At 65.2% G+C, this 55593-nt stretch carries 57 protein-coding genes and 2 pseudogenes (2 of these 59 running past the window's edge); 28 read left to right on the top strand and 31 right to left on the bottom strand.

Going from position 1 to position 55593, the window contains the following annotated elements; genetic code table 11:
* On the bottom strand, positions 1–573 hold the start of the coding sequence (locus AB0I14_RS24310) for an AAA family ATPase (RefSeq protein ID WP_358027013.1). Its footprint begins 717 nt before the window's first position; the window shows 573 of its 1290 coding nt (coding positions 1–573); the start codon lies at positions 571–573; its stop codon lies beyond the left edge, outside the window.
* Positions 574–1110: 537 nt separating this feature from the next.
* Here AB0I14_RS24310 and AB0I14_RS24305 point away from each other — a divergent pair.
* The 3 genes from AB0I14_RS24305 to AB0I14_RS24295 all read left to right on the top strand — a co-directional run bounded on the left by AB0I14_RS24305 (position 1111) and on the right by AB0I14_RS24295 (position 3254).
* A complete protein-coding gene (locus AB0I14_RS24305; protein ID WP_358027010.1) occupies positions 1111–1734 on the top strand; it encodes a DUF433 domain-containing protein in 624 nt (207 codons plus the stop codon).
* Positions 1735–1806: 72 nt separating this feature from the next.
* Positions 1807–2187, top strand: a complete 381-nt coding sequence (locus AB0I14_RS24300; RefSeq protein WP_358027007.1) for a hypothetical protein — start codon at positions 1807–1809, stop codon at positions 2185–2187.
* Between the two features lie 92 nt (positions 2188–2279).
* A complete protein-coding gene (locus AB0I14_RS24295; protein ID WP_358027005.1) occupies positions 2280–3254 on the top strand; it encodes a hypothetical protein in 975 nt (324 codons plus the stop codon).
* 21 nt (positions 3255–3275) lie between these two features.
* Here AB0I14_RS24295 and AB0I14_RS24290 read toward each other — a convergent pair.
* Both AB0I14_RS24290 and AB0I14_RS24285 read right to left on the bottom strand, forming a co-directional pair.
* Positions 3276–3461 (bottom strand): annotated as a pseudogene (locus AB0I14_RS24290) (site-specific integrase); the annotation flags it as partial.
* Between the two features lie 397 nt (positions 3462–3858).
* Positions 3859–5106, bottom strand: a complete 1248-nt coding sequence (locus AB0I14_RS24285) for a toll/interleukin-1 receptor domain-containing protein (RefSeq protein WP_358027002.1) — start codon at positions 5104–5106, stop codon at positions 3859–3861.
* A gap of 396 nt (positions 5107–5502) precedes the next feature.
* On the opposite strand from AB0I14_RS24285, the gene AB0I14_RS24280 reads away from it, so the two are divergent.
* Entirely contained in the window at positions 5503–5898 is a 396-nt protein-coding gene (locus AB0I14_RS24280) for a nitroreductase family deazaflavin-dependent oxidoreductase (protein WP_358026999.1), read from the top strand.
* 670 nt (positions 5899–6568) lie between these two features.
* Here the strand turns inward: AB0I14_RS24280 and AB0I14_RS24275 are convergent.
* The gene (locus tag AB0I14_RS24275; RefSeq protein WP_358026997.1) at positions 6569–7435 is read right to left on the bottom strand and encodes a CDP-diacylglycerol diphosphatase; all 867 of its coding nucleotides are present in this window, start codon (positions 7433–7435) and stop codon (positions 6569–6571) included.
* 138 nt (positions 7436–7573) lie between these two features.
* On the opposite strand from AB0I14_RS24275, the gene AB0I14_RS24270 reads away from it, so the two are divergent.
* Positions 7574–8206: a cutinase family protein gene (locus AB0I14_RS24270; protein WP_358026994.1), complete on the top strand. Its 633-nt coding sequence runs from the start codon at positions 7574–7576 to the stop codon at positions 8204–8206.
* Positions 8207–8217: 11 nt separating this feature from the next.
* Here AB0I14_RS24270 and AB0I14_RS24265 read toward each other — a convergent pair whose 3' ends face one another.
* The gene (locus tag AB0I14_RS24265; protein ID WP_358026992.1) at positions 8218–8805 is read right to left on the bottom strand and encodes a hypothetical protein; all 588 of its coding nucleotides are present in this window, start codon (positions 8803–8805) and stop codon (positions 8218–8220) included.
* Positions 8806–8828: 23 nt separating this feature from the next.
* Positions 8829–9473: a VOC family protein gene (locus tag AB0I14_RS24260; RefSeq protein WP_358026989.1), complete on the bottom strand. Its 645-nt coding sequence runs from the start codon at positions 9471–9473 to the stop codon at positions 8829–8831.
* A 136-nt stretch (positions 9474–9609) separates the two neighbouring features.
* Here AB0I14_RS24260 and AB0I14_RS24255 point away from each other — a divergent pair, with 136 nt between their 5' ends.
* Both AB0I14_RS24255 and AB0I14_RS24250 read left to right on the top strand, forming a co-directional pair.
* Positions 9610–10071: a lipoprotein LpqH gene (locus AB0I14_RS24255; protein ID WP_358026986.1), complete on the top strand. Its 462-nt coding sequence runs from the start codon at positions 9610–9612 to the stop codon at positions 10069–10071.
* An 86-nt stretch (positions 10072–10157) separates the two neighbouring features.
* The gene (locus AB0I14_RS24250) at positions 10158–11594 is read left to right on the top strand and encodes a serine/threonine-protein kinase (RefSeq protein WP_358026984.1); all 1437 of its coding nucleotides are present in this window, start codon (positions 10158–10160) and stop codon (positions 11592–11594) included.
* Here AB0I14_RS24250 and AB0I14_RS24245 read toward each other — a convergent pair.
* Together AB0I14_RS24245 and AB0I14_RS24240 are read right to left on the bottom strand one after the other, a co-directional pair.
* The gene (locus tag AB0I14_RS24245) at positions 11582–12436 is read right to left on the bottom strand and encodes a hypothetical protein (protein WP_358026981.1); all 855 of its coding nucleotides are present in this window, start codon (positions 12434–12436) and stop codon (positions 11582–11584) included. The genes AB0I14_RS24250 and AB0I14_RS24245 overlap by 13 nt on opposite strands.
* Positions 12433–13566: a BTAD domain-containing putative transcriptional regulator gene (locus AB0I14_RS24240; RefSeq protein WP_358026979.1), complete on the bottom strand. Its 1134-nt coding sequence runs from the start codon at positions 13564–13566 to the stop codon at positions 12433–12435. Before AB0I14_RS24240 ends, AB0I14_RS24245 begins: the two co-directional genes overlap by 4 nt.
* Before the next feature lie 110 nt (positions 13567–13676).
* Here AB0I14_RS24240 and AB0I14_RS24235 point away from each other — a divergent pair, with 110 nt between their 5' ends.
* The 4 genes from AB0I14_RS24235 to AB0I14_RS24220 are packed head-to-tail and all read left to right on the top strand — an operon-like array spanning position 13677 to position 17555.
* The gene (locus AB0I14_RS24235; RefSeq protein WP_358026977.1) at positions 13677–15605 is read left to right on the top strand and encodes a methyltransferase domain-containing protein; all 1929 of its coding nucleotides are present in this window, start codon (positions 13677–13679) and stop codon (positions 15603–15605) included.
* Positions 15602–16390: an aspartate/glutamate racemase family protein gene (locus tag AB0I14_RS24230; protein ID WP_358026974.1), complete on the top strand. Its 789-nt coding sequence runs from the start codon at positions 15602–15604 to the stop codon at positions 16388–16390. Before AB0I14_RS24235 ends, AB0I14_RS24230 begins: the two co-directional genes overlap by 4 nt.
* 35 nt (positions 16391–16425) lie before the next feature.
* Positions 16426–16869 carry a DUF6636 domain-containing protein gene (locus tag AB0I14_RS24225; RefSeq protein ID WP_358026971.1) on the top strand — a complete coding sequence of 148 codons (444 nt, stop codon included), beginning with the start codon at positions 16426–16428 and terminating at the stop codon, positions 16867–16869.
* 8 nt (positions 16870–16877) lie between these two features.
* The gene (locus AB0I14_RS24220) at positions 16878–17555 is read left to right on the top strand and encodes an esterase (protein ID WP_358026968.1); all 678 of its coding nucleotides are present in this window, start codon (positions 16878–16880) and stop codon (positions 17553–17555) included.
* Positions 17556–17578: 23 nt separating this feature from the next.
* On the opposite strand, the gene AB0I14_RS24215 is transcribed toward AB0I14_RS24220, so the two are convergent.
* Together AB0I14_RS24215 and AB0I14_RS24210 are read right to left on the bottom strand one after the other, a co-directional pair.
* A complete protein-coding gene (locus AB0I14_RS24215; RefSeq protein ID WP_358026965.1) occupies positions 17579–18322 on the bottom strand; it encodes a hypothetical protein in 744 nt (247 codons plus the stop codon).
* A gap of 11 nt (positions 18323–18333) precedes the next feature.
* On the bottom strand, positions 18334–20475 hold the full coding sequence (locus tag AB0I14_RS24210; protein ID WP_358026962.1) for a M64 family metallopeptidase: 2142 nt from the start codon (positions 20473–20475) through the stop codon (positions 18334–18336).
* Positions 20476–20664: 189 nt separating this feature from the next.
* Between AB0I14_RS24210 and AB0I14_RS24205 the strand changes: the two genes are divergently transcribed.
* Positions 20665–21813: a zinc-binding dehydrogenase gene (locus AB0I14_RS24205; RefSeq protein WP_358026959.1), complete on the top strand. Its 1149-nt coding sequence runs from the start codon at positions 20665–20667 to the stop codon at positions 21811–21813.
* Here AB0I14_RS24205 and AB0I14_RS24200 read toward each other — a convergent pair.
* Entirely contained in the window at positions 21810–23009 is a 1200-nt protein-coding gene (locus AB0I14_RS24200) for an alpha/beta fold hydrolase (RefSeq protein WP_358026956.1), read from the bottom strand. The genes AB0I14_RS24205 and AB0I14_RS24200 overlap by 4 nt on opposite strands.
* Before the next feature lie 93 nt (positions 23010–23102).
* Here AB0I14_RS24200 and AB0I14_RS24195 point away from each other — a divergent pair, with 93 nt between their 5' ends.
* From AB0I14_RS24195 to AB0I14_RS24180, 4 genes are all read left to right on the top strand, one after another.
* Positions 23103–23702 carry a TetR/AcrR family transcriptional regulator gene (locus AB0I14_RS24195; protein ID WP_358026953.1) on the top strand — a complete coding sequence of 200 codons (600 nt, stop codon included), beginning with the start codon at positions 23103–23105 and terminating at the stop codon, positions 23700–23702.
* Between the two features lie 76 nt (positions 23703–23778).
* Entirely contained in the window at positions 23779–25713 is a 1935-nt protein-coding gene (locus AB0I14_RS24190) for a potassium transporter Kup (protein WP_358026950.1), read from the top strand.
* 316 nt (positions 25714–26029) lie between these two features.
* Positions 26030–26698 (top strand): phosphate signaling complex protein PhoU, encoded by a 669-nt coding sequence (gene phoU / locus AB0I14_RS24185; RefSeq protein WP_358026947.1) that lies wholly within the window; start codon positions 26030–26032, stop codon positions 26696–26698.
* Entirely contained in the window at positions 26692–26985 is a 294-nt protein-coding gene (locus AB0I14_RS24180; protein ID WP_358026945.1) for a WhiB family transcriptional regulator, read from the top strand. The genes phoU and AB0I14_RS24180 overlap by 7 nt, the downstream gene beginning before the upstream one ends.
* On the opposite strand, the gene AB0I14_RS24175 is transcribed toward AB0I14_RS24180, so the two are convergent.
* The gene (locus AB0I14_RS24175) at positions 26967–27806 is read right to left on the bottom strand and encodes a glycoside hydrolase family 16 protein (protein ID WP_358026942.1); all 840 of its coding nucleotides are present in this window, start codon (positions 27804–27806) and stop codon (positions 26967–26969) included. The two genes, AB0I14_RS24180 and AB0I14_RS24175, sit on opposite strands and share 19 nt — an antisense overlap.
* Before the next feature lie 131 nt (positions 27807–27937).
* On the opposite strand from AB0I14_RS24175, the gene AB0I14_RS24170 reads away from it, so the two are divergent.
* Together AB0I14_RS24170 and AB0I14_RS24165 are read left to right on the top strand one after the other, a co-directional pair.
* Complete coding sequence (locus AB0I14_RS24170; RefSeq protein WP_358026939.1) at positions 27938–28192, top strand: hypothetical protein; 255 nt, start codon at positions 27938–27940, stop codon at positions 28190–28192.
* Positions 28193–28383: 191 nt separating this feature from the next.
* The gene (locus AB0I14_RS24165) at positions 28384–28806 is read left to right on the top strand and encodes a hypothetical protein (protein ID WP_358026936.1); all 423 of its coding nucleotides are present in this window, start codon (positions 28384–28386) and stop codon (positions 28804–28806) included.
* Positions 28807–28918: 112 nt separating this feature from the next.
* Here AB0I14_RS24165 and AB0I14_RS24160 read toward each other — a convergent pair whose 3' ends face one another.
* Both AB0I14_RS24160 and AB0I14_RS24155 read right to left on the bottom strand, forming a co-directional pair.
* The gene (locus AB0I14_RS24160) at positions 28919–29875 is read right to left on the bottom strand and encodes a hypothetical protein (RefSeq protein WP_358026934.1); all 957 of its coding nucleotides are present in this window, start codon (positions 29873–29875) and stop codon (positions 28919–28921) included.
* Positions 29872–30939, bottom strand: coding sequence for a phosphotransferase family protein (locus AB0I14_RS24155; protein ID WP_358026931.1), 1068 nt, complete (start codon positions 30937–30939; stop codon positions 29872–29874). The genes AB0I14_RS24160 and AB0I14_RS24155 overlap by 4 nt, the downstream gene beginning before the upstream one ends.
* A 118-nt stretch (positions 30940–31057) precedes the next feature.
* On the opposite strand from AB0I14_RS24155, the gene AB0I14_RS24150 reads away from it, so the two are divergent.
* The gene (locus AB0I14_RS24150) at positions 31058–33322 is read left to right on the top strand and encodes an AAA family ATPase (protein WP_358026929.1); all 2265 of its coding nucleotides are present in this window, start codon (positions 31058–31060) and stop codon (positions 33320–33322) included.
* Here the strand turns inward: AB0I14_RS24150 and AB0I14_RS24145 are convergent.
* The 12 genes and pseudogenes from AB0I14_RS24145 to AB0I14_RS24090 all read right to left on the bottom strand — a co-directional run bounded on the left by AB0I14_RS24145 (position 33252) and on the right by AB0I14_RS24090 (position 42827).
* Positions 33252–34082: a bile acid:sodium symporter gene (locus AB0I14_RS24145; protein ID WP_358026926.1), complete on the bottom strand. Its 831-nt coding sequence runs from the start codon at positions 34080–34082 to the stop codon at positions 33252–33254. The two genes, AB0I14_RS24150 and AB0I14_RS24145, sit on opposite strands and share 71 nt — an antisense overlap.
* A 1-nt stretch (position 34083) precedes the next feature.
* Entirely contained in the window at positions 34084–35091 is a 1008-nt protein-coding gene (locus AB0I14_RS24140) for a hypothetical protein (RefSeq protein ID WP_358026923.1), read from the bottom strand.
* Entirely contained in the window at positions 35088–36425 is a 1338-nt protein-coding gene (locus AB0I14_RS24135) for a peroxidase (protein WP_358026920.1), read from the bottom strand. Before AB0I14_RS24135 ends, AB0I14_RS24140 begins: the two co-directional genes overlap by 4 nt.
* The gene (locus AB0I14_RS24130; RefSeq protein WP_358026918.1) at positions 36422–36985 is read right to left on the bottom strand and encodes a hypothetical protein; all 564 of its coding nucleotides are present in this window, start codon (positions 36983–36985) and stop codon (positions 36422–36424) included. Before AB0I14_RS24130 ends, AB0I14_RS24135 begins: the two co-directional genes overlap by 4 nt.
* A gap of 76 nt (positions 36986–37061) precedes the next feature.
* Complete coding sequence (locus AB0I14_RS24125) at positions 37062–38303, bottom strand: YeeE/YedE thiosulfate transporter family protein (RefSeq protein ID WP_358026916.1); 1242 nt, start codon at positions 38301–38303, stop codon at positions 37062–37064.
* A 56-nt stretch (positions 38304–38359) separates the two neighbouring features.
* The gene (locus AB0I14_RS24120) at positions 38360–38650 is read right to left on the bottom strand and encodes a cupin domain-containing protein (protein WP_358026914.1); all 291 of its coding nucleotides are present in this window, start codon (positions 38648–38650) and stop codon (positions 38360–38362) included.
* Between the two features lie 13 nt (positions 38651–38663).
* Positions 38664–38987 (bottom strand): hypothetical protein, encoded by a 324-nt coding sequence (locus tag AB0I14_RS24115; protein ID WP_358026912.1) that lies wholly within the window; start codon positions 38985–38987, stop codon positions 38664–38666.
* Between the two features lie 11 nt (positions 38988–38998).
* Positions 38999–40360: a cytochrome P450 gene (locus AB0I14_RS24110; protein WP_358026908.1), complete on the bottom strand. Its 1362-nt coding sequence runs from the start codon at positions 40358–40360 to the stop codon at positions 38999–39001.
* A gap of 78 nt (positions 40361–40438) precedes the next feature.
* Positions 40439–40861 (bottom strand): nuclear transport factor 2 family protein, encoded by a 423-nt coding sequence (locus AB0I14_RS24105; RefSeq protein WP_358026905.1) that lies wholly within the window; start codon positions 40859–40861, stop codon positions 40439–40441.
* 42 nt (positions 40862–40903) lie between these two features.
* Positions 40904–41323 carry an arsenate reductase ArsC gene (locus tag AB0I14_RS24100; protein ID WP_358026903.1) on the bottom strand — a complete coding sequence of 140 codons (420 nt, stop codon included), beginning with the start codon at positions 41321–41323 and terminating at the stop codon, positions 40904–40906.
* Positions 41324–41373: 50 nt separating this feature from the next.
* Positions 41374–42423: pseudogene (arsB, locus tag AB0I14_RS24095) on the bottom strand (ACR3 family arsenite efflux transporter); the annotation flags it as partial.
* A complete protein-coding gene (locus AB0I14_RS24090; RefSeq protein WP_358026900.1) occupies positions 42396–42827 on the bottom strand; it encodes an ArsI/CadI family heavy metal resistance metalloenzyme in 432 nt (143 codons plus the stop codon). The gene AB0I14_RS24090 and the pseudogene arsB, both read right to left, overlap by 28 nt.
* 98 nt (positions 42828–42925) lie before the next feature.
* On the opposite strand from AB0I14_RS24090, the gene AB0I14_RS24085 reads away from it, so the two are divergent.
* On the top strand, positions 42926–43285 hold the full coding sequence (locus AB0I14_RS24085) for an Rv2640c family ArsR-like transcriptional regulator (RefSeq protein WP_166906124.1): 360 nt from the start codon (positions 42926–42928) through the stop codon (positions 43283–43285).
* Between the two features lie 36 nt (positions 43286–43321).
* Here the strand turns inward: AB0I14_RS24085 and AB0I14_RS24080 are convergent, their stop codons facing one another.
* A complete protein-coding gene (locus tag AB0I14_RS24080; RefSeq protein WP_358026897.1) occupies positions 43322–43615 on the bottom strand; it encodes a DUF4193 domain-containing protein in 294 nt (97 codons plus the stop codon).
* A 158-nt stretch (positions 43616–43773) separates the two neighbouring features.
* Here AB0I14_RS24080 and AB0I14_RS24075 point away from each other — a divergent pair, with 158 nt between their 5' ends.
* Entirely contained in the window at positions 43774–44088 is a 315-nt protein-coding gene (locus AB0I14_RS24075) for a hypothetical protein (RefSeq protein WP_358026894.1), read from the top strand.
* A gap of 72 nt (positions 44089–44160) precedes the next feature.
* Positions 44161–45090, top strand: a complete 930-nt coding sequence (locus AB0I14_RS24070) for a TauD/TfdA family dioxygenase (protein WP_358027299.1) — start codon at positions 44161–44163, stop codon at positions 45088–45090.
* Between the two features lie 18 nt (positions 45091–45108).
* Here AB0I14_RS24070 and AB0I14_RS24065 read toward each other — a convergent pair whose 3' ends face one another.
* Positions 45109–45393 carry a hypothetical protein gene (locus AB0I14_RS24065; RefSeq protein WP_358026891.1) on the bottom strand — a complete coding sequence of 95 codons (285 nt, stop codon included), beginning with the start codon at positions 45391–45393 and terminating at the stop codon, positions 45109–45111.
* A 502-nt stretch (positions 45394–45895) separates the two neighbouring features.
* Between AB0I14_RS24065 and AB0I14_RS24060 the strand changes: the two genes are divergently transcribed.
* Positions 45896–47311, top strand: a complete 1416-nt coding sequence (locus AB0I14_RS24060) for an amino acid ABC transporter substrate-binding protein/permease (protein WP_358027296.1) — start codon at positions 45896–45898, stop codon at positions 47309–47311.
* Positions 47308–48081: an amino acid ABC transporter ATP-binding protein gene (locus tag AB0I14_RS24055; RefSeq protein ID WP_358026888.1), complete on the top strand. Its 774-nt coding sequence runs from the start codon at positions 47308–47310 to the stop codon at positions 48079–48081. Before AB0I14_RS24060 ends, AB0I14_RS24055 begins: the two co-directional genes overlap by 4 nt.
* A gap of 10 nt (positions 48082–48091) precedes the next feature.
* On the opposite strand, the gene AB0I14_RS24050 is transcribed toward AB0I14_RS24055, so the two are convergent.
* Positions 48092–48796 carry a DUF3060 domain-containing protein gene (locus AB0I14_RS24050; protein WP_358026885.1) on the bottom strand — a complete coding sequence of 235 codons (705 nt, stop codon included), beginning with the start codon at positions 48794–48796 and terminating at the stop codon, positions 48092–48094.
* Positions 48797–49040: 244 nt separating this feature from the next.
* Here AB0I14_RS24050 and AB0I14_RS24045 point away from each other — a divergent pair, with 244 nt between their 5' ends.
* Both AB0I14_RS24045 and AB0I14_RS24040 read left to right on the top strand, forming a co-directional pair.
* Entirely contained in the window at positions 49041–49880 is an 840-nt protein-coding gene (locus tag AB0I14_RS24045; RefSeq protein WP_358026883.1) for an N-acetylmuramoyl-L-alanine amidase, read from the top strand.
* Positions 49881–50337: 457 nt separating this feature from the next.
* Positions 50338–51435 (top strand): YncE family protein, encoded by a 1098-nt coding sequence (locus AB0I14_RS24040; protein WP_358026880.1) that lies wholly within the window; start codon positions 50338–50340, stop codon positions 51433–51435.
* A 10-nt stretch (positions 51436–51445) separates the two neighbouring features.
* Here the strand turns inward: AB0I14_RS24040 and AB0I14_RS24035 are convergent, their stop codons facing one another.
* Positions 51446–52153, bottom strand: coding sequence for a response regulator (locus AB0I14_RS24035; protein ID WP_358026877.1), 708 nt, complete (start codon positions 52151–52153; stop codon positions 51446–51448).
* The gene (locus AB0I14_RS24030) at positions 52150–53745 is read right to left on the bottom strand and encodes an ATP-binding protein (protein ID WP_358026874.1); all 1596 of its coding nucleotides are present in this window, start codon (positions 53743–53745) and stop codon (positions 52150–52152) included. Before AB0I14_RS24030 ends, AB0I14_RS24035 begins: the two co-directional genes overlap by 4 nt.
* Before the next feature lie 183 nt (positions 53746–53928).
* On the opposite strand from AB0I14_RS24030, the gene AB0I14_RS24025 reads away from it, so the two are divergent.
* Together AB0I14_RS24025 and AB0I14_RS24020 are read left to right on the top strand one after the other, a co-directional pair.
* A complete protein-coding gene (locus AB0I14_RS24025) occupies positions 53929–54198 on the top strand; it encodes a hypothetical protein (protein ID WP_358026871.1) in 270 nt (89 codons plus the stop codon).
* A gap of 155 nt (positions 54199–54353) precedes the next feature.
* On the top strand, positions 54354–55593 hold the 5' portion of the coding sequence (locus AB0I14_RS24020) for a cation:dicarboxylase symporter family transporter (protein ID WP_358026868.1). 122 nt of this gene lie beyond the right edge of the window; 1240 of the gene's 1362 nt are visible here — the first part of the coding sequence; its start codon is at positions 54354–54356; the stop codon falls past the right edge of the window.

Here is a 55593-nt window from a genome sequence, read left to right as displayed (position 1 = left end):
TTTGAATGTGAGTTGCGGCGACGACTGTCCTCTTGCGGAGTTCATCCAAATGCGTTTTACCTCAGTCGTAAACTGATCGAACATCGTATTGGCGTCAGTGAACCTAGTAGGCATCTCGTTAACGTTAATGTAATTTCCAGAAACTAGACGATGCGATGTCAGATAGACGCCAACTACTTGCTGTTGGTTCGGGATATCGAGGTCGTACTCAGATCGATCCTGGCTCGAATCGTTAATTGGAACCCGAATCGGGCTTTCAATCCCTGTTCCATAAGTCAGTGTTCCTATATCGCCCATTTGGCCTTCGGCGTAATCTTGGTCGAGCCGTCGTCTCAGCGTCCTCCAGCGTCGGCGGCTCCTTTTGCTTCCTCCAGATGGTTCTGAGGAATAGCTTCGCCGCCAGTCGAAGTGGCGTCCTAAGATTCCGAGCAGCGTCGACTTGCCGCTGGCGTTCGCTCCGGTGAGAACCGTAAATCGAGGATGAAATCTTATGTCGACTGAATCGAATTGGCGCCAGTCGTCGATCGTCAGGGAAGAAAAGCCCGGTGGAGCAGGTTTTGTAGGGTCTTTCACATCGAACGAGAGTAGTCAAGCGAAGGTGATCCCGGCGCAACAACTCGAAACCGCGGCGTAGCTAACACCCGGGTGCAGATCTCGTCGCGGCGGGAACGCGGCGACCGGGGGCGATTCTAGGGCGAATCGAGACCGAACCGGAGGCATGCCAACAACGCCCAAAATCGTTGTCTAACAGTCGAAATAACCTTATCGACGAAGCGTTTCCCAAGGTCGCCGAAAGCGGCTCGCCCCTTCTTAAAATCCGCACAGTCTGGGTTCGAGTCCCAGTGGGGGCACCGATATCGGTGCAGTTCAGGGGAGTTTTCGTGCGGCCTGGCGTGCGGGGTCGGGCCGCTGACAGCTGCCCGCGTCAGCGTCGCGTCAGCAGTCAGCAGTCAGCAGTCAGCGAGATGCGGCAGGACGTGTCCTGCTCACTACTGTCGGTAGCGGATCGAACATCACCGGTGACCGGGCCGATGAACTGGGGCTATTCCCTGGATGACCTCATCAGTCGCATGGCAGGATCGCATCGAAACTGGTGAGGAGGTGTGACGAGTGAGCTTTCCCGTAGATCTGACGGTGACGATGACCGGCGTCACTCGCTCCCAGCTGACGCACTGGCGGAGAACCCGGCTGCTGGTTCCAGAGGCCAACGCGTACCGGCCTCCGCTGTACTCGTTTCGTGACCTGATTGCCCTGCGCACGGTCGCGCGGCTACGGCTTGAGGCGTCCCTCCAGAAGGTCAGGCAAGCGTTCAAGAACCTTCCCGTTTTGGAGTTGGCAGAGCATCCGTCGGCGTATCAGTTCGCAACGGACGGTAAGACGATTGCGGTCTGGACTGACTCTGGGTTCATGGACATCGTCAAGAATCCTGGTCAGTTGCATATCTACTCGTTTGACGACATCTTCAAGCCCTTCGTCAACAAGCGAGGCGACAAGGTCATCGACTTCCGTACGCCCCGACCAAAGCTCAGTGTGGACCCACACCGCCTCGGCGGGTGGCCGACGATCACTGGTACCCGAGTGCCATATGACACCATCGCCTCAGCCTTGCGCGGTGGAGACCTTCGGCCGGAGGACGTCAAGCACTACTACCCCGGTGTATCGAAGGCAGCGGCGAAAGACGCACTGAGTTTCGCCGATCAGGTAGATGCGCAACGAAAGAAGCGCGCTGGGTGAAATTCTTCGTCGACGAGAACGTCAATGCGGGGTGCCTGGATCGATTGCGGTCTACCTACAGGACACACGAGTTTGGTTACGCGTTCGACGAAGGGGGTATCGAGCACTGACGACATCCCGCTGTTCGAGATGCTTGCGGAGCGTCGCTATGACGGAATCATCACAAAGGGCCGGGAGCAGCTTCGCAACGAAGATGAGCGCCGGGCGCTGTTTGATGCCGGGTTGCACTGGATCGGCCACACTGCAAAGGATCACAACGGGCTCATGGGCATTGCCATCGAGACTGCAACCGTCACTGCTGGACTGATCTTCGTGCTGAACGACTGGCGTCCCCAGCCGCATGTCTATCGCATGAAAGGCGTAGAGACACAGGTCGGCCAGCGAGTCCGGATCACGGCTGTTGAGCTCGACAAGTGGGGACTGCCGAAGCAGACGGGCCTGAGCCTCGCATGACGCGGGCAGATGATCGATATGAAGAGCTGATCTAGGGAGATCGATTGAATAGGGCGGGGACGACGACATGGCCGACGCACCATTCGACCAAGATGAAGCCCGAAGGAATCCTAGATGCCCTCCGTGACTTCGGGCGCTCTACAAAGTTACTCGTCTGGACCATGTTGGCTCTCGGCGTCGCTCTGTTCGTCGTATGCCTGGTTGCTGACCTCACCAGAGCAGGGTGGATCAAATCGTATTCCTACATCCCGAACGTGCTCGCGGGCTTGACCGGGTTTCTCATCGGCGTGCCGTTCGCCCTTGTCGTACTCGCAACGCTTGCTAGCCAACGCGACCAGAAGGCAGCCTTAGATAGGGTTAGGACGATCAGCCAGATTGCGTGGAACCAATACCGCGACGCGGTCGTAACGCTTTGCAGCCCTGAGCGCATAGATGCAATCAATTCCTGCGCCCAGCGCATCCAAGACATCCACGACGAGACGTGGCAGGGGATCAACAGGTATGGCAGCGAACTCACGCCCGAAGAGTTCCAACAACTAATTGCCTTCGCGCAGAACCAAAGTCGCATTTGGAGTGAAGCACTTCGGCACTTGATGCAACAGATCGGCGAGACGTCTGATCTACGGCTGCAATGGTTTGCGGCGGTGCGCGACTGGAATACGTTGGACCAGTACGTCCGATTGCAGCGTTTGGAGCGGGGATTGGCCTGGTTCCACCGTGAGCTTGATTCGCTCTTGCAGGAACGAATGGTTTCAGACCGGCATCCCATGCGGCTGTTCTTTGAGATGCATGATGGCGACTTCGGGCACGAACCCGGTCAGCCCGATGACATGGCTTCGGCTTGGCGGCGAGTCGACAGCCTGGCTCAGCTTGGCTATGACCAAGATACGTTCAATCGGGTTCGCGAGCAGACCGGTGCGTATTTCCCGACGGCGCGTGTCGAGGGCTATCTAATGACTACTGGGCGGGTCGCACACCAAATGGGGATGTTGTGCGCCTTCGTCCAGCAGATTGACCGCAGCGGCTGGCCCGCGAATGCGCCGGAAGATCCGCCGTTGGCGTCCTAGGGCGTTTCCACTTGAGCAGGCTCACAGTGGCCGTGTTGTGGGCTGGATCGTGCCCTGTCCGTCTCTCGGCGTCATCGGTTCGTCCTCGTTGATGTAATCCGCTTAGGTTGTGAGGGTCAGGACGAAAGTACTGTGTCCCAGCCACTTTGAGACCCGCACGTAGTGCTCGCCAGCAGACAGGTTTATGGTGGCGAAGGTTCGCCGCACGACGACAACGACTTCACGCAGGCTTGGGTTGTCGCAGTGCTTCGGCAGCTAGGGCACGAGCCAAGATTGAAAACGTGTAGGCCTTTCGCCTGTGGGGTGACGGTCTGTCCCGACTCTGCAGCTCTGCGTGGTCTTGTGGACACAGGGAAGCGGCGGGTTGGTGGCGGTGGTAAGCAGGGTGAACACACACGTGCTGGCAGAGTTGAACGCCAGGACTTACGAGGAACTGGACGTGCTGCCGCCTGCGCGGTCGATACCCCGACAGAAAATTTAGTGAGCATCACGCGCGCATCGCCCCCGGAAGTAGCCGGTCATCAACCCATTGGTGCAGCCCCGCGCGAACGACCTGCCGGAGCCGCCAGCCCGGCGAAGCCGGCCAAGCTGCAGGACAATGTGATCAATTTGTTTGCGCGGCAGGCGAAGTAGGTTGAGCTGATTCCTTAAGCGACTCCATGGTCGCTGTCCAGTCGCGAACCAGTCGCATGATTTCGTCCATGGAGTCAAAGGCGCGTTCAATGGCAGAGAACGGTACCCGCAAGTCCCTACTCATACGCCCGATCGCGGAGAGCTGCGACCGGTATTCGCTGTACTTGCCGAATTTTTCGGCAAGAGCGGCGGGGATTTCCTTGACTCGGCCGATATTCTCGATGTCAACAGCTTGGCGCAAGACCGGATCGCGTAGCATTTCGGCCAGTTGAAACATGGTGTCGTTCAAGTCGCTAGCATCGCTGGCAGCTCGCTCGACGTACTGCTCGAATCGGTCTGCGTAGGGCTGCATTTCCTGCGCAATTCGCTTGAAATAGAACATCCGTTGGCCAGCGCTGGCCTGTGGAGGCAGCGGATTCGGTTGCAGGACATTGGTGCTCATATCTCGTACTGCTTGGAAGCCTGTGGAGAGGTTCGCTACAAATGAGTCGGCCCGCGTGGTAGCTTCTGCTGCCAGGTCAATTAGGCCAGGGGCGCTCTTGCTAGAGGCGGCATCTTCGCCGGAACGGGCGGCCAATCCACCGCCGCCACCTGTCGGACTTGGGGTATCCCCGTCACGGGTATCTGGAACGCCGCCATTGCCGTCGGAATCCGGCGTCCCAGGGCCGGAATCCGGAAGAGTCACCTCGGGTTTGCTTGCGACCGACTTCGCCGCCTTGGCAAGACGCTCGCCCATCTCATCAATCAATGCTCGGTACGGCGCTGAGCTCTCTTCTAGCTTCCTTCGCTGCGACCAGTCAATCCATTGCCGCGCCTTCGCGGCGTCGAATATGCGCCGCTCCTCATCTGTTTCCGGGTCGACTGGCACCCACAGGATCGGCAGGACGAGCTCATTAAGGTCAGAATTTCTGGCTTTCTCTGAAAACTCGTCGAACTCCTCCCGGCACATCGTGCTCTTTACGTAGCTCGGGGAGATGACTGGAATGAAGAATGTAGTGCCCGAGATCGTCGTGCTGATCTTGGATCGCCACTCTTCGCCCCACTCCAGCTTGTGGTCACCGGTTCGGTCGAAGAAGCTGGCTAAGGCCTCGCCGCGATGCATCTTGAAGGCGTGATCAAGCTTCTCCTTCAGGCGCCTGATCTGACCGTCGCTGCCTTCGTCGTCCGCATGCGCGTAACTCCAAAACGCCGTTGCCGTCTGCAAGCCCCCGAATGACATGGCTGCAATTCTGCCTGCTGGACGGCTAGTAGGACTAGCTGACACCGAAATGCCGGCGAACCACCGGCGTCCAGGGGCGCACTCTGCCTGTACTCGAGGAGGACTCGAGTCGAACTGCAACAGTGTGCTGCGGTCACGAAAACAGCAGGCCACCTTGGTAATCTGGTTCGCTGAAACAGTTTCTAGCAGGCATTTCGCGCGGGTTCGCGAACCGCTGGACCGGCGGGCGGTCCGTTCTCAAGATCTGCAAAGTGTCGGTTCGAGTCCGACTGGGGGCACCGACGTCGTTGCGGCTCGAACGGCCTGCTTGAACGGCCAAACCGACCGAGCAGCGGCCGGTGAGCCGAGCGTTTCCCGCAGGAGTGGCCGACCTCAACCAACGCCTAGACTCCGAAAATGCGCGTCCCTCGACGAATTGCACATTTCAACAAGCGAGTCACCAATCCGGCGGCTCGCGCGATCGCACCGTGGCTGCCGAACCTCGGGACGCTCGAGCATGTCGGGCGGAAGTCGGGTCAGCGATATCGAACGCCGCTTCTGGTATTCAAGACCCACGATGGCTACGCGATCCTCGTCGGCTACGGCCTGCAGACGGACTGGTTGAAGAACGTGCTGGCCGGCGGACCGACGGCGCTCTGCAAGCGGGGACGGGTTGTCGCGCTCACCGATCCCCGGGTGGTGAGCAAGGCCGAGGCCGCAGCACTAGTGACACCGAGTTCCCGGCTGTTCTATCGAGCGTTTCCCTACAACGAGGCGTCCCTGCTGCTGACGATTGCCGACTCCGCACGCTGACCTCCGTCCCGCACCGGGCTCGGAGCTGAGACGCTCAGGCCGTGCCGCTCAGCCACGCCCAGCACAGCTAGCACTAGATCCATCGGGCTCTAAAGATCGCCCTTCGGGCGATAGTCCTGTGCCGCTATCGCGACGACCGTAGTAGTCGTCAATCAATCACATACTCAGCCAAGCGAAGGCCGAGGCCACGCCGTACGCCGCCCTGGTGAGCACAGGAAAGAAAGCGCGCACAGTCATGAGCGCAGCGAATGTTGGCGATGCTGCTGGCGACGGCGGCGGTACTGGTTATCGCGAGGTACGCGAGGATGTCCCGATCGCGCCACACTCGCCCGGCGCGGTTGCCGAATCAATAAGCAGCGGTGCTGATCCCGACGTCCGAGCGAGAGCACCTCGGCGGCGCGACATCTCAGCTGTCCCGCACTCAGTGTGTGGGCTCGCATCACGCTGGAACCTGCTTTGTGCCAGGCCATTACCGGGCCGGGGTCTCGAAGGCCAGCTCGAAGGGCATGCGTCTGGTCGCCGAGAGGATGCATGCCAAGCGGGCGCGAAGACGCGTCGAGCAATGGGAATTCCAAGCCTGGTTGGAGATAGCGTCGGAACCACTCTGGTGAATCGTGGTCAATACCAACGGCCACCCGAACTCGGGTGGCCGTTGGGCTTGCAGACAGGCTCAGCCTTTGTCGAGCAACCGCTCGATGTTGTTGACGCCGAATGGGGCCAGGCCGGACTTCTCGTCACTGGCGAGCACGATGAACCCGGGGCCCTCGTGGTTCTTGGTGATCAGCAGGGTCTCGTTGTTCATCCCCACATCGGCGCCCGCCTTCTTCAGCGGTGCGACGACCTGGGTGTTCAGTGCGGAGAAGAAGTTCTGGTCGATGTTGTCGGTGTTCCAGGCCCGGTAGCCGCGGGGGCTCTTCTCGATCTGGGAGACCTCGGTGTGGCCGCGCACGCCGATCACGGAATCTTTCCAGCCCTTCACATCTTTGGTGACCTTGTGGTTCTTGACGGCCTGGTCGATGTCGGCGCGAGCGGTCGGGTCGAGCAGGGTGATGTGGATGTGCAGCTGGTTTTGGCCACGGTTGTCGGCGGAGTTGATACCCAGCGCCCAGTCCGGAGCCTGGCCCTGGTTGCCCAGGGGCAGTGTGCCGACGTAGCCATGGGCGTCTTTGAAGTAGTGGGGAGCATCGCTGCCCAACAGGTTGTCGCATTCGATGCCGGTCTCGCGTGCCGTCGGGATCACCAGCAGGTCGGTCAGCTGGGCGGGGTGGTGCCCTTGCCGGACCGCGTAGCCGCGGGACTTGTCCCCGCCGGGGAACACGACGTCGATGGCGCCGTCCTTGTGCGCAGGCGTGGCGTACCTGACGTCCTTCCAGAGATCGACTTTGTCATTGACGTTTCCGCACGGGCCGAACTCGGCGGCCTGTGCGCCGGCGGTGGGCGCGACGGCGAGTCCCATTACCGGCACGGCCGCCGCGGCGGCGATGAGAGCGAAGCGACGGGCGAAGCCGATGCGGTTGGTGTTGTTGGTGGTGGTCATGTGGTTCCCCTCGGTGGGTGTTGGTGTGTTGGAAACACCATCCCGTCTGCGCGCCACCGGGTCTGTCCGCTGGTCAGACCATGAATCGCCGGAATCGTGGGTCCCCCGATCGGAGGAACGGCCCTACGATCGGTCGGTATGACCAGCAAGCCTGCTTTGATTCTGGCCTTGGCGGCATTCGCCGCAGCTGTCCCGACGGTCACGTCTGCGCCCGCTGTAGCGGCACCGTGTCCCGACGTCGAGGTGGTGTTCGCCCGCGGCACCAATGAGCCGCCCGGCCTGGGCAGTGTCGGCGGTCCCTTCGTCGACGATCTCCAGTCGCGGGTGGCGCCGCGCACCGTCGACGCGGCGGCGGTCGACTATCCGGCGACCAACGACTTCAACACAAGCACCCCGGCCGGCTCGGATGCGGCGCGAGCGCTCATCGAATCCATCGCGGCCAGCTGTCCGAACACGAAGATGGTGCTCGGGGGTTACTCGCAGGGCGCGGCGGTCATCGAAAATGCCACCAACGAGGCGTCTCCCCAGGTCGCTGATCACGTGGCGGCCAGTGCGCTGTTCGGTACCCCGCGCACCAGCTTCTCCGGTCTGCTTGCTTCCGGGCAACCGCTGCCGACGCTCGCGCCGCAGTACGCCGCCAACTCCATCGATCAGTGCAACCAGTCCGACCCGATCTGTTGGGAAGGCGGCTGGGACATGGGGGCTCACGTGTCCTATGTGCAGTCCGGAAAGGTCGCGCAGGCAGCTGATTTCGCCGCCGGCAAGCTCTAGGCGTCCGCCGCTCAGTTGAGCCTGCGGACGTTCTCAGCAATCACCGTGGAGCCATTCCACCGTAGGTCGGCAGCCATCTTGATGGTGGGGCAGCACTCGCCATCGTCGGGTGCGTTGGCCAACCAGTTCACGTGCGCGGCACCGTCGCTGATCGACAAATCGGTCACGACCTCCCGGCTGTGGGTGAGGTCGCTCAGGTTCACCCCTCCCAACAGCGTCGGTCCGGATGTGTACAGCTGCACGGTCTCTGGCCAGGGCACCCCACCGGCGCTGCAGTCGGTCACCATTGCGGCATCGGTGTGGGCACCTCCGGTGAGGTTGCCGAATGCAACCTTGTACGTCGGGTCCTGCTGGTCGTATCGCTTGGCGATCCTCACCGTCCCGGGATGCGAATCCTGCGGCGGGAGTTGCCCGTTCACCAGGTCTCCCGGATCGTGCTGGCACAGCGCCGGTACCGGTGCGGATAGCAAGTCCTGCAGCGTGACCGTGCCGCCGGCCGGGGGTACGGGGGACGGCTCGGCCTGGCTCGTCGCCGGTGCGGACAAGCCGACCACCACCGCGCCGACCACACAGGTCAGCCTGATCATCGAGTTGCCCATGTCCACACGCCTCTCTCGTCGCCTCAGAGCGTCTTCCACGTAATGGCGCGTTTGTTCGCCCGCACCTTGGCACCGGGGCGGGTGCCGGCTCCTTGCCGGCGTAGTTCGGCCGGGTCGGTGCCGTTGCGCAGCCGCTCGAGCAGATAGTCGGGGTCGAAATTGACTCCGATGGGATTCTCGGCGAAGGAGCCGCTGAGAAAGTACTCCGCGGTCTCCTCCGCGGTCGCGAAGTTCTCGGTCTGGAATTCCAGCCGGACGCCATCTGGGTCCTCGTAGTACAACGACGTGGTCGGACCGTGGTTGATCGACCAGACCGGGGTGATACCGACCTTCTTGAGCCGCTCATAGGTCGACAACAGCTGTTCCAATGACCCGATCGTGAAACCGAGATGGTCGACGCCGTAGAACTTCCGGCGCAGCCGAGCGAGTGGGAAGACGTACCGCAGGAAGCGCGGGACCTTGACCACCGCGAGGCGGTGGCTTTCCTGGTCCCAGGTCAAGAATGCGATTCTGGGATCTTCGTGCACGACACGGGCGCCGAATACCGTTCCATACCAAGCGATCAGCTCGTCGCTGCGTGCGGTCTTGACCACCCAGTGCGCAAGGTAGTCCGGCGCCAGTCGGTTCCCATCCCGAGTGTCGCTGCCCTGTTCGCCTCGCAGGCTCATCGCCGTGCCCCTTCCCGGGGTTCTCGTCCCATGAGTGTCCGGCCGGGCACGCGGGTTGCGTAGCGTAGTCGGGTACCTAATTCACCCCTCCCGCGTTCCGGTCGCTCCGGCGCCACAGCCGGTTCATACTGCACAGATGCGTGCCCGCGTCGGCATCGCAGCGCCGACGGCTGCGATCGCACTGTTGGCGGGTTGTGCGTCGGGGGCCGGCTTGTCCGAGGTGAAGATCGTGATCGACGGTGACGTCCACACCCTGGCCGCCCAGGTCACCTGCACCAGGTTCCCTGACGGCAACCTGCTGATCTACGCCTCGCCGTCGGCGACGAACCATAGACAAAGCGTCCGGGTGATGCTGGCGACCGCACACCGCCTGGTCGTCACGGCCGCGGGCTTCCACATCCCAGAGGCCAACGGCTTCACCAAGGAATCGCGTGAGATGACGGCCATCAAGGTCGACGACGCCTACACGATCAGTGGACGGATGCCCGCCGACGACCGGGGGACCGGCTGGCGGCAGGTGAAGATCGAGATCACCTGCCCCGACTATCAGCGCCCGAAAGGCCCTCCCGACACGGTGCCTGCGATCGGGAGCCCTTGACCGGACCGGATGCTTGGCAATCATCTGCATCACGTGGCCTCGCAGGCGATACTGCGTCTATACCGAACGACCAGGGGAGATCGGAAGTGGATTCGCGCGTCGGTACGACGTTCGGCAAGTACGCCATCACGCGCCTGCTCGGACAGGGCGGCATGGGGGAGGTCTACGAGGCCTTCGACGCGGAGAAGAACCGGACCGTGGCCTTGAAGATCCTCGCCGACCAGTACTCCAGCGACACCACGTTTCGTACCCGGTTCCAGCGGGAATCACATGCGGCCGCGGTCCTGCAGGAACCGCACGTCATCCCCATCCACGACTGGGGCGAGATCGACGGCAGCCTCTACATCGACATGCGGCTGGTGCAGGGTACGACGCTGTCGGATCTGATCGCCGACGGTCCGCTGGCGCCGGCGCGGGCGGTGGCGATCGTCACCCAGATCGCGGCAGCCCTGGACGCCGCGCATGCGGCGGGGTTGATCCACCGGGACATCAAGCCGCAGAACATAATCGTCACCCCGGCCGATTTCGCCTACCTCGTCGACTTCGGCATCGCCGAGAGCCAGGGCGATAGCCGGTTGACCACCGAGGGATCCCGCATCGGCACCCTGAACTACATGGCGCCCGAACGATTTACCGGCCAGACGGTGACACCGGCGGTCGATTCGTACTCGTTGGCGTGCGTGCTGTACGAGTCGTTGACCGGCCACCCCCCGTTCGTCGGTGACAACCTGGAAAGCGTGCTGGCCGCACATATTTCCGCACCGCCTCCGCGCCCCAGCACCACCAATCCCACCGTGCCCATGACTCTTGACGACGTGGTGGCACGGGGCATGGCCAAGGACCCCGACGACCGGTACGGATCCGCCGGCGGATTGGGCCGGGCGGCGCAACGGGCGCTGCAGGCCGGCTCGGCGCCGTCGACCGCACCGCACCAGGCGCCGACCCTCGCGTCGCCCCTTGCCGCCCCAACGGTCAGTCCACAGCTGAATCAACCTGCCGAGCCTGCACATTCCGAGTCGCGCGGGCGGGGTTGGGTGCTGCCGACCGTCATCGCGGTGGCGGCCGCGCTGATCCTCGGGGGCCTCGGCGTGGTGATCGGGATGCTCGTCACCAACGCCGGCCAACCCGCGGACGCACCGCCAGCCGCGGCGGGGCGGGACCCGGCGAAGGCGGGAGGTCCGCTGCCGCCACTGGTCACCGGTCCTGATCAGAGCAGCCTGCACCAGTCGTGCGACGACGGTTTCGCGGTCACCACCGCCACCGGGTTCGGCAGCCGGGCCGGGCGCGGAACACCGGAAACCTCATGCCTTTTCACCAACAGCGTGCTGACGTCGTACTGGGCTGAGTACGGTAACGCGAGCCCGCTGCCCCGCGCGGTGTCGGCCCCGGGTGCGGTGGATTGCGGCAAGGTGCCCGGTGCGCTGTGCGACGGCTCCAACTTCTTGATGCACTGTCAGCAGTCCCCGGGCGACAGCTGGATCACCTGCACGGGCGGCAAGAACGCCCGCGTCTATCTCTGGTGAGCCGGGCAGTCACCGGCGGGGACGGCGCTGAGCCGCTCGCTCAGCCAGTTGGCCATCGTGGTGAGTGCGGCGGTGCCGTCCTCGAACTTCCCCGAGGACGGCAGCGCGGCCAACGCCACGGCCACCGTTCCGGTCGGAGTGGTCAGCACACCGATCTGACGAACCAGGTAACCACCCGTCGGTGACGGTCCCCAGCCGCCCTTGAACCGGCTGCCCTTAATGGTGCCGATACCCCACCGCTGGTCGGGTTCGACGCGGGCCATCAGGTCGAACACCGGGTCGTTTTCCTTGTCGCACACTGCCGCTGAGGCAAACCGCGCCTGGTCGGTCAGCGGCCAGTCGGTCTGCCCTGACGCACTGAATTCCGGTCGCACACGCTGAGATTGGACGATCGTCGGATCACCGGTCTGTCGCAGGACGGCTTCGACCTTGCGCGCGGCCTCGGCCGGTGTGCCCAGGCCGTCCCAGATCGCTTCGGCCGCGGCATTGTCGGATTGGGTGATGGCCGCGGTCATCGCTTCGGTGACCTGCGGCGGCACCTCTGCGCGCAGCGCGGCGATGATCAACGGCACCTTGATCGTCGACCAGGCCGGGCCGCTCTGCCACTCGCCCAACGATATTGGTTCCTGCCCGGGGCCGACGCCGCTGATCGCGATCCCGGCGACGGCGTGCAGCCCGGATTCCAACTGGGCGAACTCCGCGGCCAGCGATGCGGTGGGAGCAGCGCTCCGGGTGTTCGGGCGCCGGGCGAGGTGTGTCCCGATGATGACTCCCGCGGCGAGCGCAATCGCCGCGAAGACCGCGATGAGAGCCCACATCCGGCCCCGGTGAGCGGACGTCACGGTGCAGCACTTTGAAGTTCGAAGGTGAACTCACGACCGCAGATGCGGATGTGGTCCCCGTCGCCGATGGTGGCGCTGGGGTGGATACGTTCCTGCCGCACCTGCACACCGTTGGCCGACTGCAGGTCGGTGATGACGAAACTGCTTCCGGTGTCGATGATCACCGCGTGGTGGCGGCTGATCTCGGCATCGACGAGGACGATGTCGTTGTCGGGCAACCGCCCGATCCGGGTGACGGTCGGCTGCAACGGATATCGTCGTCCCGTGGCGTCGCGCAGTGCGGCAGCCGTTGAACCTCGGCTGGCGGCCGTGCCTCCGGCGCTCACGGTACGCGCGGCGGTGGCCATGGCGGCCTGCTTGGTGTCGAGGCGCTCCTGACGCAGGATCCGCGCATGCAGTGTGCTGAGCGTGGGCCCGGGATCGATGCCGAGTTCCTCGGCCAGCACGGACTTGACGCGCCGGTAGGCCTCCAGCGCGTCGGACTGCCGCTCCGCGAGGTAGTAGGCGGTGATGAGTTGGGCCCACACGGGTTCCCGGTACGGATGCCTGGCGGCGAGGTCTTCGAGGTCGGCGATGACGGTCGCGGCCCGCCCACAGGCGATCTCGGCCTCGGCGCGGCCGGTGTGCACCAACACGTGATCCTCGGCCATGGCCGAGGCAAAGGTGTCAGCGAACCGGAATCCGCGGAGATCCTCGAGGACCTCGCCGCGCCATTGCGCCAGCGCGGCCGACAGGTGCGTGCCGGCCGCCTCGAATCGTCCGGCCGCGGCGGCGTTGATCCCCGCGGACTTCTCGGTGATGAACCGGTCCAGATCGCAACTGCCGACGGCCACGTTGAGCCGATAACCGGGAGCCGCTTTGACCAGCGCGGCATGCGTTTCCCCCTCAGAGCTGCCGAGCAGCCGGCGCAGGTTGGACACGTGGGTATGGATGGTGGCGCGGGCCGCGGGCACGGGCTCACCGTCCCAGACGGCGTCGATCAGCGATTCGGTGCTGACCGCCCGATTGCGGTTGATGAGCAGGACCGCCAACACCGCGCGCTGTTTGGGCGTACCCAGTGCCACAGGGGTGTCGTCCACGGTGACCTGCAACGGACCCAACAGACCGAACCCGAGACGAGATTCACTCATCGCAAGCCTTCCCGGTGTTCGGCGCCGTTCGCCTCCCATTGTGACGCCGCGCGGCGCTACCGCAAGGATCCGTTGAGAATCCCGCAAGGTGTCGGCGTCATCGTTCCGACATGACCACTATTTCGCCCCTACCCGCCCGGCACGACGACGCTGCCGGACTGGATTCGCTGCTCGACACACTGGCCGGCGTCGCAATCAGGGGAGAGGTCCCCGGGCCCGAACTGCTGGCACGGGCGGTCCGGATGCGGCCCGCGCTGGCCGCGCTGGCGTCCGAGCCGAATGACGGTGAGCCCTACTCCCGGACGATCCTGCGGGTCGACGACGACGTCGAGATCATGCTGGCCCGGTGGCGCCCGGGCCACCGCTGCGCACCGCACGACCACGGCGGGGCAGGCGGTTTCGTGATCGTCCTGGAGGGGCGGTTCGAGGAGCGGCGGTTCGGCTGGGACGGTCCACAGTTGACCGTCACCAGCAGTGCCGAACACCTCGCCGGTGCGGTCACGAGCATCACCAGCGACGTCATCCACGACATGGCCGGCCTGGACGGTGGATTGACCCTGCATTTCTACAGTCCACCGGCAACCAGCATGCGGGTGTTCGATCTGGACCGGTCCGAGATGCTGGAGTTGATCGGCAACTACGGTGCCTGGATCCCGCAAGGACAGCACCCGCGCATCCCGTTCGCCCAGGTAGCACCGGAAAGGACTGCGGCGCCGGTGATCTGGGTGGCTCACACCACGCACTACCGGGGCGGATCGGACGAGTTCGCGGTGGCTGCCGCGACGATGGCGCGTGAGCTGGCCGCCGCCCATCCCGATGCCGAGGTCATCGCGTCGGGCCTGCATCACAAGGCGGACTTCGTCGCCGAGCTCACCGGCTTGGCCGAGGCCGGCCGCGTGATCGACCAGTTGCACCTCATCAGTCATTCCGGAATGTACGGCCCGATGTTCGGATCGACCGCCTGGCCCGAGCAGTTCTCACCGCACGAATGGCGTTCGATGACCATCCCTTTCACCGCCACCGGGCACGCCTACTTTCATGCCTGCCGCACCGCGCGCTGGTTCGCACCGTTCTTCGCGAACGTCTTCGGTGTGCCCGCTTTCGGTAACCGCAACTACACGACGGTGTCGGCGCGCAAGGACCGGTTCTCCTGGGCGGGGCGGCGCCCGGTGTCCCGCCCCGACCTCTACCTGATCGACACGCCGGGCCGGAAGTCGCACGGGCCGTTGGGCACCGCGCGCAAGTACCTGGGTGCCGCAGCGCACCCGCCGGTTCGCAGCCTGCCCAACCCCGCCGGGTCTGACGGCTCCTACGATCCGGTGGCCGAGCTGTACGACCGTGCCTACGCCGACATCAGGGTGCGCGGCGCCGAATGGCGGTGGGTGCACGAACGGGCCGCCCGCACCAGGGCCGATCTCGGTCGGGGGCTGCGGGTACTCGAAATCGGCTGCGGCACCGGTGCATTGTTGCGCGCATTGGACGACGACGGCGTGCTCGATTACGGCGTCGGCGTGGACATCTCCTCGGGCATGCTCGCCCAGGCGCGCCGCCGGGGCCGCCATCACCCGCGGCTGCGGTTCGCCGCGGTCGCCGGTCCGGAACTCGACATCCCTGACGACCATGTCGATGTGGTGATCTGCTTTCTGTCGTTCCGCTACCTGGATTGGGATCCGGTGATGGCCGAGATCCGCCGGGTACTGGCGCCCGGCGGCAGGCTGTGGGTGGTCGACATGGTGGAGCACCCGGTACGGCTGCGCGAACTCCCGGTGCTCGCCCGCTCGGTATCTGAGCACCTGCGCACCCGTCGCGCCCGGCCCCGGTTCGCCGCCGATCTGACCGCGTTGACCAGTCATCCCTCTTGGCGGGAGATGCTGCGGCACAACCCGATCCGTGCCGAACACGAGTACCGCTGGTACTTCGCCAGCCGGTTCCCCGGGACGCGGCCGCGGCTGCTGACCGCGACGCTGTCACAGCGCGTGGTGGCTTTCGACTCCGGACCGCTGGCCAAGGGGCTGACAGCCCCGCTCACCTACCCATGACGCCGGCGCCGTGCCTCGGCATCCTCGACTGGGGGATCGGGGGCATCGGGTTGGTGCGCGAGCTGGACCGGTGCGCGCCCGGATTGCCGGTGCTGTACTGGTCGGATGCCGGCGCCACGCCCTACGGCCGGATGCGCAGCGAGGACTTGGCTGCCCGGCTCTCCGCGGTGATCGCCGAGCTCGCCAACCGGGGCGCCACCGAGGTGGTGCTGGCCTGCAATGCGGCAAGCACGGTCGTCCCGCGGCTGGCCCACGCTCCGGTTCCGGTGGAAGGCATCATCGATCACGGCCTGGCGTCCGTCCCCGACGAGATCCACGGGTACGTCGGTGTCGTCGGCGGGCGGCGCACCATCGCCAGCGGCTGCTACCGGCGGGGGCTGGCCCGTCCCGGCCGGGAGGTGCTGTCACGGGTGGCGCAACCGTTGTCGGCACACATCGAGGCCGGCAGCACCGGCTCACCGGGGTTCGTCGCCGACCTGCACCGAATTGTCGCCCCGCTCAAGCGGGCACAGGCCCTGGTGCTGGCCTGCACCCACTATCCGGCCGTGAGCGACTGGTTCGCCGACGCGCTGCCGGACGCCGCACTGATCGACCCGGCCCAGCGGCTGGCCACCGTCGTCGCCGCACGCCACCCCGCTGCCCGAACCGGCCGCGTCGCCGAAAGAACCTATCTGACCAGCGGCGATACCGAGGCCATGCGGCGCAGCGCGGCGATCGCCTGGGGCGTGGAACTCACCGCCGAACCGGCCGCCACCGCCGACGAACGCAGCGCAAGATTCCATTGAGAATTCCGCAAGACGGCGCCCGCATGCTCAATGCCATGAGCACAAACCGGCGTCACCTCATCCCGTTACTCACCGCGGCAGCGGCCATCATCGCCCTCCCCGCAACCGCACACGCCTGCCCGCCGCCACCCAAGTTCGTCACCCCGTCGGGCAACATCTGGTGTCTGGTGCCGACCGGCTTCGACGGCACCAACGGTGTCGTATGCGAGATCCGGGACCACACCTACACCGCGCCGGCCAAGCCGGCGGACTGCCACCTGGACTGGGGCGACCGCGTCAGCTTGAAGCCCGGCAGCGCACCCGAGGTGCACTGCCACGGCGACACCATCTTCGACCCCGGAATGCCCACGTTGGCGTACGGTCAGACGCGTTCGGCCGGCCCGGTCAAGTGTGAGTCGCAGCCCGCTGGTGTGACGTGCACCGACACCAACTCCGGACACTTCTTCCGGATGTCGCGCGAATCTCTCGAACTCGGTTAGGGGATCCCGTGAAGATCGCGATCGTCGCCACCCTGAGCTCCGCCACGATCCTGCTTGCCGCCCCGGGTGTCGCCGACGCCGAATCGGCGTGCACCGCCCTGGGCGGCACCGTGGACGCGGACGGCGTCTGCACGAGTCATACCGTGACACCCCGCTACAAGCTCGACATCAGCTTTCCGGTCGACTATCCCGACCAGCAGGCGGTGACGGAATTCGTCGACGGCACCCGCACCGACTGGAACCATGCCGCCGACGCCTACCCGGTGCGCGAATTCTCGTATCTGCTGACCATTGCGGGCAGCGCCTACCATTCCGGCCCGCCGCAGGCCGGCACCCGCAGCCTGGTGTTCGCGCTGAACTCTGACTTCGGTGCGCATCCGGTGACCAGCTTTCACGCACTGAACTACGACCTCGGCAAGGGAGCTCCGATCACCCTGGCGACGCTGTTCAAACCCGGCACCGACCCGGTGCGGCTGTTGGCGCCGATCGTCAAGCGCGAGTTGGACAGACGCGGGCTCGGGGGTGACGCGTCAGTCGACGACCTGAACGCACAGGACTTCGAGCAGTTCGCGATCTCCGACGAGGCACTGACATTCTTCTTCGCCCAGGGACTCGTCGGGCCTCAGGTCGACGGACCCCAGCGGATCACAGTGTCACGCAGCGAACTCGCCTCGGTACTGGCCTGATCGGGCAGGGCAATCCGCATCGGTCAGTAGTCCGCCGAACCGGGCGCAGGGCGGGTGCGTTTGCGCCCGCGTCCACCGAACACCCCGTCGGGTAGATCCCGGGCCCGCAGCTGTGAACTGCGCGCCAGCTCCGTCGCGGCTCGGACCCGTGAGGCGACCGACTGCGACGAGCGTGCGTCGAGCACCAGGTGTTCGGGTGCCTCGAATATCGAGATCGACAGGTCGCCCGGTGCGATGGTCGCGAGCGCCCCGATGGGTACGCGAATCGCGGTCTCCCAGCTTGTTTCGCGCACGACCCGGTGTCCGCGGAAATCGTCGGCCGAATCCGCCGGGTCGGCAATGCCGATGCTGAGCCCGGGATCGACCAGCGGCTGTAGCGCGATCACGCGATCGCCGGCGCGCACCTCGAGAAACGTCGAGCCGCGCACCTCAGCCTCATCCGGGGCAGGGGCCTCGACGACGGCGCTGTCCAGCACGGTGATTCGGCCGCGGCGGACCTGCAGGCGCAGGCGGACACTGCGGTCCTGGTCGCCTGGTTCGGGTTCCGGTGCCACCTGGGGACCCCATTTCCTCTTCGCGGTGCTGCCACGGCCGTGGAGCGCCTCCGACGCTGCCACCGAGGGCTTGGGACGGCCAGTCTGCTCCCGGCGCAGCGCCGACAGTGTGCCGCCGTCCTTGGCCTGACCGCGGGCGAACCCGTCGGTGGTCGTGCCCAACGGCCGTCGCCGGCGCAGGTTCTTCGACGGCCGTTCAATCGAATCAGTCATCTTCGTCTCCATCACCAGTTTCTGCCGTACCGGTAGTTGTGCACCCATTTGTTGTAAATACAGTTCAGCCGTAGCGGCTGGACGCCGCGGAAAGTGCCCAGCCAGTCACGGTTGTGCACCAGCACGCGGTCTGGACCGCGCAGGACAATCGGACCGGGCAGTATCCGGCGCCCCTCGCCCACCGGCGGACGTAGCCGCTCATAGGTGGGTACCCGGTTGAAGATGTTCGATGCGCCCAAGCGCCACTCGCCGATCCAGTCCTCGCGAAAGTCTGCCGACAGGTTGGCGCCGCTGGAGATCATCCGCCCGGCGTAGGTGTGCGACCAGTCGACCATGTTCCAGGCGAACAGCCCGACCTTCCCGCTGCCGGTGAGATCGGCGGCCAGGAACTGGTCACCCTGACGCATCCCGCCCCAGCCGGGGACGTCGCCGTCGAACATCCTGCTGCGGGTGAAATCGCTTCCCGTGGAACGGAACATCGCGAGGTACGGGTTCGCCCAGTCGCTGCCGTTGAAGAGGAAAAGGTCGTCCTTACCGTCACCGTTGAAGTCGCCGACGATGAATCTGTCGTGCTCGGCGAAACCGCCCCAGCCTGGAATATCGTTCTCCCACAACCGGATGCAGCTGAACGCTCCGCGCCTCATCCGGAACAGGCCGAGGTACTTGCTGCTCCAGTCCTTCGAGTTCCAGATCAGCAGGTCGTCGTGGTTGGTGCCCCCGAAATCGCCGACGAAGATCTGGTCGTGGCGGGCCAGCCCGCCCCATCCTGGGATGTCGCCGTCGTAGCGGCGGCTCTGGGTGAATCCGGTACCGGTCGACATCAACGTCGCCACATAGGGCATCGACCAGTCGTCGAAGTTGTAGATCAGCAGGTCGACCTTTCCGTCACCGTTGAAGTCACCGGCGATCAGCCGATCGTTGCGCGCGAACCCACCCCACCCGGGGATGTCCCCGTCGTAGCGGGCCAGCACGCGCATCGTGCCGTCGGTGTTCACCTTGATCAGTGCCAGATACGGGAAAACCCAGTCGGTGGAGTTGAATACGACCAGTTCGTCGCGGCCGTCGCCGTCGAAGTCGGCCGCGAGGTAGGAATCGCCAGGTCGGATGGCCCAGATACCGGGAACCGCTGCGGCGGTGGTCTTCTTGTGTTCCCACCGGTTGCCGTCGGCTTGGTACACGGTCAACGCGCGGTTCTCCGGGACGATGAATTCCGAACCGACAACGGAGGTGAACCGCCCCGGCACCGCCTTGCGGAAGTCGTGGTCGGCGGCGACGCGATAGCGCTTCTTGAGCTCCGTGTAGCAGACCGGGCAGAAGTCCGGGACGTTGCTGTTCATGCGGCACTTGATCACCGGACGGTAGATCCCGGTCTCGAACGTGTGGCCGCCCTCGAACAGTCCGGCGTCGGAGGCGTCGTCCCACCCGGCGGGCTTGGTGCCGACGGTCCAACCCGCGGCCGCTCCGACACCGGTGGGAACCGGCGTCGAGGGATTGACGAAGTTGTTCCATTTGAGTTTGGAGCGCTTCGTTTCGAGCGTGACGTTCACCCTCCCCGGATCGGAATCGGTGAACGCCCCTTTGCCGTTGGCGCTGTACTCGTCGGCCAAATTGCCGAAGCCGTGCCCGAATTCGTGGGCGATCGTCGACCAACCCTCCTTCAGCGTGACCTTGAGGGTGGTACCGGTGCGCAGTCCGCCCGGCTTTTTCGAGTTGACGATGATCAGGGTGAAGTCCGCCCCCGGGGCCCACTTGTTGATCGCGTTGCTGATCCGGGTACTGGTACCGGTCCCGTCCTCGAACCAGTTGTGCCACCAGGCGCCGTTGGCGATGATGTTCAGCGCGGTGTCGAAGATGCTGTCCGTGGACGTGTCATCGGAGATGTCGGTCGGCGTCCCCGCATCGTTCCACGTGCGCTCGCTCGCACCCGAGTGCTTCGATTCGAGGTTGACGCGCCGGATGTTCCACGCGGCGGCGTCCTCGTTGTAGTAGCTGGCCGCCCCGAAGACCTGTTTCATCACGACGTCACGTACGAAGTCGTTGTAGATCGTCTGGTCGGCGCCCGCCGCGAAACCGTCGCCGAGAATTGCCAGCGTCTTCTTGAAACTGAACAGCCCTGTCCCCACGTCCTGCAGGACGGTCACGCTGTCTGCCATCTCGGCCCCCACTCATCAGGTGAGGTTCCAACGATGCGCCGTGGTGGGTGGAAGTGAACGCGTAGTGCGCTACTCGACTATCGCTCAACGGCCCCGCCGGGGTGCTCAACGGCCTGCAGACCACCTGTGACCTGTTCACCGGGGGCAAATGCACCGTGTAGCCCCGCGCAACGGACATAGGGTTCAACCATGATCGAAGCCCTGCCCGAAACTGCTCTGGAATTGCGGTCGTTGGTGACACCGGACGGCACGCTTGAGTTGTCGCTGCACGAGGTCGCGGTACCGGCCCCGGGCGCCGACGAAGTCGTGGTCCGGGTCGAGGCGTCGCCGATCAACCCGTCGGATCTGGGTCTGCTGATTCCCAGCGTCGCTGACATGTCGGCGGCGACAGTCGCGGGCACCCCGGAACGTCCCGTCGTCACCGCACCGCTGAAGCCGGGCTCGCTGGCGGGGCTCGCGGCGCGCATCGGGGAATCGCTTCCCGTGGGCAACGAAGGCGCGGGCACCGTGGTGGCCGCGGGAACGTCGCCGGCCGCACAGGCCCTGCTCGGCAAGACGGTGGGGATCGCCGGCGGCGCGATGTACGCGCAGTACCGGGTGGTCAACGCCGCGGCGTGTCTGGTCCTGCCCGAGAGCGCGTCGGCGAGGCAGGGCGCATCGTCGTTCGTCAATCCACTCACGGCGCTGGGAATGCTGGAAACCATGCGCCGCGAAGGACATTCGGCTCTGGTGCACACGGCCGCGGCGTCGAATCTGGGCCAGATGCTCGTCAAGGCCTGCCTCGCCGACGGGGTGCCGCTGGTCAACATCGTCCGCAAGGCCGAGCAGGAAGACATCCTGCGCGGCCTGGGTGCGGTCCACGTCTGCAACTCGGCGTCCCCGTCGTTCGAGACGGACCTCGTGGAGGCGCTCAAGGCGACGTCGGCGACGCTCGCGTTCGACGCCACCGGCGGAGGCACGCTGGCGAGCCAGATCCTCAACGGCATGGAGCAGGCCGCCAACGCGACGGCGGCGCAGTACTCCCGATATGGGTCGGCCGTCCACAAGCAGGTGTACATCTACGGCAGCCTCGACACCGGCCCCACCGTGCTCACCAGAAACTTCGGGATGGCCTGGGGTGTGGGCGGATGGCTGCTCACCCCGTTTCTCGCCGGTGCCGGGGCGGAGACCATCGCCAGACTTCGCGCGCGAGTGGCAGCGGAACTCACCACGACGTTCGCCAGTAACTACACCCAAGAGGTGTCACTGGCCGATATGCTCACGCCCGCCGTGTTTCACAGCTACCTCAAGAAGGCGACCGGTGAGAAATACCTGGTGACCCCGCAGGCTGGTCCCTAGCCGACCTGTTCGTCGAGCCAATCGAACATGACCTGATTGGTCCGGGACGCGGCACCCATGTGGCAATGCTCGCCGGCGCCGTCGGCCTCATAGAGTGTCACCAGGGTGGTCTTCGCGTTGACCATCGCCTCGGCCGCCCGCGCCGGCTCACCCTTGAAAAACTGGTCGTTCTCGGCGTCGAGCACCAAGGCCGGGGTGGTGATGCGGTCGGCCACGTCGGCGATCGTGTATGTCTTGAAAGCTCGCGCCAGATCGGCAGCCGAGTCGACTCCCAAGGCCCACAGTCCGTTTCGGATCGCCCAGCGGGTCTGGGTGTTCACCGCCATCAGCAGTCCGAGCACTGCGTTGGCGGCCTCGTCGTTGCCATCGTCGATCCAGCCGGTGAGGAATGGAGGCATCATGTTGGCCATCGCCGCATAGAAGTCGTAGACGCCGTCGTTGAGGATCATTGCGGCGGGCCGGTTCTCGAAGGCCGCCGCGCGGGCCACCAGATAGCCGCCCAGGCTGTAGCCGAATACGGTGATCGCCGCGGACGTGATTTCGGGGCGGGTGAGCGCGAAGTCCACCACCGGGGTCAGCACTGCCTCCCAGTCGGGCCGAAAGGTCAGGCCCTGCTCCCGTAACGCGGCGCCTTGGCCGGGTCCGTCGAACGCCAGCACGTTGTACCCACGCGCCAGCGCTGCGGCCGCGAGCGCGACGTAGGACTCTTCGAGCGTCGAGTCGTATCCACCGTTGAAGATGACAGTCGGCCGGGGGAGGCCGGAGTCATCGACCGAGTAGAGATAGCCGGGCAGGGTGGTGTCCTGGTACGGGATGGCGATGTGCTGGAAACCGAAGTCGAACAACGCCATTGCCTCCAGGAAGGTCTCGCGCGATCGGTTGAACAGTTCCTTGGGCTCAGGGTCGTGGGAAGGATCGTCGCGGAGATAGAACTCGGCGGTGCGGTAGTAGTTCGACGCCCGCAGCAGTGCCTCGCGCGCGCTGACCGGGTGACCGGCGGCCAGCGATTGACGGCCCAGCTCCTCGACCCGTTGTGCCGTTGCCTTCCATTCGCGATTCCAGGCGGCCTCATCGCCGTCCGGTATCGCGCGGGCGGTGACCAGGATTTCGCCCAGATCGGCACCGCCGGCGTTGGCGTAGCCGGCCGCGCGGAGGGTCTCGAACGAGAATGACTCGTCGTCGAACAGGAATTTCATGGTTCCTCCTTAACGAAACGGAACTGCATCGTCTCGATTAGAGTAGGTCCCGATGAAACGGAACGCAACCGTTCCGTCTCGTACAATCGGCCCGTGGCCACAGCAGCGCGCCGGACATCGGGCGGTCCCGTCCTCCTCGATGACGTGACCGCCGCGATCGAGTCCGCATTCTTCGAGGAGTTGGCCGCCGTCGGGTACGGCAGGCTCTCCGTCGACGCCGTGGCCAAGCGCGCCGGGGTGGGCAAGGCCGCCATCTACCGCCGGTGGAAATCGAAGCAGGACCTGGCCGCGGACCTGGTGACCAAGGTGGCCGTCGCGGCGATCGATGTCCCCGACACCGGAACGCTCCGCGGCGACGTCAGGGCATACCTGCACAATGGCCGCGAGGCGCTCACGCATCGGCTGGCCCGCACCATAATCCCGGACCTACTGGCCGAGGCCGCTCGTGATCCCGAATACGCCGCGACGATAGCTGACCAGATCCGACAACCGCGACGTCTCAAGGCGGCCCAGTTGTTCGAACGCGCGAGGCAGCGTGGCGAGATCGCTGACGACGTCGACCTCGAAGTCGCGCTCGACACGCTCGGGGGAGCGCTCTACTGGCGTCAGTCAGTCATGCAACTCGGTGCCGACGACGCCTACCTGGATCGGCTCACCGACGCCGTTCTCGTGCTCGTCGCCGCCGATACCTGAGCACGATCCCAGGGTCTGGAGGCACAATCAGCGCAAGCTCTGAGTCCATTCACCTTTGACAGGATGGTCCACCTTCGTGCCCACCACGTCCCCGGCCGCAGATCAATCACGCGGCACTGCCCACGCTCTGCGACCGGCGATCGTCATCGGTGCGCTCGGTGTCGTGTTCGGCGACATCGGCACCAGCCCGATCTACACCGTGCAGACGGTGTTCAATCCGGCCGATCCACACCCGGTGCCGCTGAACGATGCCAACGTCTACGGAGTCGTCTCGTTGATCTTCTGGTCGGTGATGCTGATCGTCACCCTGACCTACGTCACTCTGGTGATGCGGGCCGACAACCACGGTGAGGGCGGCATCATGGCGTTGATCACGCTGCTGCGCCGCGGTACCGGCACCCGTGGCCGACGCACCACAATGCTCCTGGCCGCGCTCGGATTGTTCGGGGCGGCACTATTCTTCGGTGACTCGATGATCACCCCGGCGATTTCGGTGCTGTCGGCCATCGAGGGACTGAAGGTCGTCGAACCCGGGCTCGAAGCGTGGGTGGTACCGATCACCGCGGTGATCATCGTCGGGTTGTTTCTCGTCCAACGCCAAGGGACCGCCGTCGTCGGCCGGTTCTTCGGACCGGTGATGATCGCGTGGTTCAGCGCGATCGGCGCGTGCGGTGTCGCCGGTATCGTCACCAACCCCGGAATTCTGGCCGCGCTTTCCCCTTCGTACGCAATTACGTTCCTGACGGGGCACTTTCACATCGCCTTCTTCGCGCTCGCCGCGATCGTGCTCTCGGTGACGGGCGCGGAGGCGCTCTATGCCGACATGGGCCATTTCGGGCGGCGCGCCATCACCATCGGATGGCTGGGTCTGGTGCTGCCGGCCTGCACGTTGAACTACTTCGGACAGGGCGCTTTGATCCTGGCCGACGAGACGAAGTCGAGCGCACCGTTCTTCCTCCTCACACCGGAATGGGCGCAGATCTCGATGGTGGTGTTGGCGACAGCGGCGACCGTCATCGCTTCGCAGGCGGTGATCACAGGCGCATTCTCGGTGGTCTCGCAGGCGGTGCAACTCGGATACCTGCCGCGCTTGCGTATTACCCACACCTCGGCGTCGACGATCGGCCAGATCTATGTGCCGTGGATCAACTGGTTGCTCATGTTGTCAGTGCTCACCCTGGTGTTCGCATTCGAAACGTCAGCGGCGCTCGCCTACGCATTCGGCATGGCCGTCGTCGGCACCATCACCATCACCACGGTGCTGTTCTTGTACCTGGCCCGGCAGCAATGGCGTTGGCCGCTATGGGTGTTGGTGCTCGGCGGCGGGGCCTTGATAACGGTCGACCTCTTGTTCTTCGCCGCCAACCTCACGAAACTCGTGCACGGAGCGTGGTTGCCGCTCGTCATCGCCGTCGCCGCCTTCATCGTCATGACCACGTGGCAGCGCGGCCGGGCATTGGTCACTGCTTCCCGCCGTGAGATCGAGGGCCTCCTGCGCCCGTTTGTCAGCGACATCGCCCAACAGCGGCCGACGTTGACTCGGATACCCGGGACGGCAGTGTTCCTCAATCGCGGCGACGACACGGTGCCGCTGGCCATGCGCGCCAATGTCGAGCACAACCACGTCGTGCACGAGCATGTCCTGATCGCGTCGGTCGAGACCGAACCCGTTCCGCGCGTGTCTGATGAGAACCGCGTATCGGTTGACGACCTGGGCTACCGCGACGACGGCATCCTGCACGTCACGATTCACGCCGGCTACATGGAGCGGCCGGATGTCCCGGCCGCGTTGAAGCTGGTACCCGCCGAGGAAACCGAAGGCGGCATCGACCTCGAGAATGCGTCGTACTTCCTGTCGCATCTGGACCTGGTCCCGGGGCCGGAACGCAACATGGTCCCCTGGCGCAAAAGGCTTTTCATCGCAACCTCCCTTGTGACGGCCGACGCGGCGGGTTACTTCAACCTGCCTCCCGAGCGGACAGTCATCATCGGTTCGCGTTTGGAGGTGTAGCGGGGCCGCCCCGTCGCGGGACCAGCGCCAGCAGCGCGATGTGCCCGGGAGGTGAGATGTCCGGAGGGTAGCCGGCTCTCAAGAACGTGACTACGTTTTGCATACGAACCGAGTAGCTCATCTTCGAATCCTCATGACATCCATTGACACCCAACACCGATCGGTGAATATCCGCTTGGGCGTGCGGCGGGCAGTCGCCCGATTGGCAACGTAACGCCACACCGCCACTGGCTGCACCTGCGCCAACCGAATACTTACGAATCGTTGACGGGTCAAGGGGCGCTTCCATGCTTTCGCGCCTCTTATCGTGGGAGACATGCGAGATGGGTTTCACCGACAGCTGGATCTCCTCACCTCCGACATTGCCTCGCTGTGTCACGCCGCGGGAATCGCAATGAGCCATGCCACCGAAGCGCTTCTGTGCGCGCATATTTCGGCGGTGGAGGAAGTCGTCGACGATCATCAACGCATCTCCGCAAAGGTCGCGGACGTCGAAGCCATCGCCTACCGTCTGCTGGCTCTGCAGTCTCCCGTCGCGTCGGACCTGCGCGCCGTCGTCGCCAGCATGCAGCACGCCAACGATGCCCATCGAATGGGAGCGCTGGCGTTGCACGTTGCCGAGGCCGCCCGCCGGCGGCACCCTCAACGCGCCGTCCCTCATGGCATCAGCATCGTGTTTGCGGACATGGCTGCGATCGCGGTCCAGATCGGCAGTGCCGCAAGAGATGTCGTACTGTTCGGCGATCCCGTCCGGGCTGATCAGCTCCGTCGCGACGACGACCGGATAGATGCGTTGCACCGCAAGCTGTTCGGCATTGTGATGGAGCCGCAGTGGTGCCACGGGATGGCGGCCGCGATCGACGTGACGTTATTGAGCCGCTATTACGAGCGTTTTGCCGACCATGCCGTTGACATCGGGGTGCGCGCAGCCTTTCAGCGCACCGGTCGCCCCGTGTCGCGATCCACGGTTGCGGTCGGATGTTGAGGATCGCGGACGGACGGCCCTGGCAGTCGCTGGCCAAGTGCCGAGATCATGCCACCGAGGTGTTCTTCCCGGACCGCGCCGGACGTACCGGTCTGCGACAGCGGGAAGAGGTGGCCAAACGGATCTGCCGCGAGTGCCCGGTGCTGTCTGTCTGCCGGGAACACGCGCTGCGACTGCCAGAGGATCACGGCGTGTGGGGTGCGATGACGGCCGCCGAACGCAAGAGAGCGAGCGGTCGGCCAGGCCGTGATCCCGTACCCAAGCCCACCTACCAGACGCGGACGTAGTCCACGAGCATGTCGGCCGGGTAGGTGCCGCCGCTGGGGTCTTCTCCACCGGATCCTGCGACCGCGAGGTTCAACACCACGAACATCGTGTAGCCCGGTTGGCTGAACGGCCAATCAGGCAGCTGGCTCGCCGAGACCTCGAAGTAGGGCTTTGCGCCTTCGGTGTAGTCCTGCCAGAAACGCGCACCGTTGGCATCCCACTGGGTGCGCCACGTGTGCCAGCCGCTGTCGACGGCGATGTTGTGGGTCTCCCATTCGCCGCCGTTCGACTTGGCGTGCACGGTGGTGGCCGACGGCCATTTGCCATTGCCGTACCACTCGACGATGTCGAGTTCACCCTCGCCGAGGGTGCCCAGCCAGAAGGCCGGCCAGGCGCCCGGGGTCAGGCAGTTGAACTTGATCTTGGCTTCCCAGGTGTGCCCGGCACCGCCCTCCCACACGCTCGCCAGCTTGGCGCCGTAGTAGGCGTCGCCTTCCTTCGAGGCCCGGATGACGAGATTTCCCTTGCCGTCGAGGAAGGCGTTCTTGCGGTCATCGCGGTACTGGCCGATGCGGCCGGGCTGCTCCCAGTAGGTGGGGTCCTTGATGGTCTCGCGGGCCTTCGCGATGGTCCACTTCGATGCGTTCGGCGCCGAGCCGGCGGACCCGTCGAATTCGTCGGCGAACACGTAGTTCACCGTGGCCTGTGGCGCCGACGGCGCGGGAACAGGCGGTGTCAGGGGCTTGGTCGGGAGGGCCTGGGCTTGCGGGGCGGGTATCGCTGCCGCCATCACGCCCAGACCTGACAACATCATCATTTTTCGGCGATCCAAGTTGGCCATGGTGGACCACCCTAGCGCTGCTGCGTGCGCGAGTCCGGATCGAACGGTTTTGCCAGCCGGCAGTTCGGTTCAGAACAATTCCATAGGAAACGCTTCATCCCTGCTCAGGCAGCGCGGGGACAGTGGGTTCTATGACGCTGATCGATTCTTTGCGCCCGGCCATCCGGGGGCGCGGTGCGCTGACCGCCGGGCTGGTGCTCGCCGGAGCGTTGGTCGCCCTCCTGTTCAGCGTCGCCACCAGCGGGGAATGGGCGACGGTGTTGGTCTCGCTGGCGGGCTTCGCGACGGCCATCACGATGATCGCGGCTGTGGTGATCAGCTGGGAACACGTCGTTGTCAGCGCCCGCAGCGCCGGGTTGGTCGAATCCGAGGTCGAATCCCGCTAACTCCTGACCTTCGGCCGGCCCGTCCCGGTGGGTGGCGGCCCCGGGTTGCCAGCTAAGCCGAGTGCTTGGTAGCGCCGGTGCTTCGGTCCGCCGCGATGTCAATCTCGCTGTGTCCAAGGCATGTTCGTGTGAGATGCTCTGCCCGTCAATTTTTTGGGTTCGGGTCGGGGCCAATTTCAGGGAGTGCGATCGTGAGACTTGTCATGGGCATTATTCCGGCGATGATTCTGGCCGGAACGGCCGTCGGTTTGGCGAGCCCGGCCGCCGCCGAAGAACTCACCGGCAGCTATCGCTACGACCACGACGGCCCGTCCACCTGGAGCACCTGGACCGTGACGTCATGTGGTGAGGGATGCGCCGACGTGGCGGCCACCGGTGGCGCGACGTGGGCCCCGTACGGCGGTCGGGCCCACCTCGACGGCGGGACCTGGACGATGGTGAGCCCGTGGCCCGACGCCGGAACCTGTGAGGGCGCCCCGCTCCCTGCCTCACGCACGCTGTCCTGGGACGCCGACACGCTGACCGGCACCGGGTTCGCCACCTGGGAGGCGAGCGACTGCGGTCCGGCCGAACGCAGCGACCGGTTCGCCTTCACTTTGACGAAGCTGTCCTAGTCGCCGCCAGTGAAACGTTGAGATTGCGCGTACGGTCGTGATTCCTCATGGATCACAGCCCTGCGCGCAATCTCATTGCATCTGCCGCGCGCTCAACCTTGCCGGGGGCGAGCTATCGGGCGCCGAAGAACTCCCGCGCGAACTGTCGCTGCCCGGCCATGCTCCAGTTGTCGTGATCCTCGCCGTAACCGGTGACGCCATTCCAGGACCACTCGGTGAGACAGTTCCATGTCCACAGGTTTGGGTTGATCGCGAACCCCAGCCGATTGAGCGTGGAGCCGACCGCCTCGATGGTGCGTCCGTGCTCATCGGTTGCCGTGATCCGCACGCGCGTCGGTGCGCCGGTTCCGTCATCACGATCCAGCACGTCACGGCGCCCCTGTGCCAGCTTGCCCCACTTCCCGTCGGCGATGATGTAGCCGTGGATGGCGTACGCAGTGCCGTCCCCGAAGTCCATGGTGATCGCGTGGAACCCCTGGCCGTCACCGGCATTCGCATAGCTGTACCCGCCGCGCTTACTCGGTGTGGCATGGATGCCCTGGCCGTGTTGTGTACGGCTACCCCAGGACCGGTCCCGAAACCCAAAGGCGTCCACTGGAATTCGTTCGCCACGAAGGACGATCTCGCCGCGGTACCGGCCCGGCTGGTCAAGGTGACTGTCACCGAGTAGATGGGGCTTGGCGACGGCGGTGAAGGTCAGGTCGACGTGGATCTCGTCGCCATCGTCGGGATCGTCGTAGCCGATGCGGTACTGCATCCCCGGTTCGATCACCTCGTACCGCGCGCCGTTGCCGAGCCTAAGGTCGGACAATGGCTCCTCGGGTAGGGGCAGATGCCAGAAGTTCTTGGCATACAGGCAATTCCAGATCTGGTCGCCGGTCTCGTCCCAGAAGTACGCCCCCGCCGAGGCCACGCCCAATGTCGGCTTGAAGAACGGGTACAGCTGCCCGGACAGTTTGCGTTCCGGCACGGTGAACGTGAACCAGCACGTCTCGGTCCACTGGGGATCTCCCGCGTCGACCGGGGGATGGAACTCGTCGTTGCTGTCCGCATACGGTCCGATGATCACGCGTGGCCCCGATCGTCCAGAATTGCCGCGATCAGTTCGGTCGCTGGATTGTCGCGCCAGATCAAGTGGTCGCTCGGGACCATCCCGGTTTTCTCCCAGTTGTTCATCACGACCACGACGGTGGTGGCGAACCGGTAGGCCGCGAACAGCTCGTACCAATGCAGATCAGCAAGTGGCCTCGTGGCCAGACGCTCGTATTCGGCCACCTGCTCGGCGCGCGTCGGCTCGCCGCGCAGCCGCGCCACGCCGGAGCCCTCGTGCATCCAGCGGTCCGCCATCAACCACCAGCCGAGGTCGAGTTCGCGCTCGCCGACCGCGACGCCCTCGAAGTCGGTCAGACAGCGCGGCGTTCCGGATTCGGCGTCCCAGATGACATTGCCCAACCGGGCGTCCCCCCACAGCAGGACGGCGTTGTCGGCCGGGGCGGGCGGGAGCTCCGATCGCAGCCGGTCGTCGACCAGTCGGAGTATCTCGGCATCTCGGCCGCGTAACGCGTTGCGCAGATGGGCATCCCACAACTCGAACTGACGAGCGGCGCCGAGCGGTCGAGCGCCGGCATCGAGATCTGTCAGCCCGCGGTCACGCCAGGGCACGGTGTGCACGCGGGCCAGTGCGGCGAGGCCGGATTGAAGCATCGTGTGACGGAAGCCGGGTTCGGCGTCCACATAGAAGCCCTCGATCGTGCACGGGGGCATCTCCTTCGGGACGACGCCTTCGACGAAGTCCATCACCACAAACGGCGCCCCCAGGACGTTGGAGTCGAGCTCGACACCCACGATCGGGGCGACGGGAACGCGGTCGCCGATTGCCGCCATGACACGGGATTGCAACTCCACCCCGGTGCCGAGGCCAGGCGCCTGTTCGGGATACGGCTGCTCGCTGTGCGAATCGACGCGCAGCACGTGGGTGGTGGTGCGACCGTCGACGGTCGCGGTGAAGATCAGGTTGTCAGCCGAGAATCCACTGCCCGGTTTGCCGGCAGCGGCCAGTTCGACCGGGGCGCCCCACCGGGCGGCGAGCCACTCTCGCACCGCATCCAGTCGGGCGTCTTCGTCGGAGTGCACACCGGAACTGTACAGATTTGAGAACCTGTCTACTAGGGGTTGTCGGGGGGGTTGGCGTGGAGCCGACCCGGCCTCCGCGTCCGGGACCGGCCCGACGTGCCTGACCTACGATGCGGAAGTGGGAGCAGGATCCTGGCCGGTACACATTCCGGTGGCGACCGTGGGACGGCCGGCCGCCGGCCTCGCCGGTGTTCCCCGTCCGGGGGTGACGCGGGTACTGCGGGGTAGCACCGGGCTGGTCGTGGTCGTGGCGCCCGCGGGATACGGCAAGACCACCGCGGTGGCCCAGTGGGACGACGCCGACGAACGCCCGTTTGCGTGGGCGCGGCTCGACAACCTCGACAACGATCCCGCGCACCTGCTGTTGCACCTCGCCACGGCGCTCGACCAGATCAGGCCCATCGACCCGGCGGTGCTGCACTACCTGCAGGGCGCGGGCCGGGCCGGAACCCAGTTGGTAACAGCCTTCGTCCAGGCCCTCGAAACTTCGGGGCCCGCCGTGCTGGTGCTGGACGACGTTCACGAATTGTCGGCGACTGCCGCCGTCGACACCCTGCGCGCGCTGGTAGACCTGGCCCCGGAATCGGCGACGCTGGCGCTCGTCGCCCGCCAGATGCCTGCGCTCGATCTGGCGAAGCGCCGGCTCGAAGGCCGTGTCGTAGAAATCGGGATTCCGGAGCTGCAGTTGTCGGGCTCCGAAGGTGCGGCCGCCTTCGCGGCCATCGGTGGTGGCGCCGACCAGGCCACGATCGCGCGGGTACTCGACAAGTGTGAAGGCTGGGCGGCCGGTGTGGTCATGGCAGCGCTGGCGCTGCGCGACGGCGCGCCCGCTGAGGTGGTGACCGGTCGGCACCGGCTGGTGGCCGACTATCTGGTCGAGGAGGTGCTCAGCCAGCTCGACCCTGATACCGCCACATTCCTGATGGAATCAGCGGTCCTGGACCGCTTCTGCGCCGGCGAACTCGATGTGCTGCTCGGACGTGCCGATTCGGCTGCGATGCTCGACGCGATCATTCGATCCGGCAACATGTTCCTGGTTTCCCTTGACGCCCAAGGTGTCTGGTATCGCTATCACCAGCTCTTCGGCGACCTCCTGCGCGCGCGGTTGCGTGACCGGGATCCGGACCGGTTCCGGGAATTGGCGGCGCGGGCGGCAGATCGGCTGGCCCAAGCTGGTGACATCGACGGGGCGTTGACCCAGGCGCTTGCCGCCGGCGACCGTGCCCAGGCGGCCGCGCTGGTGGGAAACGATGCGGTGCGGTTGGGCTTCGACGGCTGGGCCGGGGTCCTTTCCCGCCGGCTCAGTCTGATCGACGAGCAGACCTTCACCGACTACCCCGACGCCGCGATCGCGCGGGCCTGGTTGGGCGTGATGACCGGCGACGCCGAGCTGATCCAGCGTTCGCTGTTGACCGCGAGCGCGGCCGACACCGGCAAGCCACTCGCGGACGGCACGCCCTCGGTCGAGGTGGCTGCGGCCCTGATCGGTTCACTGCTGGGTGTAGGCGGGGTGGGCGAGGTCATTCGACATGCCGAAACAGTCTGTGCCGCAGGCGATCACATGGTAAATCCGTGGTGGGGCGCGGCGACGACGATGAAAGGCGCCGCGCTGGCCATGCTCGACGAAACCGAGCGGGCGCGGGCCACCCTGGAATCAGCGCTCCCGGTGATCGAGGACCTCCCGGGATTCCAGGCCGCCGCGCTGGCGCACCTCGCCGCTCTGGATCTCGGCGACGACGATCTGCCGGCCGCCGTCCAACACGCCGCGGCCGCGCGCTCGATCGTCGACTCACGGGACCTGTCCGACATGGTCCCGATGGTGGTGGTCTACGCGGTCGACGCACTGGTCCGGGCCCGGCGTGGCGACGTGGCGGGAACGCGCTCGGCCGTCCGTGCCACCGAACGGCTGGTCGACCGGCTGGGTGATCTCTCCGCCCGTACCGCCCTGATGGCCCATGTGCTGGTCGCCGGCGCAGCTGTGGAGATCGACGACACCGAACTGTGTGACCGCCACCTGGATGCGGCGCAACGTGCCCACCGGCGCGAACCCGATGCCATCGGCATCAGGCAAGGGCTGGAACGTATTCGGGCGTTGTCGGCAGCCCGTGCGGCCCGTGGCGCTCGGCCGTCGTTGACGACGGCCGAGCTCAGGCTTCTGCCTTACCTGGCCACCCATCTGTCTCTGCAGCGCATCGCCGGTGAGCTGACGCTGGGCCGGGAGACGGTGAAAAGCCAGGCCACGTCGATCTACCGCAAGCTCGCCGTTTCTTCCCGCGCCGCCGCGGTGGCTGAAGCGGATCGGCTCGGGCTGCTCACCGAGACCGCGCGAGCCGCCGCGCGAACGGCAACAGCATCAGAAACTCGACGATCAATACGACGGTGATCATCACGACGACCTTCGGATCGTCGAAGTTCTGTCCGGCCACGACGAACGCTGCGGCGGCGTTGCGTTGTGCGGTCCCCAGCGCCAGGACGTCCCTTGCCGCGGATCCGCCGAGGAGCCAACCGATCCCGGCGCAGATCACCGTGTAGACGACTGCCGCCAGAATGCCGAACGTGCCGAACACGGACAGCACACTGTTGAAATGGGCGGCGGTGGTCAGCACGATCACGAGGATCATGCTGATGGTGGAGATTTTCGCCACCACGGGCTGGATGCGGACGGCGACGCCGGGCCCGCGGGCCCGCATCGCCAGACCTACGGCCAACGGGATGAGCATCAGCACCACGAGGGACACCGCGATCTGGGCCGGGTTGACCGCGGTGCCTGCGACGAAGACCGGCAGAACCAGCGGCACATAGCCCACGGTCACCACCATCAACAGCACCATCAGGCCCACCGCGAAGGCCATGTCGGCCTTCGCGAACTCGGCGAGCTTGATCAGAAACGGTGCGCCGGCTGCGAGCCCGCACAGCAGCAGCCCGATCCCGAGCGGCTCGTCGAGTCCGAACACCCGCCACAGCCCGAACGCAACCAGCGGCGCGAGCACGAAGTTCGCCGCCAGCGACAGCGCAACCAGACGAATGTTCTTGAGCGGCGCGAGGATCTGACTGGCGGTCAGACTCAGACCAACGGCAAGGGTGCTCGAGACGACGAAGAAAGCGACAGCGATATTCGAGCCCTGCAACAGCAGATCGGTCACGTCAGGCCATCGTCACGAGGTTGCGCCAGAAGGACTTCAGGCTGTCACTCGCACCGAACAGGGTCGTGAAATGAGTTGAGTCGACAAGCACGATGTCGCCGGCGCGGTCACCGGACGGCGGCATGTGGACCAGTGCGTTGAACTCGGTGTTGCCCGCCAGGGTGAACGGATGGGGCCGGGTCTGGTCGATCAATTGCCGGCCCAGCACCCGAAGGTCAGGTCCCTCGGGCGCGGTCAGCTCATAGTGTGGAAGGTGCGGATGCAAGGCCAGCGTCGTGACGTCGCGCAGCAGGCCGGCGGAATCCAGATCGCGGAATCCGGTAAGCGGCACAATCTGTTTGGTGCCCTCGACCGTGGCGGGGCGCAGGCCCCAGGTGTTGTGCACCGGGATGTTCAGTCCGGTCAGCAGCGACCGCGCGAACCCGCTGAACCGCTGGATCCTCGGCGTCAGGGGGTCGCCGTGATGCAGGTACTCCATCTGCTGCTGCTCTTTGTCGTCGGTGAACCCGACGTCGTGATGCGGCGCCAGCATCAGGCACTTGCCTTCTTGACGCAACCACTGCTGTATCGCCGCGATCTCCTCCGGCGAGGAGTCCTCCTCGCCGAGCAGATGATCCAGGCCGAAGATCATCAGGGTGTCGGTGTCGTCCAGGATGCGTTCATCGATCGGCAACCGGTACCCGGCCTGGTCGACCCGCTGGAACACCGCCACCGGATGTCCGGTCGCCTCACCGGCCACGTCTTGGAAAGCCAAGGACGACCGGTGGAACAGTTCCAGCGTTCCGTCGACGCCCTGCAGGAAGTTCCGCGGGCTGTACTCGGGCCCTTCGTATGCCGGCCACGTCGCCGCGCGAACCTCGGTCATGGTGGAGAACCGGTTGTACAGCAGTGCCGGGTCGCGCTGGGCCTCCCACGGATAGCTCCACGACCAGTAGATGCTGACGCGTCGTTTGCCGTTGTGCGGGCGGGTGATGTGGGCCTGGTTGTAGGTACGGGCGGAGGTGGTCATGCTGACTCCTTTGTTCGAAGAGTTTGGAGGTAGCGCAGCGCGCTCAGGCCGGGCAGGAAGAAGTACGCCCCGCCGCGCAGCGTGGTGAATGCCGGTAACCCCTTGTGGACCTTCCGGATCGGCCGCTTGGGAATCTTGAAGTCCAGCGTGCCGTCCTGGGTGCCGCAGATGGGGTCGTGTTCGTTGCCGAGATCTTTGAACGACGAGTCATTGATCCAGACGTTCTGGGCGAACTCGAACTGACGCACCAGACTGGCGCAGATCAGGAACATCCCGACACCGCGTTCGATTCCGTCGTCGGCAACGCCTTCGGGCAGCGCCGGGCCGTAGGTGCCGCTGCGCCGGATCAGCCTGCGCCGATTCGGATTCGGTTCGGTGTCGCGCGGGTTGAGCCGGCGGGCGTGGGCGCCGATCGGACAGGCGTACCCGTGCGGATCCATTTCGCCGTAGTCGAAATCGTTGTTGCGCATCGGATCCGCACCCAGTTCCGGATCGTCGTGCTCGGGTGCCAACACCAACGGTGCACCGCTGCGCCAGCGGCCCATGAATTTCGCGGCCAGCAGCTCCTCGCCCTCGGCACCCTCGGCATTCTGCTTCAGGTAGTCGCGGAAGACCCCGACATGCTCCTCCAGGCGGCGGTATGCCATATAGCTGCCGTTGCGCGAAAGCGCCTCGGGTGTCGGCTGATTCGCTACCAGTCCCTCCTCGTCCGGATAGCCGAGGATGAACTCGCCCGGTTCCAGCGCCCCGCCCGAGCCGGGAATCAGTACCTCTCCGGAACCTTTCATCTGTGGCTGAGACACCGGATCGCGGTACCCGAAGTGATCGTGGTCGTACTCGAAGGGTGCGGTGGCCGCCAGATCCAGATGCGACAGTGACCGCACCCCGGGGCAGCGGGCCAGCAGTGCGTCGTGTTCGCCGACGCACCGCACGCTCTCCTCCTCGTCCCGGGCGAACAGGATGACGATGGCGTGCAGGTCGTCGCCGGCCAGCCCGCCCAGCCAGTGTTCGGGCGCGGCCGCACCGGTGTCCCCGAGGATGTCGGCCCGCGACGCCATCCCTTCACGGAACTCGTCGGGGAAACTCGCCAGCGACCCGTCGTCCAGACCCAACGCGCGCAACCCATTCCAGGTGAAAGCCAGGTTGACCCAACGCTTGAAGACGTTGACCGTCTCGCGGACATCGGTGGCCGACTGCACGAGGGGAACCATCTCGGTCAGCCAGGCGCGTCCCGCTTCGGGGGTGTCGAAGGACAGGAACTCGTACCGACCGGTCAAGTGGGGCGTCCCGGTCAGCATGATGTGCTGGATGTCGTCGAATTCGAGGGCTGTCATTGCATCTGATCCAGCATGTCGGAGAACGCGGCCTTGAGCCGCAGGGCCTTCTTGACCTCCTCGGACGTGACGTACGGGTACTCGCCATACTCCAGGAAACTGGGCACCTGGTGGTTCCGGACGAACATAATGAAGGCCTCCGGATTGGTCTTCCAGTCCTCCGGGAAGCCCTCCAGGTGGGTGAACGCCGTGGTGATGCCGGTCGAGCTGAACAGTTTGACGGCGTCCTCGGTGTACTTGTCGAAGTCGGTGTCGAAGATGCCCTGGTATTGGAAGTGCAGACCGGATCCGACGTCGAACAGCTGCCAGCGGAGGTAGTGCAGCTTCAGCGGGGCCAGCACCTCGGGCTGCGCGGCGACGGCCGCCTCGAGCTGCTTGCCGTAATCGCGGATCGCCTGCTCGTGGCCGTCGAGCACCTTGGCGATGATGTTGAAGCCGTAGCAGGCGGGGGTACGGGGGAACACCGGCCCGTACCGTCCCCGGGTCAGTTCGAAATAGCCCTCCTTGGGGAGGGCGATAGCTGCGGGCTGGGTCCAATCGTTGTTTCCGTTGTGCGCCATGGCAACGAGATTATGGGCGCGGTGGCCTCCCGTCGTCCCCCGATTCGGGGGAAGTTTTCCGCCCCTCTGGCGGCCGTTAGACCTCGGGTTTCACCGGATCGACCGTCCAGCTGCAATGGCCGTAGACGAGCCGAGCGGTGAGCAACATCCCGCCGAGCAAAGCCGCAGTGAAAAGCCACGCACTGACCGCCAACTGGATACCGCCGCTGAGGGTGTGCCCGCTGGTGCATCCACCGGCCATCCTGGCCCCGAAAATCACGAAAAAAGATCCCACGAAGCATGCCGCTGCCCGCCTGGCGCGGCCGGGGCCGAATCGATTACGCCATGAGGGCGGTACGACGGGGCGGAACGCGTTGAAGCGACCTGTGATGAACAGTGCCGAGAACAGAGATCCGAGCAGGACGCCGAGAACCACCAGGGGCTCCCAGCCGATCGTGGCGAAGACGAGTCGGCTGTAGTCGAAGCCCGGCATGAAGAGGTGTCCCACCACCCACGAGTAGGTGGTCGACATGCCGAAGGGCTGACGAAGGAACAGCGACAGAACCACGAGCGCGGCCACGAACATGGCTGCCATGGCGGTGGCTCGCGCGAAGAAGGTCGCGCGAGGCACGCGTTGTGACGCCAGCCGGGAAAGTAGGGCGGGACGGGGCGGCACGGCCGCACCTTCGGACAGATAGGCAGCGGTGTCCTCGGCATAGGCCCGGTCGTGTTCATCGACCGGGGCGCTGGTGGTGCGTAGATGCTGAAAACAACTGTGCTTTCCACCCGCATATCGCGGCAGATAGTACAGCAGCGTCAACGCGGCCGCCGCATAAGCGACTGCGATTGCGAACATGGGCATGGGGCGGATACTCGCGATGTTTCCGGTAGCCACGAGATCACCGAGGTCGGCGGTGTGCACCAGCCATCGGCCTGCATCGGTCTGGTAAACCGCGGACCACGCCGCGGCGCCGAGAAGTCCGCCGGGCAGCGCTGCCAGGGCGTCTCGGCGGCCCTCCCCGAGGGCGATCATCTCGGTGCCCGGGAAGTAGCCGCATACGGCCGCTCCGGCGCCGAACATCAACCCGCCGAGGGTGACGCCGATCAGATACGTGGGTCTCGGCGAGAAGTGCATCGAGAATCCCAGCGCATAAAGGCCATAAAGCAAAACAGCGCCTATCGCGGTGACAAACAGAAAGCAGCCGAGGAGGAGCCGGTCTACCAGCCTGGCAGTTCGGATAATCGTCTCGGGGTTGCCGATTCCCCACAACGATGCCGGCACACTGAATGCCGCACCGATCAGCAACCCCACCCACAACGGAGCTGTGACGCTGACCATGCGCACCTCCTGAGGCAGCCGGCTACGGGCTCTGGCGATTCAGTATCGCGTCGACGTCAGGCAAGCCGCTCGACTTCGACGAAGGCGATCGTCTCGCGGTCAGCTCGGTTCTCAACGGTATGCTCCGAGCCGGAAAGGCGTGAATAGCTCTGGCCGGCAACAAGTTCTGCGACGATTTCGACGCCGTCGGCGGTCACGACGTGCATGGTGCCGGTGACCAGCGGCACAACCACATATTCGTGATCGTGGCGGTGCATCGGTATCGCGCCGCCCGGCTCGATGGTCCACTTCGTGACCCGAAACCAGTCGTTTTCGAGCTGGACCTCGCCATGGGATCCGGTGGTCATGTTCGCCCGGCCATCAGAAACCCGGTGTGCTCACGTCTTCGAGTTCCTGCTCGGGGCCCGTCGGTGCGACCGGCGCAGTGGGAGTGGCCTGGACTTCTGCCGAACCGCACTCAGTGCCGGTGACTCCGGGCGGGCACAGGGTGTTGCTGCTCGCTGAGTTCGGCACCAGGTAGGGAACACAACTGCCGGTGTAGGTGTCGTTGTCCTCGCCGTTCGGACAGGCTGCCAGCACGGTCGACGGAGCGGGCGAGGCGACGATCGCAGTCGTCGCTGCCACGATCGCGAATGCGGAGCAGGCGGTGCCGATCAGGTGGCGGGTAGGGATCAGGGCTGTCATGTCGTTCGCTTTCAGTCGATGACCGCGGTGGCCTTGTGCACCGTGATCGGCGCGGCCAGTTGCTGCTCATCGCAGATCCGTTGCAGTTTCTCCAGTGTCTCAGCCAGACCCGGACCGATCCGGCGACCGGGGGTGAATGTCGCGGGCAGATGTTGCATGCCCTGGATGACGCCGATGGTCTCGTAGTGGACGGCACCGTCGGGATCGCACCGGTAATCCGGCATCCGGTCGAGCACGCCGGTGAGCATCGACTTGAACACCGTGCGCGCCACATTCGAGCCGATGCACCGATGCACGCCCAAGCCGAAACTGAAGTGGCGGTTACCCGTTCGGTCCATCATGAGATCGTTGGGGCTCTCGAAGACACGTGGGTCGCGGTTGGCCATCGCCCAGGAAAGCCACAACCGCTCGCCTTCCTTGAGTGGCACCCCATCCACTTCGATGTCCTCGGCGATGGTGCGGCCGTCCCCGGGTGCCGGGGTGAAGAACCGCAGGAACTCCTCGGTCGCCGGGTCGAGCAGGGAAGCGCGGTCCCGGCTCAACCGCTCACGCTCATCCCGGTGCTGGGAGAGCCATTCAAGCGAGTGCGCGGTCAGTGCCGTGGTGGTGTCGAAGCCGCCGCCGATCAGGAGCATGAGCATGCCGAGGATTTCCGAATCGGGTGCCGGCTCGCCATCGATACGCATCTGGACCATGGCGTCGATCAACCCTGGCCGAGGATCCTCGCGGATCACGGAGACATGGCCCATCATGTGCAGCGCTGAGGCCACGGACAGGTCGAAGACGCGTTTGGCGTCGGGGGAGTCGGCGCGCGTGTACACCGACGCATGCGCGGGTTCGCAGTAGATCTCCCATTCGGCGAGCGGGACACCCAGGAGACCGAGCGTCAACACCGCCGGGACGATGTTCGCCAGATCGTCGACGAAATCGATACTGCCGTCTTCGATCTTCTCGTCCAGACACGCCCTGACGAGCTCGTCGACCACCGGCCTCCACCGCGCGACCGCGGCCGGGGACAGGTACCCGTTGAGCGGTGTCCGGTAGGCGCGGTGTTCGGGATCGTCCATCTCCAACATGCCGCCGCGGAACTGCGTGCTCACCTCGCCGCGCGGAATGTTGATGCCCCGGTAGCCTTTTCGCTCCCCGACGATGTCGTTGTCGTTCGAGATGTGTGGGCAGCGGGCCAGTTCGAAGACCTCGCTGCTGCCGGCGGCCACCCAGTGCCCGCCGTACGTGTCGGTCCAGGCGAGAGGGCACGAGCCCAGCATCTCGGAGGTGATCGGCTCGAACTGGTCGCGATACTGCGGGGTGTGTCGATCGAAGTGGTAGCTGTGCCCGGCATGTCGAGCTTCCGCCGTCGCACCCTCGGTCATCTGCGCTCCCAACGTCGTTGTGGGTCTGCAGTTCTGAGGATAGGAACTATGCGCGCTGGTGTGGGCGGTTCTGGTGGATCACGGAGTGAGATTCAGGATGGCCTTGCCGTATTCGAGGTCGGCGGGCACCGAGATGTGGTCGTGAAAGACGCGCCAGACGCCGTCGACGCACTTCAGGCAGGCCGTCCACCGCACCCACATGTCGATGTCGCGGCCGCTGGCCAGGGTGCCGCGGACGTGGTTGAGGCTGTGAATGAACGCGATGTCGCCCTCGGTGGTGACGGTCAGCTCATGTACGTCGTAACCGATCGGTCCGGTGTACGCGGTGAAGACCTCGTGCCAGGCCCTTCGCTTGTTGTCGTCGCCGGCGTACCGCAGCGGCGCCCCGAGGTCGAACGACACGACGTCGGGCGCATAGAGAGCCGTGAGTGTGTCGAGGTCGCGCGCACGGATCGCATCCACACCCTCGGCGATGCGCTGACGAATGGCGGCTTCAGTCACGAATGTCACGGTAGGCCACCACCGCCACCGGGCACCGGAAAATCAGTCGGCGGGGCCGAGTCCGAGTTCGACGAGTAGTACGCGCACACGCCGCTCGATGTCGTCGCGGATCGGACGGACCGCATCGACTCCGAGGCCGGCCGGATCGGCCAGGTCCCAGTTCTCGTAGCGCTTGCCCGGGAAGTACGGGCAGGTGTCCCCGCATCCCATCGTGACCACGACGTCGCTCGCCTCGACGATGTCGTCGGTCCATCGCTGTGGCTGCTCGTGTGCGATATCGATACCGACTTCGGCCATGGCGGCGATCGCGGCCGGATTCACCTTGTCGGCCGGCTCCGAGCCTCCCGAGAACACGGATGCCCGGTCCCCGGCAAGGTGTGCGAAAAAGCCCATCGCCATCTGGGACCGGCCGGCGTTGTGCGTGCACAGGAACAACACGCTGGGGCGGTGGTGCGCGGTCATCGGCTGACCCTCATCGGCGCAGCGGAGCCTGCGGTTGCGGTGAACCGTCGTCGCAACCCCAGAGACACGTAGACCAGCGCCACGAGTACGGGCACTTCGATCAGCGGGCCGACCACGCCTGCCAGGGCTTGGCCGGAGGTTGCGCCGTACGTGGCGATGGCCACCGCGATGGCCAGTTCGAAGTTGTTGCCCGCGGCCGTGAACGCGAGGGTGGTGGTGCGCTCGTAGCCCAGTCCCAGCACCGCTCCCAGCGCGTATCCGCCACCCCACATGATCGCGAAGTACGCCAACAGCGGCAGCGCGATGCGTGCGACGTCCCAGGGCCGACCGGTGATCTGATCGCCCTGAAGCGCGAACAGCACCACGATGGTGAACAGCAGGCCGTACAGAGCCCACGGGCCGATACGCGGCAGGAACGTCGATTCGTACCAGTCCCTGCCCTTCGCCGATTCACCGATGCGTCGCGACAGGTAGCCGGCCAGCAGCGGAATGCCCAGGAAAATCAGCACGGACTTGGCGATCTGCCATGGCGATGTGTCGATGCGGGCCTGCTCAAGGCCCAGCCAGCCGGGGAGCACCGACAGGTAGAACCAGCCGAGCACGGCGAACATGAGCACTTGAAAGATCGAATTGAGGGCGACCAGTACCGCGGCCGCCTCGCGGTCGCCGCAGGCCAGGTCGTTCCAGATGATGACCATGGCAATGCATCGAGCCAGCCCGACGATGATGAGACCCGTTCGGTACTCGGGCAGATCGGGCAGAAAGAGCCAGGCCAGCGCGAACATCAGGGCGGGGCCCAGCAGCCAGTTGAGGATCAGCGAGCTGATCAACAGCTTGCGATCACCGGTCACGCGGTCGAGTCGGTCGTAGCGCACCTTTGCCAGGACCGGGTACATCATGATCAGCAGGCCCAGTGCGATCGGCAGCGAGATGCCGTCGATCTGAACGTGATTCAGGGCAGTGTTGACTCCGGGAACGAGCCTTCCGAGCAGCACGCCTCCGGCCATCGCCACGGCGATCCAGACGGGCAGTAGCCGGTCCAGGGTGGAGAGCCTGGTTGCGGCAGGCTGGTTCACGAGGCGCAGCAGGTGCCGCCGGATTCGGTGGCATCGAGTGCGGGCGAGTTGGTGCCGAATGTTTCCGAGTCGGCGAGAACGGTGTAGACCTCCCACTTTTCGCCGGCCGGCCCGGTCACCCACACCTTGTCCTGCGTTGCGAAGCAGCAGGTTGCGCCGATCTCCTCCTCGGTGAACAGGCCTTCGTTCGTGAGGCGGGCGATCTCGGCGTGCACCTGGTCACTGGACTCGACTTCGACGCCGAGATGGTTGAGTGTCCCGCCGTGCCCGGGATTTTCGATGAGCACCAGTTTCAGCGGGGGAGCGGCGATCGCGAAGTTGGCGTAGCCGGGTTTGACCTTCGCCGGTGCCGTGTTGAAGAGCTTCGAGTAGAACGCGATGGCCTCGTCGAGATCATCGACGTTCAGGGCGAGTTGTGCGCGGGACATGACAGCCTCCAACCTCTGCGGCTTATGTCGAACTATTCGGCAGCGTCGATAATGCCACCTCTTCGACATATGTCAATGTTCTCTGGCAGGATTGATTCATGCCCAAGGCGTTGCCGGTGGTCGACACCTCTGAACCGGTCTGCTGCTCACCTGTGGCGGCCGGCCCGATCGATGACGATGGGGCGCTGGAGATCGCCTTACGGCTCAAAGCGTTGGCCGACCCCGTGCGGGTCAAGCTCGTCTCGCTGTTGTTCAGTGCGGAGGCCGGGGAGGTCTGCGGGTGTGATCTCGCGGCTGCGGTCGGCCTGGCCGAATCCACGGTCAGTCATCATCTGTCGCAACTGCGGCGAGCGGGGATGGTGGAATCCGAACGGCGCGGTATGAACGTCTACCACCGCCCGCGCCGGGACTCGCTCGTCGCGCTGTGTTCCGTGCTCGACCCAAACTGCTGCCGTTAGGGCGCCGGGGCCGTCAGGCCCCGGTACGGCTCTGCGTCAGACGCACTCGACGCAGAGCTGCTGCTCGCCCCTCTGGAGCGCCAACCGGTTGCGGTGCTGCACCAGGAAACAGCTGGAACAGGTGAACTCGTCAGCCTGCTTCGGGATGACCCGCACGCTCAGCTCCTCTCCGGAGATGTCAGCGTCGGGCAGGTCGAACGAATCGACCACCTCGTCCTCGTCGATGACCGCGGTGTCGGCTGCGGTGCGCCGCGTGGCCAGCTGTTCCAGCGACTCCTCAGCGGGCTCGTCGGTCTCCTTGACGCGGGGGGCGTCGTAATCGGTAGCCATAAATGATCCTCCTAAGTTCAAGACCAATGTTTTGGGCCAACGCCGCAGCGGGACTCCTTGTTCCCCGGGCGAACAGCCTGTAAACGTCGGGTGCACGTTAGCGGTTCAATCCGCCGGCGTCTGCATCGGTGGACGTGATGCTGGGTACAGTCGTCGGCGTGCATGACGATGTCAGTGGTTCGGACGCCGAGATCTTCGATGACGCTGAGCTTGATGAGTACCTCGATGACGACGATGCCGGTCTGGAGGATCTGGACTCCAACGGCCAGGTGATCTCGATCCGTCGCGCCAATGGCGAGGAGATCCTCACCATCGTCGCCCAGGACGACGAGTGGAATGTCGACCTGCAGCCCGGGGGCTCCGTGCAGAGCGCGTTCCTCGGTTCGCGACGGGACACCCCGGTGTGGATCAATGCCCTCGATGGCCAGATCGAGCGCGACGACGACGGCACCTACGTCATCCGCATCGACTGATCTTCAGAGGTCTTTGCGCTCGTAGTGAGCACAACCGTGGCGCTGCCACACCCCATCCTCGATGGTGACGGGGTGTCCTCTCTGCGTGTAGTGAAGCTCGGTGCCCACATCGGGGCCCGCATCGACGGAATCGACGTCAACGGCACCCTCGATCCGGCCACGGTGTCGGCGATCAACGATGCCCTCCTCGAGCACAAGGTCATCTTCTTCCGCGGTCAGCACCACCTCGACGACGACCTTCAGTTGGCGTTCGCCCGGTTGCTCGGCACGCCGACGGGAGCGCACCCGACCGTCACCTCACGCGGCGACCGGATCCTGCCGATCGACTCGCGGTATGACAAAGCCAACAGCTGGCATACCGATGTGACGTTCGTCGACCGCGTCCCGAAGGCCTCGCTGCTGCGGGCCGTCACGCTCCCGGACTACGGCGGCACCACGACGTGGGCGTCGACCGAGGCCGCCTACGACCGGCTGCCCGAGCCGCTGCGCGTGCTGGTCGAGAACCTGTGGGCCGTGCACACCAACCAATACGACTATGCGGCCGGTGATCGGGTCGACCACGAGGGCCGGCCCGTTATTGCCGACGGCCACCGTCAGTACCGCGAAGAGTTCGAGTCCGAGTACTACGAGACCGAGCATCCGGTGGTGCGGATCCATCCCGAGACCGGCAAGCGGGTACTGCTGCTGGGACACTTCATCAAAAAGTTCGTCGGCCTCGGCGCCGCCGAATCGTCCACCCTGTTCCAGCTGCTCCAGAACCGGGTCATCAAGCTGGAGAACACGATTCGATGGAGCTGGGAACCCGGCGATCTGGCGATCTGGGACAACCGGGCCACCCAGCATTACGCGGTGGACGACTACGACGACCAGTTCCGCCGGCTGAGCCGGATCACCCTGGCCGGCGATGTCCCGGTCGATGTCCACGGCCGGCACAGCCGGGTGATCGCCGGCGACGCGTCGCGATATTCCGAGGTGATCACGCCGGTAGCGCTGGCCGGCTGACCAGCGGGGCCTACCCGGTTAGAGCCGTTCCATCTCCCGAGCCATCAGGCTGTTCTCGAGATAGCTGTATCGCGATGGGTAGTACGGGCGAGCGTGCCGCGCCCGCCAGTGCTGCGTCACCGATGACACCGCATGCGACATCATCGTGACGAGGTTGTGGTCCGCTTGGGTGCCCGCTGCCGCGGCAGTACTGAACAGCACCTGCTGTTCGGTGATGAGCACCGGCTCGTGCGTGTGGCGGCGCGTCATGGTCTGTGATGAGGCTTCGCGTCGGGCGGCGGAAACCGGATGGAAAACGCTCATATCGAAACTTCCTCTGAACCAAGCGCCGTACTCTCTAACGCTCTGATGTTCAAAACGTACGACTGACCGCAGTCATTCCTCACGCGTAGTGCACTACCTCAATAAGGAGCATCTCCGGCCGAACGTCCTTTTACAGGAGCGGTTCTCACGGCGGCTAGATGGACAGGTCGGGAGATTTGTAAAGCCCACCACGCGGGTTGCCATCGGCTGATGGCGTGACAGCCGGGGACGTTCCCCCGTGCAACTATCTTCTTCCCGCACAGGTCAATTCGATGACCCGTGCGCCTGTGTGGGGGAGACCCGCCGTCGCGGTGGCGCGTAGTGCGGTCCGGCGACCTGATCGGATTGCCGAACCGTGCCCCGGTAAATACCGCCCTAATCGCAGTGACGGCGATAGCGTGAGGACTCGTCGTTTCATACCTGGATAGGAGACTGGGCGATGAGAGCCGAATCCGCGTCGCGTGTGGGCATTGCCGGGGTCATCCGGTCGCCGCACCGGCTGATGGCCGCTGTCGTGGCACTGTTGGTCGGATTGTTCGGGGCCGCCATGCTGGCCCCGGCTCGAGCCTCGGCCGAGGGCGAGACCTACATCGTCGCCACCGACATCACCTTCGCGCCGTTCGAATTCCAGGACGTGGACGGGAAATTCGTCGGGATCGACATCGACCTGATCAATGAGATCGCGGCGAACCAGAAGTTCAACATCACGATCAAGCCGCTGGGCTTCGACGCCGCGCTACAGGCCGTTCAGGCCAACCAGGCCGACGGGGTGATCGCCGGCATGTCGATCACCGATGAGCGCAAGAAGGTCTTCGACTTCTCCGACCCGTATTTCGAATCCGGCGTGCAGATGGCGGTGCTGGCCGGGAACGAGGACATCAAGTCCTACGCCGACCTCAAGGGCAAGCGGGTCGCGGTCAAGAACGGCACCCAGGGTGCCGAATTCGCCGGGTCGATCAAGGACAAGTACGGCTTCCAGATCGTCTCGTTCGCGGATTCGGCCTCGATGTTCGAGGAAGTCAAGACCGGTAACTCCGTGGCCGTCTTCGAGGACTACCCGGTGCTCGCCTACGGCATCCAGCAGGGCAACGGATTCAAGACCGTGACGCCCAAGGAAAAGGGCTCCAGCTACGGCTTCGCGGTCAACAAGGGCCGCAACGCCGAGCTGCTGACAAAATTCAACGCCGGCCTCAAGGAACTCAAGGAGTCCGGTCGGTACGACGAGATCGTCGAGAAGTACCTCGGCGAAGGGGCCACCGAGGCCGACAACTCCTTCGCCGGACTGCTCAAGAGCACCTTCCCGTTCCTGATGACCGGCCTGAAGATGACGCTGATCCTGACGGTGGTGTCGATCGCCATCGCGCTGGTGCTCGGCGTCATCTTCGGGCTCTTCCGGGTGTCGCGGTCGATCGTGCTGCGGGCCATCGGCACGACGTTCGTCGACATCTTCCGTGGTACGCCGCTGCTGGTGCAGGCCTTCTTCATCTATTTCGGCATTCCGACGGCACTGGGCTTTCAGATGTCGGCGCTGACGGCGGGCATCATCACGCTCTCACTCAACGCCGGGGCCTACATGACCGAGATCGTCCGCGGCGGAATCCAATCGGTGGACAAGGGACAGATGGAGGCGTCGCGCAGCCTGGGCATCGGGTACCTGCCGACGATGCGCAAAGTCATCCTGCCGCAGGCAATTCGGACCATGATCCCGTCGTACATCAACCAGTTCGTCATCACCCTCAAGGACACCTCGATCCTGTCGGTGATCGGGATCGCCGAGCTGACCCAGACCGGGCGCCTGATCATCGCCCGCAACTACCAGTCCTTCACCATGTGGCTGATCATCGGCATCATCTACTTCATCGTCATCATGACGCTCACCAAACTCTCCGACCGGCTCGAGAAGAGGATCGTGAAATGACCCAGCTGGTACCGGAAGCCGCGGCCGCCGAACCCGAGGGCACCGTCAAGATCCGCATCGAGGGACTGAAGAAATCGTTCGGCGACCTGGTGGTGCTCGACGGCATCGACACCACGATCAGCAAGGGCGAGGTGGTCTGCGTCATCGGACCGTCGGGATCGGGCAAATCCACCTTCCTGCGGTGCCTCAACAAGCTTGAGGACATCACCGCGGGCAGGGTCACGGTGGACGAGTTCGACCTCACCAACCGGCGGGTGAACCTGGACAAGGTTCGTCAGCACATCGGCATGGTGTTCCAGCATTTCAACCTGTTCCCGCACATGACCGTGATCGACAATGTGACGCTGGCGCCGCTGCTGACCAAGAAGATGGACAAGGCAGCCGCCGAGAAGCGGGCCATGGAGTTGCTTACCCAGGTGGGGTTGGCGGAGAAGGCCAAGGTCAAACCGGCCACGTTGTCGGGTGGTCAGAAACAGCGCGTCGCGATCGCCCGGGCCCTGGCGATGAACCCGTCGATCATGCTGTTCGACGAGGCCACCAGCGCGCTGGATCCCGAGATGGTCGGCGATGTACTGCAAGTGCTGCGCGACCTGGCCGAGGGTGGCATGACGATGGTGGTGGTGACCCACGAGATGGGTTTCGCCCGCGAGGTGGCCTCCCGGGTGATCTTCATGGCCGACGGCAACATCGTCGAGGACGACACCCCGGCCGAGGTGTTCGACAACCCGAAACACCCTCGGCTGCAGGAGTTTCTGTCGAAGGTGCTGTAGAGGCCGTCGGTCAGCCCGCCTCGACCACGTTGGACTGACCCGATTTGCTTACCTCGGGTTCCCCGCTGCGGTAGGTGACCCGGTTGTCGAATCCTGACACCCCGATGGTTTCGACGGATTCGACGGTGATGACGTTCTCGACGCCGGACACAGTCACCGCGATGCAGTGGCCGAGGATCTCGACCTCGTTCTCGATGCCGCTGACGATCACGGTGTTCTCCCGGCACTGGACGGTCCGGTGTTCGTTGATGCCCGAGACGATCACTGTCTCTCCCGCCGGAACCTCGGTCGGCGCAATGGATCCGGGCTGTGGCACTCCATTGATCGTGGTCTGCCGGATGGTCGTCGACTGGCTGTCGGTGACCGTGTCGGTGTCGGTGTCGGCAGTGTCTGCGTCGGGCTTGCTGAACATCAGAAAGGCCGTCACGAGGCCGCCGATTATCAGGGACACGGTCAGGACGCCGAATGCGAGGATGAGGCGCGCGCTGCCCGTGCTGCGTCGCGGTCGCGGCGGGGCGGGGTAAGGCTCGTATCCCGGCCACGGAGCCGGGGGTCCCTGGGGCGGTGGTGGGAACGCGTTGGTCCACGGCTGGGTCGGGGGCGGACCGGAATGGCGCGTGGTCTTACCGGTGCCGAGCTCGGATGCGTGGGCGGCCTCGGCGAGTGGGCGTTCGAGCTCCCGGATGCGAGCCTCGGGGTCGTCCTTCGGATCCATGCGCAGATGCTCGCACATTCGGCCGCCGATGCGGATCGAAAGTATCGCTGCAACCGATTGGATGTGTTTGCTTGGTCTGATGCCGGCGAACGTGCTCACTGATCGCACCGCAGGTGAGGTTTCGGTGGGCAAAGAGCCTGCTGCATAACCAGTCTGGCCGCTCCAGTGCATTCGGGGAGGTGTCGGCTCCCGCGCGTAGGGTTGATTCCACGGATGGTTTGCTGCGCAAGGAAAAGGAATCTCAGTGCCACAGACAGGGCGATGGACCGGTGACCCGGTCTGGCTGGCCGATGTGCTCAGGGCGGAAGGCATCGATCTCGTCGAGTATCCGGGTTGGCGCACGCGCGGGCACGGCGATTTCAAGGACATCCGCGGGGTGATGGTGCATCACACCGGGTTGGACACCGCCACGGCCGCATCGATCGCCGCTGGACGGCCTGACCTTCCCGGCCCGTTGTCGCAGTTGCACATCGCGCGCGACGGAACGGTGACGGTCGTCGCGCTCGGGGTGGCCTGGCATGCCGGTGTCGGCATGTATCCGTGGTTGCCGACGAACATGGGCAATTGGCACATGATCGGTATCGAGTGCGCCAACAGCGGTACCAGCCCGACAGCGCCGCATCGCAAGAACTGGCCTGACGCACAGTATTTCGCACTGGTGCGGTGTTGCGCCGCGATCAATCGCCGGTTGGCGCAGAGCTCCGAACGCACCATCGGGCACAAGGAGTATGCGGGCCGCGCGCAAGGCAAGTGGGATCCGGGCGCCATCGACATGGACATCCTGCGCGCCGACATCCAGGCACAGATCGGCGAAGTCGTGAAACCGGCGCCCACGCCCCGGCCGCCGGTTCCGGTGGGGCAGTACACCGATGTCCTGTTGTTCCGGCCCATGGAGGGGCCCGAGGTCGCCGCGTTGCAGCGCCGGCTCAAATCCGCCTACGCGGCATACGCGGGGGATCTCGAGATCGATGGTGTCTTCGGCCCGCAGACCGAGGCCGCGGTCAAGGAGTTCCAACGGCGCACCCGCGGACTGAAGATCGACGGAATCGTCGGCCCGGCCACCGCGGCAGCACTGCGGCTGTAACCGGTGCCGGGCGAGTTGCGGCGTGTAGCGAACTACCGATTCGGCATGGCTCAGCTTTCACAGCAGTAACACATATCCGCCGCCGCTGCCGACCACCTTGAGTTGACGCTGCAGAAAGTTTGCTGACGTGTCGCGGTGTGATCTACCGCTCACTTTTGCCGGAGATGGTAAGAATTGCTATTGACGGCCCTGCTGCTCGTGAAATGTGGGATGTCTTAGCGATGCTGCGAAGTCCCTGGTAACAGGCTTTTAATCAAAAGTGGCCAAAAGGTAACGAGTCGATAACGAAGAATTTCCTAAGTGCATTCTGAGAGAGTATTGGCGACGGTCGCATATTCGCTGTGAAGTCGTCCAGGTGCTGTCGGTTTCGTCGCTAGACTCAATGCAACCGCGCCACTCCCGGCGCAGATCGACCTGAAATCTAGAGCCGGTGAAAGCCTTGCCGGCGGAGGTGCCGATGACGATGGCAAACAACTTCCTGCGTGCGCTGGTCGCAGCGCTGCGCCCCGGCCACGATGGCCGCGCCATCGACGATTCGGCTGTCCACAGCGTCGCATTCGACGGTGCGTTGGATGACATCGACGTGGCCGGCCTGGCCGAGGTTGGACGCGGGCCGATCGGCGACATCGCCGTCGATCCCGAGCGTGACACCGTGGTGGTCACCAACACCGCGACGCAGAGCCTGACCGTGATCAACCCTCACACCATGGGTGTGGTGGGTTCGGTCCGCCTCTCGGGCGACCCCTTCGCCGTCGTGGCCGCCGATGACCACGCCTACGTCAGCATCGCCACCGCCGGGCACGACGCGATCGTGGCAGTCGACACCATCACCGGCACGGTGCTCAACGAGTACCCGCTGGCCTTCAGCGTCACCGCCCTGTCCATCAGCCCGGACGGCAAGCGTGTGTTCGCCGGCCGTGCGGGCCACGAGCGCATCGACATCGCGGTCATCGACACCCCCGCCGAGCGCGTCGGCACCATCGACATCGCCACCGGTGCGGGTGTCAATCTCGATGCCCTGCAGATCGACGCGACCGGCAAGCGCCTGTACGTCGCCACCTCCGACTTCCGCGGCAGCCGGCTGGTCGTCGTCAACACCGAAACCGCCCAGGCGCAGGCCACGGTCTGGATCGGCGCCCCGATCCGCGACATCGCGATCGGCGACGGCGTTGCCTACGTGCTGACCTCTGACCGTGAGCACCGCGGTGTGGTGCACACCGTGGACCTGTCCGCCGGCACTGTGGTGGACGCCGTCGAGGTCGGCGGGGCACCCACCCAGTTGGTGCTGAGCCCTGACGCCACCCGCGCGTACCTGGTCGACTACGACCGCGTCATCGTCTGGTGCACTCTGAGCAGCGAGATTCAAGGCAGCATCGACGTGCACGCGCAGCCCGCGGCGGTCGCCGTGCGCGACAACGGCACGCGGCTGTACATCGCCGACTACGCCGGCCAGGTCAACGTCTTCGACGTCGCCGAGTCACTGTACTCGCAGTTGGTCTCGGCGGACGCGGTCGAGATGCACGAACTGCCCGCCCTGGCGCCGGTCGGCGTCTGATTCAGCTGATTCAGCGCCACCGATAACGGGTGCGCGGTCGCCCGGCCTTGCCGTACTCCGTATTGCGGGTGACGGTGCCTTCATCGGCCAGACGCTCGAGGTAGCGCCACGCCGTCACCCGCGACACTCCGACGCGCTTGGCTGCCTCGTCGGCGGTCAGGCCGTCGGGTTCGTCGCGCACAGCGATGGCAATCCCCTCGGTGGTCTGCGGCGCCGCACCTTTTGCGGAAGATCTGGCAGATTCGCTTGAGGCAACCCGCAATTCGGCCAATGCCCGGTCGACTTCAGCCTGGCTCGCGGCATCGGTTCCCGACGGCAGTGCCGAACGATAACGGCGGTAACGCTCCAGCCGATCGCGAAATGCCGCGAAGGTGAACGGCTTGAGCAGGTAGGCCAGCGCGCCGTGGGCCACGGCGGCCCGCACCATTTCCAGGTCGCGCTCCGAGGTGATCGCAATGATGTCGGGTGCGGGCCGTAAACCGGAAAGCCCGGACGCCAACGAGATTCCGCTGGCATCGGGCAATCCGATATCCAGCAGTACCAGGTCGACAGGATGCTCGGATGCGGCGGCTCCCGCCGCCGCCCGCATCGCATCACGTGCGGTGTGCGCCACAGCTGTCACCGAAAACCCTTGCAGACGGCCGAGATAGGTCTGATGGGCCTCGGCGATCAACGGATCGTCCTCGACGATGAGGACGTTGATCGTCTGGTCGCTCATCGCAGTATTGTCACTGTCACCACCGAGCCGTACGTCACATCCGCGGTCAACGTGCCGGAATGCCGTTTGACCACCTGGGCGACCAGGGCCAGCCCCAGCCCGTGACCGGACGTGTCGGCGGATTTCGTGGAATATCCACGCTGCATAGCCTTTTCGAAGGTGTCCGGGTCCATGCCGGGCCCGCTGTCGGCGACCCGGATCAACAACTCGTGATCGTCCTGGCTCACCGTGACCTCGATCCACGGATCCTCACGGTCACACGCATCCATCGCATTGTCGATCAGGTTACCCAGCACCGTCACCATCTCCTGTCCGGAGAGTACGGCGTCGGCGGACAACTGGGTGTCCTCGGTGACCGTCAGCGCGATGCCGCGTTCGTCCGCCTGAGCCGTCTTGCCGAGGAGCAGGGCCACCAGGGCCGGTTCGCCGACGGCCTGCGACAGCCGGTCCACCAGGCGTTGCGACAACTCCAACTCGCTGGTGGCGAATCGGACCGCGTCCTCGGGCCGGCCCATTTCCACCATGGTGACCACGGTGTGCAGTTTGTTCGCCGACTCGTGCGCCTGTGCCCGCAACGAGTCGGTCAGAACCTGCAGCGAGCTGAGTTCGCCCAGGGCGCCCTGCAGTTCGGTGCGATCACGAATGGTGACGACTTCCGAACTGACTCCCCGGTCGCTTCGCTCCTGCCCGCCGGACCCGGTGTTGGCGACGCGGGCCCGGTTCACCACCAGCACCCGGTCGGCCGTGACGTGCAACTCGTCGCGCGCCCCGGGGGCGGTGCTGCGCAGAAACTCCGGCAGGTCCTGGGTTCGCACCGGACCGGGCCCAAGACTCAGCAGCCGGCGGGCTTCGTCGTTGGCCAGCGCCACCCCGTCGCGATCGAGCACGATGAGCCCCTCGGACACCGAATGCAGGATCGCGTCATGGTGGTCGTACATGACCCGCAGCTCGTCGGGCCGCAGCCCCCGCGTCTGGCGCAGCAACCTGCGCCGGATGGCCCCCACCCCGACCAGCGAAACCCCCAGTGCGGCAGCCGTTACCGCGACGATCACGGGAATCTGCGCGCGCCAGCGCTGCCCCAGCGTCTGCTGGGTGATCCCCGCCGACACCAGGCCCACGATGCGCCCGTCGCGACCACGCACCGGTGCGATCGCGCGCACCGACGGACCCAGCGTCCCGGTGTAGACCTCGCTGAATGTCTCGCCGCGCAATGCGGGCTCGACCGTGCCCAGGTAATGTCCGCCGATCTGACTGGGATCGGTATGGGTGAACCGGATGCCGTCCGGCGCCATGATCGTGATGAACGCGATGTCGGTGTCGGTGCGCACCGCCTCGGTCACCGGCTGCAAAACCTGTGTCGCGGTTCCGGATTCGATGGCCGCCGCAGTGGAAGGGGAATCGGCCAGGGCCGTGGCGATACCGACCACCTGCTGGCGGGCCGCATCCTCGCCGTCACGGCGGGCGTCGAGCAGGGCCAGCGCCGTGCCGGCCAGCACCACCACCGCGACCACCAGGACCTGCAGCGCGATGGCCTGCCCTGCCAGCGAGCGTGGCCGGACCCGCCCCGACAGCCGCCACCACCAACGCGTCACGACACCTCCGATTGTGAAGGCAATGATCTTCCAAAGTAGTGCCCCGGATATCCGCTGGTAGCGGGTTCGAGCCGACAATCTGGCGACCTTCGCGACCGTCAATTCAGGGCTGCTGTTCGCGGGCGCGGAGTCGTAGAATCTGACCATAAGCAGGGTCGAGGGTAGATCCAAGGGAGACCTGCGATGAGCGGCATCATTCATCGCCTGACAACCATCATCACGACCGCGGTTGCGTCGCTGGCAGTGGTGACGGCGATGTCTCCGGCCTTCGCCAATGCCACCGAGTGCGGAGCGGGCACCGTATTCGATCCACCCTCCAACACCTGCGTGGCGGCCCCTTTGCCGCCGCCCCCACCACCCCCGCCGCCGGCGTGGAACGGCGACATCACGCCGTACTTCTCGGTCGGCATCTGCGCACCGATCCCGTTTGTGTCGCTCTGCGCAGGCATCTGAGCCAGCGGTCGCTGATCCGGCCCCGAAGGCACTCGCCTCGGGGCCGGATCGCCGCGTGAACGTAATGAACTAAAACGTGACCTGGCTCACCCTATGGTCGAAGGTGCTTGTACAGCGCATTCACGTCGAACCGGACCGAAACTGGAGGTGGACCGATGACCGTGTCCATAGACCCGCAATCAGAGCCGGCGCCCCCGCGGCGTCGCGACCGCACGCACTGGCTCTACATCGCGGTCATCGCGGCCGTCGTCGTCGGCGTGATCGTGGGGCTCGTGGCACCCGAGGTCGGAAAGAGCGTGGGCGTGCTCGGCACCATGTTCGTCAGCCTGATCAAGATGATGATCGGCCCCATCATCTTCTGCACGATCGTGTTGGGGATCGGCTCGGTACGCAAGGCCGCGACCGTCGGGAAGGTCGGTGGCCTGGCCTTCTGCTACTTCCTGGTTATGTCCACGATCGCGCTGACCATCGGTCTGGTGGTCGGCAACCTGATCCACCCTGGCAGCGGCATGCACCTGTCCGAGAGCTCGGCAGGCAAAGGCGCCGAGCTCGCGGAGAAGGCACACGAGGCCGGGGGACTCATGGACTTCGTCAAGGGCATCATCCCGGAGACGCTGTTTTCGTCGCTGACCGCCGGAAGCGTGCTTCAGGCCTTGTTCGTGGCGCTGCTGGTCGGATTCGCGCTGCAGGGCATGGGCAGCGCGGGTGAACCGATCCTGCGCGGTATCGAGCACCTGCAGAAGCTCGTGTTCAAGGTGCTGATCATGATCCTGTGGCTGGCGCCCATCGGTGCGTTCGGCGCGATCGCCAACGTCGTCGGGCAGACCGGCTGGACCGCCGTCACCCAGCTGCTCACGCTGATGCTGGGCTTCTATGTGACCTGCGTGCTGTTCGTGTTCGGCGTACTCGGCACTCTGCTGCGCGCGGTGTCGGGAGTGTCCATCTTCAAGCTGGTCCGGTACCTGGCCCGCGAGTACCTCCTGATCTTCTCGACGTCCTCGTCGGAGTCGGCGCTGCCGCGCCTCATCGCCAAGATGGAGCACCTGGGCGTCGACCGCAGCACCGTCGGTGTCGTTGTGCCGACCGGATATTCGTTCAACCTCGACGGCACCGCGATCTACCTGACCATGGCGGCGCTGTTCATCGCCGACGCGCTCAGCGCCCCGATGTCGGTCGGGCAGCAGATCGGCCTGCTGGTGTTCATGATCGTCGCGTCGAAGGGAGCGGCCGGTGTGACGGGCGCCGGATTGGCCACCTTGGCCGGCGGCCTGCAGGCCCATCGCCCCGATCTGCTCGACGGCGTCGGGCTGATCGTGGGGATCGACCGGTTCATGTCCGAAGCCCGCGCGGTGACCAACTTCTCCGGCAACGCGGTGGCCACCCTGCTGGTCGGTT

It is taken from the genome of Mycobacterium sp. NPDC050441, from assembly GCF_040655355.1.
In the GTDB taxonomy this organism is placed as follows: Bacteria; Actinomycetota; Actinomycetes; order Mycobacteriales; family Mycobacteriaceae; genus Mycobacterium.
The sequence above is the reverse complement of the archived record's forward strand: the minus strand, read 5'-3'. Positions and strand labels throughout refer to the sequence as shown.

Excerpts from the sequence above, each read along its gene's own strand:
- AB0I14_RS24295 (WP_358027005.1), top strand. The coding sequence starts at position 2,280 with ATGAAGCCCGAAGGAATCCTAGATGCCCTCCGTGACTTCGGGCGCTCT.
- AB0I14_RS24285 (WP_358027002.1), bottom strand. The coding sequence starts at position 5,106 with ATGTCATTCGGGGGCTTGCAGACGGCAACGGCGTTTTGGAGTTACGCG.
- AB0I14_RS24280 (WP_358026999.1), top strand. The coding sequence starts at position 5,503 with ATGCGCGTCCCTCGACGAATTGCACATTTCAACAAGCGAGTCACCAAT.
- AB0I14_RS24275 (WP_358026997.1), bottom strand. The coding sequence starts at position 7,435 with ATGACCACCACCAACAACACCAACCGCATCGGCTTCGCCCGTCGCTTC.
- AB0I14_RS24270 (WP_358026994.1), top strand. The coding sequence starts at position 7,574 with ATGACCAGCAAGCCTGCTTTGATTCTGGCCTTGGCGGCATTCGCCGCA.
- AB0I14_RS24265 (WP_358026992.1), bottom strand. The coding sequence starts at position 8,805 with ATGGGCAACTCGATGATCAGGCTGACCTGTGTGGTCGGCGCGGTGGTG.
- AB0I14_RS24260 (WP_358026989.1), bottom strand. The coding sequence starts at position 9,473 with ATGAGCCTGCGAGGCGAACAGGGCAGCGACACTCGGGATGGGAACCGA.
- AB0I14_RS24255 (WP_358026986.1), top strand. The coding sequence starts at position 9,610 with ATGCGTGCCCGCGTCGGCATCGCAGCGCCGACGGCTGCGATCGCACTG.
- AB0I14_RS24240 (WP_358026979.1), bottom strand. The coding sequence starts at position 13,566 with ATGAGTGAATCTCGTCTCGGGTTCGGTCTGTTGGGTCCGTTGCAGGTC.
- AB0I14_RS24235 (WP_358026977.1), top strand. The coding sequence starts at position 13,677 with ATGACCACTATTTCGCCCCTACCCGCCCGGCACGACGACGCTGCCGGA.
- AB0I14_RS24230 (WP_358026974.1), top strand. The coding sequence starts at position 15,602 with ATGACGCCGGCGCCGTGCCTCGGCATCCTCGACTGGGGGATCGGGGGC.
- AB0I14_RS24225 (WP_358026971.1), top strand. The coding sequence starts at position 16,426 with ATGAGCACAAACCGGCGTCACCTCATCCCGTTACTCACCGCGGCAGCG.
- AB0I14_RS24215 (WP_358026965.1), bottom strand. The coding sequence starts at position 18,322 with ATGACTGATTCGATTGAACGGCCGTCGAAGAACCTGCGCCGGCGACGG.
- AB0I14_RS24210 (WP_358026962.1), bottom strand. The coding sequence starts at position 20,475 with ATGGCAGACAGCGTGACCGTCCTGCAGGACGTGGGGACAGGGCTGTTC.
- AB0I14_RS24205 (WP_358026959.1), top strand. The coding sequence starts at position 20,665 with ATGATCGAAGCCCTGCCCGAAACTGCTCTGGAATTGCGGTCGTTGGTG.
- AB0I14_RS24200 (WP_358026956.1), bottom strand. The coding sequence starts at position 23,009 with ATGAAATTCCTGTTCGACGACGAGTCATTCTCGTTCGAGACCCTCCGC.
- phoU (WP_358026947.1), top strand. The coding sequence starts at position 26,030 with ATGCGAGATGGGTTTCACCGACAGCTGGATCTCCTCACCTCCGACATT.
- AB0I14_RS24180 (WP_358026945.1), top strand. The coding sequence starts at position 26,692 with ATGTTGAGGATCGCGGACGGACGGCCCTGGCAGTCGCTGGCCAAGTGC.
- AB0I14_RS24175 (WP_358026942.1), bottom strand. The coding sequence starts at position 27,806 with ATGGCCAACTTGGATCGCCGAAAAATGATGATGTTGTCAGGTCTGGGC.
- AB0I14_RS24170 (WP_358026939.1), top strand. The coding sequence starts at position 27,938 with ATGACGCTGATCGATTCTTTGCGCCCGGCCATCCGGGGGCGCGGTGCG.
- AB0I14_RS24140 (WP_358026923.1), bottom strand. The coding sequence starts at position 35,091 with ATGACCACCTCCGCCCGTACCTACAACCAGGCCCACATCACCCGCCCG.
- AB0I14_RS24135 (WP_358026920.1), bottom strand. The coding sequence starts at position 36,425 with ATGACAGCCCTCGAATTCGACGACATCCAGCACATCATGCTGACCGGG.
- AB0I14_RS24130 (WP_358026918.1), bottom strand. The coding sequence starts at position 36,985 with ATGGCGCACAACGGAAACAACGATTGGACCCAGCCCGCAGCTATCGCC.
- AB0I14_RS24125 (WP_358026916.1), bottom strand. The coding sequence starts at position 38,303 with ATGGTCAGCGTCACAGCTCCGTTGTGGGTGGGGTTGCTGATCGGTGCG.
- AB0I14_RS24120 (WP_358026914.1), bottom strand. The coding sequence starts at position 38,650 with ATGACCACCGGATCCCATGGCGAGGTCCAGCTCGAAAACGACTGGTTT.
- AB0I14_RS24115 (WP_358026912.1), bottom strand. The coding sequence starts at position 38,987 with ATGACAGCCCTGATCCCTACCCGCCACCTGATCGGCACCGCCTGCTCC.
- AB0I14_RS24110 (WP_358026908.1), bottom strand. The coding sequence starts at position 40,360 with ATGACCGAGGGTGCGACGGCGGAAGCTCGACATGCCGGGCACAGCTAC.
- AB0I14_RS24100 (WP_358026903.1), bottom strand. The coding sequence starts at position 41,323 with ATGACCGCGCACCACCGCCCCAGCGTGTTGTTCCTGTGCACGCACAAC.
- AB0I14_RS24090 (WP_358026900.1), bottom strand. The coding sequence starts at position 42,827 with ATGTCCCGCGCACAACTCGCCCTGAACGTCGATGATCTCGACGAGGCC.
- AB0I14_RS24085 (WP_166906124.1), top strand. The coding sequence starts at position 42,926 with ATGCCCAAGGCGTTGCCGGTGGTCGACACCTCTGAACCGGTCTGCTGC.
- AB0I14_RS24080 (WP_358026897.1), bottom strand. The coding sequence starts at position 43,615 with ATGGCTACCGATTACGACGCCCCCCGCGTCAAGGAGACCGACGAGCCC.
- AB0I14_RS24065 (WP_358026891.1), bottom strand. The coding sequence starts at position 45,393 with ATGAGCGTTTTCCATCCGGTTTCCGCCGCCCGACGCGAAGCCTCATCA.
- AB0I14_RS24060 (WP_358027296.1), top strand. The coding sequence starts at position 45,896 with ATGGCCGCTGTCGTGGCACTGTTGGTCGGATTGTTCGGGGCCGCCATG.
- AB0I14_RS24055 (WP_358026888.1), top strand. The coding sequence starts at position 47,308 with ATGACCCAGCTGGTACCGGAAGCCGCGGCCGCCGAACCCGAGGGCACC.
- AB0I14_RS24050 (WP_358026885.1), bottom strand. The coding sequence starts at position 48,796 with ATGGATCCGAAGGACGACCCCGAGGCTCGCATCCGGGAGCTCGAACGC.
- AB0I14_RS24040 (WP_358026880.1), top strand. The coding sequence starts at position 50,338 with ATGACGATGGCAAACAACTTCCTGCGTGCGCTGGTCGCAGCGCTGCGC.
- AB0I14_RS24035 (WP_358026877.1), bottom strand. The coding sequence starts at position 52,153 with ATGAGCGACCAGACGATCAACGTCCTCATCGTCGAGGACGATCCGTTG.
- AB0I14_RS24025 (WP_358026871.1), top strand. The coding sequence starts at position 53,929 with ATGAGCGGCATCATTCATCGCCTGACAACCATCATCACGACCGCGGTT.